Annotated in this window: 42 protein-coding genes, 1 tRNA gene and 1 pseudogene; 21 read left to right on the top strand and 23 right to left on the bottom strand. The window is 60.1% G+C overall.

Annotated features, from left to right (window positions below; all coding sequences use genetic code 11):
* Positions 1-94: 94 nt before the first annotated feature.
* From QZ268_RS15575 to hisN, 3 genes are all read right to left on the bottom strand, one after another.
* Positions 95-168, bottom strand: a tRNA-Cys gene (locus tag QZ268_RS15575).
* Positions 169-265: 97 nt separating this feature from the next.
* A complete protein-coding gene (locus QZ268_RS15570) occupies positions 266-442 on the bottom strand; it encodes a hypothetical protein (RefSeq protein WP_295454473.1) in 177 nt (58 codons plus the stop codon).
* A 91-nt stretch (positions 443-533) separates the two neighbouring features.
* The gene (hisN, locus tag QZ268_RS15565; RefSeq protein ID WP_295454471.1) at positions 534-1,340 is read right to left on the bottom strand and encodes a histidinol-phosphatase; all 807 of its coding nucleotides are present in this window, start codon (positions 1,338-1,340) and stop codon (positions 534-536) included.
* A gap of 206 nt (positions 1,341-1,546) precedes the next feature.
* Here hisN and QZ268_RS15560 point away from each other — a divergent pair, with 206 nt between their 5' ends.
* The 4 genes from QZ268_RS15560 (at position 1,547) to QZ268_RS15545 (ending at position 6,101) form a co-directional block, all read left to right on the top strand.
* Positions 1,547-2,554, top strand: a complete 1,008-nt coding sequence (locus QZ268_RS15560) for an ABC transporter substrate-binding protein (protein WP_295454470.1) — start codon at positions 1,547-1,549, stop codon at positions 2,552-2,554.
* Between the two features lie 81 nt (positions 2,555-2,635).
* Entirely contained in the window at positions 2,636-3,670 is a 1,035-nt protein-coding gene (locus QZ268_RS15555) for an ABC transporter ATP-binding protein (protein WP_295454468.1), read from the top strand.
* Positions 3,667-5,352, top strand: coding sequence for an ABC transporter permease subunit (locus QZ268_RS15550; protein ID WP_295454466.1), 1,686 nt, complete (start codon positions 3,667-3,669; stop codon positions 5,350-5,352). Before QZ268_RS15555 ends, QZ268_RS15550 begins: the two co-directional genes overlap by 4 nt.
* Positions 5,352-6,101 (top strand): DeoR/GlpR family DNA-binding transcription regulator, encoded by a 750-nt coding sequence (locus QZ268_RS15545; protein ID WP_295454465.1) that lies wholly within the window; start codon positions 5,352-5,354, stop codon positions 6,099-6,101. The genes QZ268_RS15550 and QZ268_RS15545 overlap by 1 nt, the downstream gene beginning before the upstream one ends.
* Before the next feature lie 142 nt (positions 6,102-6,243).
* On the opposite strand, the gene QZ268_RS15540 is transcribed toward QZ268_RS15545, so the two are convergent.
* Positions 6,244-6,846: a class I SAM-dependent methyltransferase gene (locus QZ268_RS15540; protein WP_295454463.1), complete on the bottom strand. Its 603-nt coding sequence runs from the start codon at positions 6,844-6,846 to the stop codon at positions 6,244-6,246.
* Positions 6,847-7,158: 312 nt separating this feature from the next.
* Between QZ268_RS15540 and QZ268_RS15535 the strand changes: the two genes are divergently transcribed.
* From QZ268_RS15535 to lanM, 8 genes are all read left to right on the top strand, one after another.
* Complete coding sequence (locus QZ268_RS15535) at positions 7,159-8,505, top strand: NHLP bacteriocin system secretion protein (RefSeq protein WP_295454461.1); 1,347 nt, start codon at positions 7,159-7,161, stop codon at positions 8,503-8,505.
* Between the two features lie 3 nt (positions 8,506-8,508).
* Positions 8,509-10,653, top strand: a complete 2,145-nt coding sequence (locus QZ268_RS15530; RefSeq protein ID WP_295454459.1) for an NHLP family bacteriocin export ABC transporter peptidase/permease/ATPase subunit — start codon at positions 8,509-8,511, stop codon at positions 10,651-10,653.
* The gene (locus tag QZ268_RS15525) at positions 10,650-13,469 is read left to right on the top strand and encodes an ATP-binding cassette domain-containing protein (RefSeq protein ID WP_295454457.1); all 2,820 of its coding nucleotides are present in this window, start codon (positions 10,650-10,652) and stop codon (positions 13,467-13,469) included. Before QZ268_RS15530 ends, QZ268_RS15525 begins: the two co-directional genes overlap by 4 nt.
* Positions 13,470-13,664: 195 nt before the next feature.
* Positions 13,665-13,949 carry a hypothetical protein gene (locus tag QZ268_RS15520; protein WP_295454456.1) on the top strand — a complete coding sequence of 95 codons (285 nt, stop codon included), beginning with the start codon at positions 13,665-13,667 and terminating at the stop codon, positions 13,947-13,949.
* A 105-nt stretch (positions 13,950-14,054) separates the two neighbouring features.
* Positions 14,055-15,002, top strand: a complete 948-nt coding sequence (locus tag QZ268_RS15515; RefSeq protein ID WP_295454454.1) for a GNAT family N-acetyltransferase — start codon at positions 14,055-14,057, stop codon at positions 15,000-15,002.
* A 2-nt stretch (positions 15,003-15,004) separates the two neighbouring features.
* The gene (locus QZ268_RS15510; RefSeq protein WP_295454452.1) at positions 15,005-15,967 is read left to right on the top strand and encodes a UPF0489 family protein; all 963 of its coding nucleotides are present in this window, start codon (positions 15,005-15,007) and stop codon (positions 15,965-15,967) included.
* Complete coding sequence (locus tag QZ268_RS15505; RefSeq protein ID WP_295454450.1) at positions 15,961-16,821, top strand: cupin-like domain-containing protein; 861 nt, start codon at positions 15,961-15,963, stop codon at positions 16,819-16,821. The genes QZ268_RS15510 and QZ268_RS15505 overlap by 7 nt, the downstream gene beginning before the upstream one ends.
* Positions 16,818-20,036 (top strand): type 2 lanthipeptide synthetase LanM, encoded by a 3,219-nt coding sequence (gene lanM / locus QZ268_RS15500; RefSeq protein WP_295454448.1) that lies wholly within the window; start codon positions 16,818-16,820, stop codon positions 20,034-20,036. The genes QZ268_RS15505 and lanM overlap by 4 nt, the downstream gene beginning before the upstream one ends.
* A gap of 140 nt (positions 20,037-20,176) precedes the next feature.
* On the opposite strand, the gene QZ268_RS15495 is transcribed toward lanM, so the two are convergent.
* Positions 20,177-21,736, bottom strand: coding sequence for a long-chain-fatty-acid--CoA ligase (locus QZ268_RS15495; RefSeq protein WP_295454447.1), 1,560 nt, complete (start codon positions 21,734-21,736; stop codon positions 20,177-20,179).
* 277 nt (positions 21,737-22,013) lie between these two features.
* Here QZ268_RS15495 and QZ268_RS15490 point away from each other — a divergent pair, with 277 nt between their 5' ends.
* From QZ268_RS15490 to QZ268_RS15470, 5 genes are all read left to right on the top strand, one after another.
* Positions 22,014-23,789 carry a carboxyl transferase domain-containing protein gene (locus tag QZ268_RS15490; protein ID WP_295454445.1) on the top strand — a complete coding sequence of 592 codons (1,776 nt, stop codon included), beginning with the start codon at positions 22,014-22,016 and terminating at the stop codon, positions 23,787-23,789.
* A 327-nt stretch (positions 23,790-24,116) separates the two neighbouring features.
* Positions 24,117-25,937: a ferritin-like domain-containing protein gene (locus QZ268_RS15485; protein ID WP_295454444.1), complete on the top strand. Its 1,821-nt coding sequence runs from the start codon at positions 24,117-24,119 to the stop codon at positions 25,935-25,937.
* Positions 25,938-26,034: 97 nt separating this feature from the next.
* Entirely contained in the window at positions 26,035-26,646 is a 612-nt protein-coding gene (locus QZ268_RS15480) for a hypothetical protein (protein ID WP_295454443.1), read from the top strand.
* Entirely contained in the window at positions 26,643-27,596 is a 954-nt protein-coding gene (locus tag QZ268_RS15475) for a DUF692 domain-containing protein (RefSeq protein ID WP_295454441.1), read from the top strand. The genes QZ268_RS15480 and QZ268_RS15475 overlap by 4 nt, the downstream gene beginning before the upstream one ends.
* Positions 27,593-28,408, top strand: coding sequence for a DNA-binding domain-containing protein (locus QZ268_RS15470; protein ID WP_295454439.1), 816 nt, complete (start codon positions 27,593-27,595; stop codon positions 28,406-28,408). The genes QZ268_RS15475 and QZ268_RS15470 overlap by 4 nt, the downstream gene beginning before the upstream one ends.
* Positions 28,409-28,424: 16 nt before the next feature.
* On the opposite strand, the gene QZ268_RS15465 is transcribed toward QZ268_RS15470, so the two are convergent.
* From QZ268_RS15465 to QZ268_RS15425, 10 genes and pseudogenes are all read right to left on the bottom strand, one after another.
* Entirely contained in the window at positions 28,425-29,402 is a 978-nt protein-coding gene (locus tag QZ268_RS15465) for a C1 family peptidase (protein WP_295454437.1), read from the bottom strand.
* Positions 29,403-29,474: 72 nt separating this feature from the next.
* Positions 29,475-30,557, bottom strand: a complete 1,083-nt coding sequence (locus tag QZ268_RS15460) for a phosphatase PAP2 family protein (RefSeq protein WP_295454436.1) — start codon at positions 30,555-30,557, stop codon at positions 29,475-29,477.
* A gap of 101 nt (positions 30,558-30,658) precedes the next feature.
* Positions 30,659-32,668, bottom strand: coding sequence for a BTAD domain-containing putative transcriptional regulator (locus tag QZ268_RS15455; RefSeq protein WP_295454434.1), 2,010 nt, complete (start codon positions 32,666-32,668; stop codon positions 30,659-30,661).
* 207 nt (positions 32,669-32,875) lie between these two features.
* Complete coding sequence (locus QZ268_RS15450) at positions 32,876-33,214, bottom strand: carboxymuconolactone decarboxylase family protein (RefSeq protein ID WP_295454432.1); 339 nt, start codon at positions 33,212-33,214, stop codon at positions 32,876-32,878.
* A gap of 101 nt (positions 33,215-33,315) precedes the next feature.
* Positions 33,316-33,975 (bottom strand): DUF938 domain-containing protein, encoded by a 660-nt coding sequence (locus QZ268_RS15445; RefSeq protein ID WP_295454430.1) that lies wholly within the window; start codon positions 33,973-33,975, stop codon positions 33,316-33,318.
* Positions 33,975-35,054 (bottom strand): FAD-binding oxidoreductase, encoded by a 1,080-nt coding sequence (locus tag QZ268_RS15440; protein ID WP_295454429.1) that lies wholly within the window; start codon positions 35,052-35,054, stop codon positions 33,975-33,977. Before QZ268_RS15440 ends, QZ268_RS15445 begins: the two co-directional genes overlap by 1 nt.
* Complete coding sequence (locus tag QZ268_RS15435; protein ID WP_295454427.1) at positions 35,051-35,998, bottom strand: aldo/keto reductase; 948 nt, start codon at positions 35,996-35,998, stop codon at positions 35,051-35,053. Before QZ268_RS15435 ends, QZ268_RS15440 begins: the two co-directional genes overlap by 4 nt.
* 313 nt (positions 35,999-36,311) lie before the next feature.
* Positions 36,312-37,448, bottom strand: a complete 1,137-nt coding sequence (locus tag QZ268_RS15430) for an acyl-CoA dehydrogenase family protein (protein ID WP_295454426.1) — start codon at positions 37,446-37,448, stop codon at positions 36,312-36,314.
* Positions 37,438-37,584 carry a CxxxxCH/CxxCH domain-containing protein gene (locus QZ268_RS20220; RefSeq protein ID WP_365322540.1) on the bottom strand — a complete coding sequence of 49 codons (147 nt, stop codon included), beginning with the start codon at positions 37,582-37,584 and terminating at the stop codon, positions 37,438-37,440. The genes QZ268_RS15430 and QZ268_RS20220 overlap by 11 nt, the downstream gene beginning before the upstream one ends.
* Positions 37,553-38,626 (bottom strand): annotated as a pseudogene (locus QZ268_RS15425) (CoA transferase); the annotation flags it as partial. The pseudogene QZ268_RS15425 and the gene QZ268_RS20220, both read right to left, overlap by 32 nt.
* Before the next feature lie 85 nt (positions 38,627-38,711).
* On the opposite strand from QZ268_RS15425, the gene QZ268_RS15420 reads away from it, so the two are divergent.
* Positions 38,712-39,608, top strand: coding sequence for a LysR family transcriptional regulator (locus tag QZ268_RS15420; RefSeq protein WP_295454423.1), 897 nt, complete (start codon positions 38,712-38,714; stop codon positions 39,606-39,608).
* A 297-nt stretch (positions 39,609-39,905) separates the two neighbouring features.
* Here the strand turns inward: QZ268_RS15420 and QZ268_RS15415 are convergent, their stop codons facing one another.
* The 7 genes from QZ268_RS15415 to xdhA form a co-directional block, all read right to left on the bottom strand.
* Entirely contained in the window at positions 39,906-40,979 is a 1,074-nt protein-coding gene (locus QZ268_RS15415) for a BMP family ABC transporter substrate-binding protein (RefSeq protein WP_295454422.1), read from the bottom strand.
* A gap of 78 nt (positions 40,980-41,057) precedes the next feature.
* A complete protein-coding gene (locus QZ268_RS15410; RefSeq protein ID WP_295454420.1) occupies positions 41,058-41,978 on the bottom strand; it encodes an ABC transporter permease in 921 nt (306 codons plus the stop codon).
* Complete coding sequence (locus QZ268_RS15405; protein WP_295454418.1) at positions 41,978-43,060, bottom strand: ABC transporter permease; 1,083 nt, start codon at positions 43,058-43,060, stop codon at positions 41,978-41,980. The genes QZ268_RS15410 and QZ268_RS15405 overlap by 1 nt, the downstream gene beginning before the upstream one ends.
* A gap of 66 nt (positions 43,061-43,126) precedes the next feature.
* Positions 43,127-44,644 carry an ABC transporter ATP-binding protein gene (locus tag QZ268_RS15400; RefSeq protein WP_295454416.1) on the bottom strand — a complete coding sequence of 506 codons (1,518 nt, stop codon included), beginning with the start codon at positions 44,642-44,644 and terminating at the stop codon, positions 43,127-43,129.
* Positions 44,641-45,585 (bottom strand): xanthine dehydrogenase accessory protein XdhC, encoded by a 945-nt coding sequence (xdhC, locus tag QZ268_RS15395; protein ID WP_295454414.1) that lies wholly within the window; start codon positions 45,583-45,585, stop codon positions 44,641-44,643. The genes QZ268_RS15400 and xdhC overlap by 4 nt, the downstream gene beginning before the upstream one ends.
* The gene (xdhB, locus tag QZ268_RS15390; RefSeq protein ID WP_295454412.1) at positions 45,575-47,932 is read right to left on the bottom strand and encodes a xanthine dehydrogenase molybdopterin binding subunit; all 2,358 of its coding nucleotides are present in this window, start codon (positions 47,930-47,932) and stop codon (positions 45,575-45,577) included. Before xdhB ends, xdhC begins: the two co-directional genes overlap by 11 nt.
* Entirely contained in the window at positions 47,929-49,290 is a 1,362-nt protein-coding gene (gene xdhA, locus QZ268_RS15385) for a xanthine dehydrogenase small subunit (RefSeq protein ID WP_295454409.1), read from the bottom strand. Before xdhA ends, xdhB begins: the two co-directional genes overlap by 4 nt.
* 448 nt (positions 49,291-49,738) lie before the next feature.
* Here xdhA and dnaE point away from each other — a divergent pair, with 448 nt between their 5' ends.
* Complete coding sequence (gene dnaE / locus QZ268_RS15380; RefSeq protein WP_295454407.1) at positions 49,739-53,251, top strand: DNA polymerase III subunit alpha; 3,513 nt, start codon at positions 49,739-49,741, stop codon at positions 53,249-53,251.
* Between the two features lie 61 nt (positions 53,252-53,312).
* Here dnaE and QZ268_RS15375 read toward each other — a convergent pair whose 3' ends face one another.
* Entirely contained in the window at positions 53,313-53,507 is a 195-nt protein-coding gene (locus tag QZ268_RS15375) for a SlyX family protein (protein WP_295454406.1), read from the bottom strand.
* Between the two features lie 113 nt (positions 53,508-53,620).
* Between QZ268_RS15375 and QZ268_RS15370 the strand changes: the two genes are divergently transcribed.
* Entirely contained in the window at positions 53,621-54,448 is an 828-nt protein-coding gene (locus QZ268_RS15370; protein ID WP_295454404.1) for a crotonase/enoyl-CoA hydratase family protein, read from the top strand.
* A gap of 188 nt (positions 54,449-54,636) precedes the next feature.
* Positions 54,637-55,329, top strand: a 693-nt coding sequence (locus tag QZ268_RS15365; RefSeq protein ID WP_295454402.1) for an ATP phosphoribosyltransferase regulatory subunit, incomplete at its 3' end; no start/stop codon positions are given.

Genomic DNA, 55,329 nt, shown 5'->3' with positions numbered 1-55,329 from the left:
CAAAATCACTGTCTCAAGACACAAAAATGTAAACGCCCCTGTAAACGCGGGGCCTCAAACACGGCAAGGAGTGATGTAAGTGATTGTTTTTAAATGGAGGCGAGTACCGGAATCGAACCGGTGTACGCGGATTTGCAATCCGCTGCGTCACCACTCCGCCAACTCGCCTTTTCAAGGACTTAACCGTGGCACGTGGTGTCCTGCCACACAGTCTGCGACACCTTCTATTTCTGTTCCCTTTTGTTCGCAAGGGGCAAAACGACAATTAGGCGCGAAAATCAATGGGCTGCTGGGCAGATGTGTTTTGGCGAACAAGCCGGGTGGAATGGGGGCTATGTTGGCGCATTTTACTGGGGTGTGCAGCGATGGTTTCACCCTTGTCATTGGCCCGAAAACGCTCGGCTGTGGTGGCGTGACAGGCCGCAGATATGCCCCAGGTCATGGCCCCATTCCCGTCCCGATCTGCTGCACAGCGGCAGAGCCACCATTGACGGATCACATAATCAGTCCTTGGGATCAAACATGGGGCGGGACTAGCGGTTTAGGCCGTCGCTGCGCAGGGCTGCCAGCGCTTCTGCGTGGAGCGCGGTGCTGGCGGCTGCGATGACTTTTCCCTCGGAGGCCAGCGTCAACGGCTGTCCATCCCAGTCGGAAATCACGCCGCCTGCGCCTTCTATGACCGGAATAAGGGCCATGTAGTCATAGGGTTGCAGGTTCATCTCGAACAGGAGGTCCACATGCCCCGAAGCCAGCAGTCCGTAGCCATAGCAATCGCCGCCAAACCGCCGCAGAGCAGCCCGTTTGGACAGGGTCTCAAACTGCGCCAAACCCGCTGCGTCAAAGCTGTCGGGGCTGGTAGTATAAAGGATCGCATCGGCAAGCTGCGCCTTTGCGCTGGTCTTGCAGGCTCTGCCGTTGAGCAGGGTGGGCTTGCCACGCTGGCCGACCCAGCGTTCGCTGGTGGGCGGGATTGAAACAACCCCCAGATCGGGGCTGCCATCGGTCATGCAGGCGATCAGCGTCCCAAAGGTTGGCATGCCGGACAGAAAACTCTTTGTGCCGTCGATTGGGTCAATGACCCACAAATGGGAGGCCTCCAACCGTATGGATTCCTGTTCTTCGCCGAGAATCCCATGGGTTGGAAAGGTCTCCGTGATCTGCCGCCTCATTTCTTCTTCGATGGCGCGGTCCGCCTGGGTAACGGGCGAATCGTCCGCTTTTGATTCGATGTCCAGCGGGTTGCGGAAATAGCTCATGGCCATGGCATCGGTGGTATTGGCCAATCGATCAGCAAACTGGGCCAGCATCTCCGGTTCAGAAAGATTCGTCATCATCTGCATAAAAATTCCTCAATTGCGCGGGTTGGCGGGCTTTGGGCATCGGTGTTGAGAATTTGTTGTAGACAAATGCCACAAAAACGCAAGACTACACAAATAACCCCAAGTTTAAAAACAGAGCGGGGCAATCAGAACGGGTCATCACAAGGACCCGCAGCTTTCCGGATACAGGTCCGGGCCAACAGATATGGACCAACAAGGAGATCACGATGAAAACCTGGATGCAGACCACCGCACTCTCGCTGGCAGCCCTTGGCTTTGCCGCACCCACCCTTGCCGATGACCTGACGGTTTACACCGCGCTGGAAGAAGAAGAGATCGCCGCATATGTTGCCGCAGCGCAGGCCGCTATGCCCGATACCAAGATCAACGTTCTGCGTCTTTCCACCGGCAAGCTCGGCGCGCGGCTGCTGGCCGAAGCGGGCAATCCGCAGGCAGATGTGATCTGGGGCTGGGCGGTCAGCGCCATGATGGACCCACAGATCCTTGAGATGCTGGAAGCGTATCAGGCCTCGGGTGTCGAGGTGCTGCCCGACACGTTCCGAGGCGAAAATGGCAAATGGTTCGCCCCGATTGGCTACATGGGCGCCTTCTGCGTCAATACTGCGCGGCTGGAGGAGAAGGGGCTAACGATGCCAACCAGCTGGACGGATCTGCAAGATCCGGCCTTCAAAGGTGAGGTGGTGATGCCTGATCCAAACTCTTCCGGCACCGGCTACCTGCATGTAAACGCTGTCTTGCAGGGCATGGGAGAAGAGGCCGGCTGGGCCCAGCTTGAAGCGGTTGATCCAAACATGGCGCAGTATACCTCCTCTGGGTCGAAGCCGTGCAAAGCGGCCCGCGTGGGGGAATACACCGTCGGGATCTCGCTGGCCTTTACCGCGATGCAGTCGATTGAGGAAGGCTATCCGCTGGCCATGGTCTTTCCCGAAGGTGGCGTTGGGTATGAGCTGGAAGCCTCAGGCCTGATGGCAAGTTCGGACAACAAGGAGGCCGCAAAGGCGTTCCTGGATTGGACCATGTCGGATGAGGCCATCGGGCTGTATCAGACCTACAAAGCCCTGATCACAGTGCCGGGTGTTGATGCCTCCAAAGCCGCAGAGGCGGCTGGCCTGCCTGCCGATATTTCGACAATCCTCGCGGATGTGGATTTTGTTAAGGCCTCGACGCAGCAGTCTTCGGTGAAGGCGCTATGGAAAGAGAAGTTCGGCCGCTGAGCCAAACACTGGGGCGGCCAGGGTCGCCCCACGTCTACCCGGGCCGGTACCCAGCCGCCCGTACGCCAGGAAAGATCCCCTATGTATTTAACCGTCCGTGACGCCACAAAAACCTATGGTACCTTCACCGCGCTTGATCGCGTCTCGATCGAAATTGAGAAGGGCGAATTTGTCTGCCTTCTGGGCCCTTCTGGATGCGGCAAGACCACCCTGCTGCGTCTGATCGCTGGATTGGCTGATCTGGATGGCGGAGAAATCACCCTGGAGGGGGCGGCGCTGTCCGACCTGCCTGCACGCAAGCGTGGCTTTGGTATCGTTTTTCAGTCTTATTCGCTGTTTCCAAACATGAGCGTGGCTGAAAACATCGGCTATGGTCTGAAGATCCGCGATATTCCCGCCGCTGAAATTGCGGAACGGGTGACGGAGCTTTTGGATCTGGTGAAACTGCCACAGGTGGCTGACAAGCTACCCGGCCAGCTGTCTGGCGGGCAGCAACAACGGATCGCATTGGCGCGGGCGATTGCCGTCGATCCACGGGTGCTGTTGCTGGACGAACCACTTTCGGCGCTGGATGCAAAGGTCCGCGCCACCCTGCGCGACGAGATCCGCCAGGTGCAGCGGTCCCTGGAAATTCCAACGCTTATGGTGACCCATGATCAAGAAGAGGCCCTGGCGCTTGCGGACAAGATCATCTGTATGAACCACGGCATCGTCGTGCAGGCAGGCACGCCGGAAGATCTGTACCACCGTCCTGCCACGCGGTTTGTGGCGGAGTTCATGGGCAGCAGCAACCTGTTGTCGACCCAAGAGGTGAGACAGCATTTCCCGGAACTGATGTCCACCTGTCCCGCCGATAACAAGACATATCTCGCCTGTATCCGTCCCGAGCAGATCGTCCTGACACCTGATCAGAACGGCAACGCCACAGTGCGAAACATCAGTTTTCTGGGCAATTTGCAGCGCCTGGAAGTGGATAGCCCGGCCGGACCTCTCCTGGTCGAAACACACGGCAGGGCCCCCTGTGGTACTGGAGACTCCGTAAATCTGAGCATCGCCTCACAGGCCTGTACCTGGGTTCTTGATGACGTGGATCAGCCAAAGACCGTTACAGCATGAACACCACCGACCAGACCTCCCGCCCTGCATTGCACCGTCACTTTGACGGCGATCGCCTTTTGACACTTGCCTGCGTAGGCCTGCCGTTGCTTGGGTTGATCTTGTTTTTCGCCTACCCGATGGTGATCGTCTTCCTGCGCTCCATCACCGTCGCAGACAGCTACGGTATCGGCAATTATACCGAGGTCCTCGGCTCTGCCGGTTTCTGGCGGGCGACGCGGCATTCGTTGGCGATGGGGGGCGCCACCACGGTGCTCAGTGTCTTTCTGGGCTTCATCATTGCCCATGGGCTATACCGCTGCGCCTTCAGGGGCAAATGGCTGATCCGCAGCGTGATCGTGCTGCCATTGCTGGCGCCGTCTCTGGTGCAGGCGCTGGGGCTTATCTTTTTGCTGGGGCGCAATGGCGTCATCAGCCGGGCGCTTGGGGTTGAGATCGAGATCTATGGGTTTTGGGGGCTACTGATCGCCAATACGCTTTATGCACTGCCGCAGGCGGTGATGATCATTGGCGCGGCTCTGGTCCTGTTGGATGCCCGCACCTATGAGGCCGCAGAGGTCATGGGGGCGTCGCCTTGGCGGCAGTTTCGCGATCTGACCCTGCCAGCCGCGCGATTTGGGGTGCTGAATGCAGCTTTTGTCTGCTTTACCATCACAATCACCGACTTTGGCAATGCTGCGGTGATCGGCGGCGATTACTCCGTATTGGCCACAGAGATCTACAGCCAGGTCGTTGGTCAGAGGAACTTTAACATGGGCGCCGTGGTTGGCATTATGCTGCTGCTGCCCACGGTCATTTCCTACAGTATCGAACGCCAAGCGATGAAGCGGCAGCAGGCCGGACAGACCACCGGGCAGGTCGCATACCAGCCCAGCTTTGCACCGCTGCGCGACCTGAGCATGGCTGCTGTCTCGCTGGTGATCTGTGCAGCCATTGTCGCTGTGATCGGGATCGTGGTCTATGCCAGCTTTGTGAAGCTGTGGCCCTACAACATGTCATTGTCGTTCAAACACTACAACATCACCCTGGCAGGGGGGTATTCGTCACTTTGGATGACGATCCTTGTCTCTTTGGCAGCCGCTGTGGGCGGCACCATTGCGGTGTTCATGCTGGGCCTCGGCCTGCGCCGCCTGCCGCAGAGCCTTGCCCAGCCGATCCAGATCCTTGCGGCGATGCCTGCCGCCGTGCCGGGCATGGTCCTGGGGCTGGCCTATATCCTGACTTTTAACTCCACTGCGACGCCGCTTTACCTGCTGTATGGCACCGCTGCGCTGATCGCCATCGTCAACTTCTACCATTACCACACACAGGGGTTCCTGACAGTGATGACAGGGTTTCGCCAATTGCCCGCGGCGCTGGAAGAAGCCGCCGGAAGCCTTGGCGCTGGGCTGGGCCGCACGGCGCGCGACATCGTGGCGCCCTTTATTGCGCCGATGCTGGTTTCTGTTTTTTTCTTCCTCTTCATGCGCTCCATGGTGACGCTTTCGGCTGTGGTTTTCCTGACCACGCCAAACCTGAGCGTCGCCGCCGTGACGATCATGCGCTTGGACGATGCCGGGCTGACGTCACAGGCCGCAGCCTTCTCCACTTGCGTGATGGCGGTGGTCTGTGTAGCGGTCTTGTCAATGAAGGCAACCTTGGCGCTGATGGGGCGTCGCAGTCGGAGCAAAGGGACGGTCTGATGTGGGCAAAGGAGCGTCATCAGCGGATTGTGTCGATGATTACGGCCAACCGGCAGGTCAGCGCCAATGATCTGGCCGGGATGCTGGGTGTTTCGCGCGAAACCGTGCGCCGTGATTTGCTCGACCTGGAAGAGATCGGCAAAGTTGTACGCGTCCACGGCGGTGCCATCCTGCCAGAGGCCCGCTCCGAGGATCCTTTTCACCAACGGATGACGACCCAGATCCGGGCAAAATCCGAAATGGCAAAAAAAGCCGTCGGCCTGATCCAGCCCGGTCAGACGATCATGGTGGATGCCGGATCAACCACCGCTGTCTTTGCCCGCGAACTGGTGAAGGTTCCGGGGGTTTCCGTCATCACCAATTCGCTGGACATTGCCACCACCTTGCAGGCTGGCGGAATGGATGTGATCCTGCTGGGGGGGCGGATCGCCGCAGACGTGCCCGCAACAGTGGGCGAGCTTACCCTGTCAGAAATCCGGCGTTTTGAGGTCGATCTGTGCTTTTCCGCCCCGGTTGCTCTGCACCCGGAAAAAGGTTCATATTTCTATGACCTGCAGGAGGCCGAAATCTCCATCGCGATGGCAGCGCAGGCGCGGCGGACAGTGGCGTTGGCTGACCACACAAAACTGGGCACCACCAATCGCGTGCGTGCTTGGGACGTGGCAGAGATCACAACGGTGATCACCAACCATACCGCCGCCACAGCCCTGCTTGACCAGTTCCGAACCATCGATATCGAAGTCCTTTAGTCTGTTTTGATGGCTGCCTCAGGGCGCGGTCAGACTGGTAAACCTGCAGATAAAACCGCGGGGCGGCTGGAATAGCAGTGCTCGCCGATCCAGTCTGGGGGCGGGCCCTGGGTGTTGCAACAGTTGGGCGACATGGCCTTGCTTAGCCGACCATAAAAACATCGTACCGCGTTGTTTTGCCGCGAATTTGGTGGGTGCATTTCTGAACCCCAGCTATCGGATCTGCTTTTGCAGGCCACTTGAGAACCACTCGTTTTTGCGCGTGTTCAATCGCTATGCGAACCAAATCGGCTGCGTCATCATCGGTGCCGACCAGTTCTCGAACCTGACGCAAATCCTGTTTCACCAGTGCTGACTTTTTCCGTTCAGGGTGCATCGGGTCTATTAATATTGCGTCGCAGGATAACGCGGGGATCAAATCTTTGGAGTCGCCCTTTAACAGAGTCATGCGGCTGATAATTTCGCGAAACTGACCGCCTTCTTGCTCGGCGCGTTGCATGCCCTGCGCCAGTAAGGCATGCATTTTCTCCGATCGCTCTATCAAGGTCACCTGCGCACCCAGAGAGGCCAGGAGAAATGAATCGCGGCCCAGCCCTGCAGTTGCATCAACGATCGTTGGCGTTTTTCCCGCCCGCAGCCCCATAGCCTTTGCCAAGTCTTGACCACGGCCGCCACCGAACCGCAGGCGGTGCGCGACTGACCCGCTGACAAAATCGACCTTTAGTTCAGCCACAGCCTGTTTCACACTCTACTCATTTCCGAACCCAGAAGAGCACCACTCTCCATGGTTTTCAGTTTGTACTGTTTTCTTTATTGACCACAGCCCGCAAATTCAACGGCTGAAACGAGGGGGCTTTCTTCGTAAAGTCCTGATCCAATGCTGTCCAGGGGACTCGGGAATGACGGGCTGCACCGCAGAGCTTGCAACGCCACCTTAGCCAACGGTCCGGCCTGCGGGGACCACTTCAGCCCGTGATTAAACTTATCGCAAGGTAACAAGGCCTACTGTGATCTGAATCCTCAGAAATTTAATAGCTAACCGCTTTGAAGGCCAGACATGTTATCGGACAAGATTAGAAAGTCCGCCCTCAAAAAGGCGCGGTCGCCTGAGCAATTGGACGCGATGTTGACCGTGGTGCCGCCGCTTGGTTGGCTGGCCTCGCTGCTGCTTGTGGCAAGCGTTTTTGCTTTTCTGCTTTGGGCGCTGGTTGCGACAGCCCCGGTCAAGGTTGTTGGCAGCGGCATTCTGTTGACAGAGGGGGAGATCGTCACAGCGCGCGCCCAGGGGGCTGGTATCGTGGTCGGGCAACTGGCCAGGGTCGGAGAACGGGTGCAGGAGGGGGATTTACTGACGCGCCTGGAAAATTTCCAGATGCAAGAAGCCATTGCGCAGGGCAAGGCCGCTTTGGCCCGGCGTGAAACCATGCTGGCGCAAACGCGCAAGGCACACCAGAAATTTGTGACATCGCTCCGGACGGAGCTTGCTGATGCTGCGGCCTTTCACCAGGATCAGGCCAGTAATTTGCGCGATCGAATTGCGCGATTGGCCAAACTCAAACAAGAGCGACAGGTGCTTTTTGACAAGGGCTTGATTGTCGAACAGAAACTGCTGGAGACCCTGCAGAGCCTGGAAGACGCCCGTCAAAGCCTCAGCGCCGCGCAATACGATTTTTCGTCCACCCGCACGACAGTTCTGGCAGATATCCATAAATCGACAGCCAATGTCACCGCGCAAGAAAACCAAGCCGAAATAGAGCGTGAAAAACTGAAAGACCTGCAGGCGGATTATCAGCGCAGTGTCGAGATCCACGCCCTGGCGGCAGGCATTGTGACGGAAAGCACCAAAAGCATCGGTGATCAGGTCAGCGCCAATGAAATTCTCTTTGAAATCCTGCCGGACGCGGCTCCCGTCGCCAGCGACCAGCCAGAGGCACCGGCTTTGCTGGCCGTGCTCTATGTGGATGCCAGCCAGGCAGCAAGGCTGGAAACCGGGGCAGCGGTTCAGGTGGTGCCTGCATCCGTAGAACTGGAACGCGATGGGTTTATTCAGGGTCAGATCATTGAGGCCTCGGTCCTGCCAGCGACGCAGGCGCAATTGCTAAAGCGTGTGCAGAACCCAGAATTGGTTACGGCGCTATTGGCCAATGGGCCGGTTCGCGAAGTGTTGGTGCGCCTTCAACCTGACCCAAGCACGGCCAGCGGGCTTGCCTGGTCCAGCGGCGAAGGGCCGGCCTTCGTGATCCATCCCGGCACTTTGACAGAGGCCAGTTTTGTGGTTGACCGAAAGCGGATCGCCAGCTTTGTGTTCCCCAAACTGGATGAAATCCTGCCCGCCGTGGACAGTATCGCCCCTACCCCGGTGGTTGCCGCGCCGCCGCAGCCCATGTCTCGGCTTGAGGGCTGAGCCATGAAAGGGGTCAAAACACCCACAATCCTGCAAATCGAAGCCGAGGAATGTGGCGCAGCCTCGCTCGCCATGGTTTTGGCCTATCATGGCCGTCACATTCCGCTTGAGGATTTGCGGATTGAATGTGGCGTCTCCCGGGATGGGGCCACGGCGGCCAATGTGCTGAAGGGGGCGCGCCGCCATGGCCTGACGGCCAGCGCCAAACGGCTTGAACTGCCGCGCCTGGCCGAAATTCCCCTGCCTGCGATCATCTTTGTGAATATGAACCATTTTGTGGTTCTGGAAGCGGTCTCGGCGCGGCGGTATCGCATCAATGATCCCGCTGCCGGGCGGCGCATTGTCGACCAAGATGCCTTTGATGAGATGTTCACGGGCATCACCCTGTTGCTTGAACCGGGGGAGGCGTTTGAACGCCAGGCAGGCCCCCCAGGCAAGCTGTCTTCGCTGATCGGCTATCTGCAATGGGATCGCACAGCCACCCAGCTTATCCTGCTCTGTGGGATGACATTGATTGTGCCCGGTCTGGCTATTCCCGCCTTCAGCAAGGCCTTTGTCGACGACATTCTGATGGGTGGGCAGGACGACTGGCTGTTCTGGTTTGCGGTTATGATGCTGGCGGTGATTGCCCTTCAGTCCGGGCTGATGGCCCTGCGCAGTTTGCTGAGCGCCAAGCTGGAAACAAAACTGGCCCTGTCGTTGAACGCCAAGCTTGCCTGGCGTTTGCTGCGGTTGCCGCTTCCGTTCTTTCAGCAACGGTTTTCCGGGGCGCTGGCCGGGCGGGGCCAGATGGCCGCACGGATTGCGCAACTGGCTGGCAAAACTCTGCTTTCGACCGTGCTGGAGGGGACCACCCTGATCTTTTTCCTCGCAGTGATGGCGCTTTATAGCCTTCAGATGGCGGCGGTGGTGGGCCTGTTGGTTCTGGGCAGTGGGCTGCTGATCTGGGTGGTGCAGCAGCGTATGGATCAGCTTTCGATCAAGACGATGATCGAGTTTATGAAACTCACCGGCAAGACCATGGTCGGGGTGCAGACCATCGAAAGCATCAAGTCCTCGGGCACCGAAGCTAAATATTTTGAAGGCTGGGCCGGCACCCACGCCAATGTAGTGAACGGACAGGCTGAGCTGACCCTTCGGCAATCGGTGCTGCAGGTCACGCCGGGATTTGTGTCTTTCTTTGGCAAGGCCCTGACGCTGGTGATCGGCGGGCTTGAGGTCATGGCCGGGGAGCTGACAGTGGGGTCGCTGGTGGCGTTTCAGGCCTTGCTTGCGGCGATGGACAGGCCCTTTCAGGGGCTGATGAGCAACGTGCAGGAGCTGCAGCAATTGCAGGGTCCGTTGAACCAGCTCAGGGATATTACCGACCACCCGGAGGCCAGTGAATTTTCCCAGCGGCGCAACCCGGCGGAGCCTGCGGGCGCATCGCGGTTAAACGGCGCTATCTCATTGTCGGATGTCAGCTTTGGCTACAGCCGCTTGTCCCCGCCTTTGATCGAAAATCTCGATCTTGCGGTGGCGCCGGGGCAACGTGTTGCCCTTGTTGGTGGGTCCGGCAGTGGAAAATCGACCTTGGCCAAACTGATTACCGGCGCCTATTCCACCTGGTCCGGCAGCATCGATTTTGACGGGACATCAATCGAAGATCTGCCGCGTGCGGTCTTGCGAAACTCCCTTGCCGTTGTTGACCAGAACATCGTGTTGTTTGAAGGCAGCTTTCGCGACAACATCCGCCTGTGGGATGAAACCATTTCCGACGATCAGGTGACTGCAGCGGCCCAGGCGGCTGAAATCCATGATTTCATTGCCGGCACGGAAAACGGTTATGACACGCAGGTGGAAGAAGGCGGGCGCAACATGAGCGGCGGCCAACGCCAGCGGCTCGAGATCGCCCGGGCGCTAGCGCGGGATGGCTCCATCCTGGTTCTGGATGAGGCCACAAGTGCGCTCGATCCCATTGTCGAGGCAAAGGTAATGCAGAATATTGCCCGGCTGGGGATCACCTGTGTGATCGTGGCCCACAGGTTGTCGACCATTCGTGATTGCGATCAGATACTGGTGATGGATCATGGCAGCGTGGTGCAACGGGGTACCCACCAAGGTCTGCGTGATGTGGAGGGTCCCTATCAGAGGATGATCGCCGCATGAGCGCGCAGCCCAACCCCGCTGCACAGCGCTTATTGCAGGCGGATGATCAGGATATGGTGGCCTGCGGCGACGGCGCGCAGATCTCTTTGCAGGGGGCAAACCGGTGTTTTCTGATCAAAAGCGGGCGCATGGATGTCTATCTTGGCTGCGGGGACCAGTCACAGGCCATAGCGGAGCTGGTTGAAGGCGAGGTTATTCTTGGTCTGGACGGCAGCAGGGAGCGCCTGTTTGGCCGGGCGCGCGGCGATCTGCAGCTGTGCCGGGTAGAGCTGTCTGACTATTGCGCCCCGGATGCGGATGCCGAGCAAAGACTGCTGCACGCGCTGAACCTTGATATCTGGTTGGCGCGTCTCAACGCGATTGCGCCGGGCTACGCCCCGCAGGGCACGCAGCCAGATCACCCTGCGATGACGCAGGGCATTACATGGGTCAAAGACATTGATTGCGCAGAGGCGCTGCCGAGACCGCATTTCCCACAAGATGGCAGCCCGGAGCAGGATGGCAATTCAGGCACTGTGTTCGTCCGTGATACCGAGGCGCTCTTGGCGCAGCCGGTGGCCACTGCCACCATTGCAGCGGCCAATGGGCACCTTGCCCAGACCATTGCCGACGGGATGCAAAGCAGAGCGGAGGCCCAGGTCCAGCGGCGGGTGCAGCAGGTTGCTCAGGATACGGCGCGTCTGGATCGTGCTTTTGGGCGGCTGACCGCGTCCTTGTCGGCCAAATCTCCCACAGTTCGGCAGGGACACAGCCCTGCCCAGATGGCGGCTGGCTTTGCCCAGATCGCGCATTTGGCCCGGCGGGCAGGGCATGACCTGACTGCGTTTGAGCCTGGCAAAGATCTGGCCGGGCGGGATTATATCTGCGCCCTGTGCGATGCCAACAATATCCGCTACCGCACAATCACGCTGACGGGACACTGGTGGCGCAAGGATTCCGGTGACTTTGTTGTCTTTGATGAGGCTGGCCAGGTTTTCACCCTCATGCGCGAAAACAGATCCTATGTGGTGATGGATGCCAATGGGGACAAACGGCAGTTTCGTCCCGAGATGGCAGCCCAATGGGAGGGGCAGGGGTTGTTCCTTTATTGGCCGCTTCCAGATCAGCCGGTCAATGGCTGGGGCTTGATCGCGCGGGTGTTTCGCATCTGCGCCTCGGATCTTTGGACTGTCTTTGGGGTGAGCCTGGCCATGAGCCTGCTGGCGCTTGTTCTGCCAATTGGTGCGGGCATTCTGGTTGGGCAAATCATCCCGCAGCAAAGTCAGGCTCTGTTGGTGCAGCTAGGCGTGATCCTTGCGCTGGTGGCGATGGTGCAATTTGCCATCGGCATTATCTCCCAGATTGCGGCTGCTAGGATTGAAACCCGTGCGACGCTTTGGATCCAGGGATCGGTCATGGACCGGATTTTGCGCCTGCCCACCGGGTTCTTTCGCAGGTACGCATCGGGTGAGCTGACCCAGCGCGCCCTGGCGATCAGCCGATTGGAGCGTCTGGTGACCAATGGCATGATCACCGGTGTCCTGTCGGGCCTGTTTTCGTTTCTGAGCTTTGGCCTTATGTTTCATTTTGCCCCCGGACTTGTCCTGCCCGCGCTCGGGGCGGCGGCGGTTTTTATCGCCATTGCCGCCTTGCTGGGCCGGGCCGAGACAGCCGCCGCCCGCAGTCAGATCCTGACCAGCGGCCCGGTTATTGCGCGCATGATGGATATTGCGCAGGGCATTGAAAAACTGCGTTTTGCTGCTGCCGAGGCGCCGGCGTTTGAGCGCTGGACACAGGCTTTTCAGCTGCAACAATCGGCGGCCTACCGGGAAAAACGCATGGCGGCGCTGATGGAAACCTTTAGCGGATCGTTCCTGGCAACGGCCACATTGACGGTTTTTGTGGTGATTGGACAACGCGGGAGTGACAGTGCGCTCTCCACCGCCAGTCTGGTCAGTTTTTTGACATGTTTTGCCAGCTTTATGAAGGGCTTAGGCCAGTTGACCCGCACGGCGACGCAGCTTGCCAGCTTTAAACCGATCTATGATTTTGCAGCCCCCATTCTGCAGGAGATCCCGGAAAACAGTCAGGGCGGCACCGACCCCGGCGCGCTGCAGGGGGCGTTTTCGCTCACCAATGTGCGCTTTGCCTACAAAGACCAGGGGCCGATGATCCTGGATGGGCTGAGCCTGACAATCAAGGCGGGTGATTATGTGGCGCTGGTTGGGGACTCGGGCTGCGGAAAATCGACCCTGCTGCGGTTGCTCATGGGGTTTGAGACGCCAAAGTCGGGATCTGTCAGCCTGGACCAAATCGATTTGCGAGTGATCGACAAACGCCTGATGCGCCGCCAGTTTGGGGTGGTCATGCAGGATGCCAAACTGCTGCCGGGCTCGATCTATGACAATATTGTCGGCACCAATTTTGGCATGCCGATGGAGCAGGTGAGCCGGGCCATTCGTCAGGTAGGACTGGCAGACGACATTCAGCAGATGCCCATGGGGCTGCAAACCGGGGTCGTTGAATCCTCCGGTGGTCTGTCTGGTGGCCAGGTGCAGCGCATCATGCTGGCGCGGGCCATCGCAGCAAATCCCAAGGTTTTGTTGTTGGATGAAGCGACAAGTGCTTTGGACAACCGGACACAGGCCATTGTGACAGAAACGCTGGACGGGATGACGGCGACGCGCATTGTTGTGGCGCATCGGCTGTCCACGGTGGTGAAAGCCGACAAGATCATCGTGCTGGATCATGGCAAGGTGGTCGAGGTTGGCGACTATGACAGCCTGATGGCGCAGGATGGCAAATTTGCCGCCCTGGCACAGCGCCAGCTTGTCTGATTTTAGCGGCCTGCAGGAACTAACACTGCGGCAGCCCTTAAAAAGCGGGCATTGCAATGGCGCCTTTGAAACTAATTAACCCTTTTCATTTTATCGTCTCCCCACAATACAACCGCGCCTTTTGCTCCAGTGGGCATATTTGTCATGCCGCCTTAGGGCAGGGGTCTTTTTTAAACTTCACGTAAGGAACGTATTATGTCGACTTGGACCGAAGAAGACCAACACACTGCCATTTCCGCTTTGTTGGAGCGCTGCGCAAGCGATGCGAACTTTTACCAAAGCGCCCTTGCAGATCCTGCTGCGGCAATCAAAACCGTGTCCGGCAAGGCGCTGCCTGAAGGCTTTAATCTGCGTCTGGTGGCAAATGAGGGGGCTGATCTGACCCTGGTCCTGCCCGACCCGGTGAGCGAAGATCTGTCCGATGCGGATCTGGAAGCTGTCGCTGGTGGTGGTCGCAGCTGTACCGTTACCATTATGTAATCCGCGACTGATCAAGCGCTCCGGCTGGCCGCGTCAGCTCCCGGCCGGATCACGCGCCGCGCCTCTTGCTGAGGCCCGGCCCAGATTTTTCCTGAGGGTCGTTCTGTGACAGTCCCGTTTTCCACGCCTGCAGTGTCGCCCTGTCCGCCCTATTGTATTCACCCCATGGATCCGTGGCTGGCCCAATCGGCGGCTTCGGTGGTTTTTCCGCATTATAGAAATCACCTGAACGGGACAGATCCAGCACGCATCCGATTGGCGGCTGTGGCGCAGGGTGACAGTGCAACGCGGCGGGTTCTGGGCGCCATTCTGGTTGAGATCGATCAGCCCAACGCCACGGTTTTGTCGCTGGCTGTAGCCCCCGAGTTTCGCCGCAGGGGCATCGCCAGGGCGCTTCTGGAACGGGCTCTGAAACAAGCCGAAATACAGGGGGCCAAACGGGCTTGCCTGTCGTTTGTGTCCCGGATGCCCCAGGTTACAGCATTAAAAGCCTTGCTGCGCAGTACAGGCTGGTCGGAGCCGGCACCCCGAATACTGTTTGCAGAAACGGCGCCGCAGCAGGTGTTGCAACAGGCCTGGGCGCAGCGGGTGCTGAGCCGGGGACCGCGCAATGCCATCGCCTTTGACTGGAGCGACCTGACGCCAGCGGACCGCGCCTTTGTCGAGGCCGAAATAGCAGCTGGGCGCTACCCGCAGGAGGTCTCCCCGTTCTGGGATGAGGGCAATATCGCCCCGGTCAGTCTGGGCCTGCGTGCCGCAGATGGGCGTGTGGTGGGCTGGCTGGCCTGCCATTTTGTACCTCAGCGGCCAGGCAGCATCCGGTTTAGCCGCAGTTTCTGCCATGCCGAGACCGCCTTTCGGGGCAATGGCGCCTGGATCATGGCAGCGGCCCTGGGGCGTCACGTCAACAGCAGCCTGCACCAAAGCCATCCGACGGTTCTTTTTGATGTGGATGAGCGCAACACGGCCATGATGACTGTCTACAGGCGTCGGATCGCGCCCTATATCGACAGCTCCTATCAAAGCTATCTTGTGGCAAAGGATCTATGCTGACCATGGCGCACCATACGACACCTTTACAGCAGACAGACAGGCCCCCCCCCATCCCGGTGATCGGGTTTGAAGAGCACAACGAGGCCCTGATTGCGCTGGCCTGGGCGCGCGAGAATTCCCTGCTGGGCAACGCACCTGCGCGCCTTTTGCATGTGGATCAACATCAGGATCTGGTGGTGCCCCAGCTCAGCCGGGCGATTGGCGACACGCCGCTGACGGTTGCGGCTATCAAAGACCTGGTAGAGACCGAAATCTCCATCGCCAGCTTTATCTGGGCTGGGGTTTATCTGGGGCTGCTGGATGAGATGTTCTGGCTGGCGCCCAAGGCTGCCATTGCGGGGGGGCGACCTCATTCAGCCCTGCCCAGTAAGTACCTGTGGATCGCCACCATGGATGAGCAACGGCGCGAGATGATCACCCTGGCGCAGCGTCCTGAGGCCAGTGGCGTGGGCAATGACGACCGCAAGTCGATGACGTTGCATTTTGTTGATACCGAGGCCCAGATGCCCGACCGGCCGGGCCCGGAGGCCGCCCCCTGGGTGTTGGGCATTGATCTGGATTACTTCTCTTGCAACAGCATGCCGGACAATGGCTTTCGCATCAGCGTCACCCGGGACACCTACGAACAGGTCTCCACCAACCGCCACCACCCGCTGCGCCTGTCGCCCTCGCACCGGGTTGAGGCCCGTCACGATGAACAGGGCTACTGGCTGGAATATGACATGCTGCCGCCCCGGAGCTCTGATCCGCTGGTGCGCAACACCGCAGAGATTGAGGTCGAGATCGACAGGCTGGGGGCGATGTTGTCACGCCAGACGCAGGCCCCGGCCTTGATCCTGATCGCCCGTTCACAGATCAGCGGATTTACCCCCCGCGACCAATGCGAATTCATCGAGGCCCGGGTAAAGGACATGCTGGCCTCGGTTTATCCCTGCACACTTCTGGAAGGATCTGACCTATGGTGAGTGCCGCTTTACCCAGCCCGCAGGAGCCAGAGGCAGGCGCGCAGGGAGCAACGATCGCGCGACGCACGCGGGTTTTGGCCTCTGAATTGAACCGCGCCTTCCTCAGCCAGGGCAGCACCCAGCCTGTACTGCTGACGGGGTTGACCGATGGCTGGCCCGCGATGGAGCGCTGGAGCTTTGACTTTTTTGCAAAAACCTATGGCGATGAGCGGGTCATTGTGACTGATTACCTGGGTTCAAAGAATCTCCACAAGGTCGGCTTTGGCCGCTATCTGGACTACGTGCGCGACCCTTCGGTTGATCTTTTACCAGGGCAGCAGGTCGAAACCCCCTGGTATTCCCCCTATTGGTCGCCTTTTGTGGATCATCCGGAGTTATCCGCCGATTTTGATGTCTCTGAGACGGTAGAGAACTGGATGCCGGAGGCCAGCGAGATTGACGCCGCTGAGGGTTCCAGCGAGGCGCTGATGGCGCAGTGGGCGCTGCGCGGGTTTTCCTGGCTGTTCATCGGCCCGGCCGGAACCTATACGCCCCGGCATCTGGACACGCTGAACACCCATGCCTGGAACACCCAGATTTGTGGGCGCAAACGGTTTGATCTCTGGACGCCGGGCCATTCGGCGCAGGGGGATGCACCGGATTTTCAGGTGGTGCTTGAACCGGGCGAGACACTCATTATTCCAATGGGGTGGGCTCATGCCGTAGTGGCGCTTGAGGCCTCGATCAGCCTCACCGGGAACTTTTTCAACGCCACCAACAGCGCTGCATTTTTCCGTACCATCTATACTCAGCCAGATGTCTGGCAGGCAAAGGCGCGTCTTGTTCCGGCGCTAAAGGCGCAGCTGACCCCATGACCGCAGCCCAGCCTGCAGCGGTTTGCGACAGGGCTGTGGACCTGGTGCAGCAGGTGGCAAAAATCGCCGCCCGCGCCCAGACCCTGGAAGAGCGGTTGGCAAACCCCGTAGCGCTGGACCAGCACTGGCCACAGCACCAGCAGGCCGAAATGGTCCAGAACTGGCGGCAGATCTGTGGTCAGGGCGATCCGGCAGACTTCGACAAACGTCTGGCGTGGTCAGGGCTTACCCCGGCGCGGCTGGAGACCTATCTGGGCGATCCTCCAGCCATGCCGCGCAGTCAGTGGCCGGAGTGGGCGGAGCGGTTGCTTGATGTGTTGGCTAATCCCCGCCCTGATGCAGGGGCCAGCCCAGCCCCTGCTGCTCATTCGGCCCATCCTTTTGCCGAGGTTCTGGTAGGTTTTTCCGACTACGCGACGCAGCATTTACAAACCGTCTATGAGGATATCTCCAAGGCGCTGGGCTGCGACACCCCTACGGTGCTGCAGGACGCCTTGCTCAGCCGTCTATGCGATGTGTCCGTGCAGGCCTTGACGGCGGAATTTCAAATCTTTCGCCACCCGCGGTTGGCTGGGACCATGGTGCTGCCGGGCGCGCATCACGCTTATGACGCCTTTGTCGCCTCCCTTCAGGACGGGGCGGGTTTGCTGGGGCTTTTTCAGAAATACCCCGTGCTTGCGCGGTTTCTGGCTACGGTTCTGCAACATGGGATCGCATTTACCCGCACATTGCGTGACCGTCTGGTGGCCGACCTGCCACTGCTGAAGCAGGCGTTTGGATTTGTTGGGCCCGTCCGGTTGGAGTTGGCGGGCTCTGATCCGCATCTGGGTGGCCAGGTTTGTGTGAAACTGGTGCCGCAGGCCGGGCCGGCGGTGTTTTACAAACCAAAATCGCTGCAGCCAGAGCTGGTGTTTGAAGCCTTCCAGGCACATCTGGCCGGGCTGCTTGGCCTTCCCGCGCCCACCACTGGGGAAAACCTGGATCGTGGTCTATATGGCTGGAGCAGGGAAACCGTATCTGCGGCCTGCGGTGATGCGGCAGAGGTTGCGTCCTTCTTTCGCGCTAGCGGGCATCTGTTGTTTGGCCAGTACCTGTTGGGGGGCGCAGACATTCACCGTGATAACCTGATTGCAGCGGGGCCGGTGCCGGTCATCATTGATCAGGAATGTCTGATGACCAATTGGCCAGCACCCAGCGTTGATCAGACCCCAGCAGGTGTTGCCGCTGTGCGTGCCATGGTATTTGAGACCGTTTTGCGGAGCTCGATGCTGCCGGAGTGGAATGACGCCTTTGAGGGGCAGCGGGTCGACATCAGTGCTTTGGGGGGGGCAGGGGGTCCCGAAAAACAAACGCCAGACCTGGTGGTTATGCACCGGAATTCGGACCTGATGCGGCTGGTGCGCAAGATCACACCGGTTGAGCGGCGCATGGAAAATCTGGTGCGCCATGATGGCAGGATTGTGCAGTCTGCAGACCATGTTGATGATATCTTGCAAGGGTTTTCAGATGCCTACCACGCGCTGCGCAGCGCGCCGGAGCTGCCTGATGCGCTGGTTCAAAAGCTACAGTCCCTGCGCGCCCGGGTGGTGTTGCGGCAGAGCCGTGCCTATAGCGAGCGGCTGACCCGCCTGTGTGCGCCGGCCAATCTGCGCAATGGCATTGCCGCGCAGCTGTCCATGGAGAGCCTGTTTCAATCGCTTTTGCAGGACCCGGCCACGGCGGATAGCCTGGTTCCCGTTGTCAAAAGCGAGCTTGCCCAACTGATGAATATGGACGTGCCGGTGCTGCACGCCGGCGCCAATGGCCGCGCCATCCAACTGCCATGTAAAACTGAGGTTCGCGATGTGTTTCCAGCCTCTGCCATGGAGAACCTAAAGGCGCGGATTGACCGGCTGGGTGACAAAGACCTGGCGCTGCATAGGCAACAGATCCTCACAAGTTTTGCCTGTCAGCAACGGACGGGGCCGGAGTGTTCTGCCTGGGCGCGACATAGGCCGCAACAGAGCGTCGAAACCAGCAGGCCGGTTGTTGCTGATCCTCCTTTGGGCGTGGTGCTGGGCCGCCTGGGCGATGATCTTTTGGCGCAGGCCATTCGCGGCACGCAGGGGTCGCTTGCCTGGCATGCGCCAGTGTATAAGGAAAGCATCGGCGCCTGGCGTCTGTCTCCCCTGCGCGAGCGGGTGTTTGATGGCGCGCTTGGCATTGCCTTGTTCCTAGCGGCGCTGACCCGACAGAGCGGCAACAAAGATTATTTGCAGGCAGGGCTCAGCGGGATTTCAAACCTGCTTGAGAGCGCAGGCAGGGCGGCGACGGTGCGTATGCTGATGGCACCGGGGCTGGGGTGCGGCACCGGGGTGGGGTCGGCGATCTATGGCCTGGTGCAGCTTGCGCGGATCAGCGGTCAAGATCATCTGGCCGATGTGGCACGGGATATCTTCTATAGGGTTGAGGCCCACCGCAGCAGCGGTACACACAGCATCACCAAAGCGGACTACGGTCTCTCTGCCGGCCTGTCGGGATATGTGAACGCATGTTTGGCGCTGGACCAGCATTACCCCGGCGATGCCCGGGTGCAGCGCACGCTTGAAGATTGTGCGGCGCGGATTGTCACGGCGGCGGTTCCTGATCAGGCGGGCGGGGTCTATTGGCCGTCGCCCTATGGCCCCGGGGTGTATGGTTTTGCCCATGGCAGCGCAGGGGTCGCAACAGTTCTCATGCGCGCTGCACGCCACCTGCAGGATACGCAGCTTTGGGGCTATGGCCGTCGCGGTCTCAGTTTTGCTTTGCGTCAGGATCAGGCACTGCAGGAGGATCTAAGCTGGAAAACCGGCCGCATAGGGCTTTGCATTGCCGTGCAAGAAGCGCTGAGCGTCCCTGGTGCAGAGGATTTGGATTTGCGCAGCTGGCTTGAACGGCAGATGGTGGCGCTCGGCAGTCACTCTGGGCTCGCGCTGGATGATCTGTGTTTTGGAGAGGCGGCCCGGGTTTCTATCCTGCAGCGCAGCGCCGACGTCTGCGGACGCCCGGAGTGGGCTGCGGATGCCGGTCGTGCCAGTCGCCGGTTATGGGGCCGGGCGGCCAGCGCAGATTTGGAGTTTGGCTGGCCCCAGGGGGGAGCATTGCCTGGCTTTTTCCAAGGCACCGCCGGAATTGGCTACCAACTGCTGCGTTGCGAGGTTGATCAAGGGTTGCCCGATATATTTGCCTATTCCTAGGGGCGCTGAGCGCCTTGAAATTATATTGATTTCCCAGTGCTCCACCGCATCCCTGCCGTTTCGCGAAGGGTGCGCGTAGATCCCGGCCTTGGTTTTCGCTGTGAAACAAGATGCAGGCCGGGACCCGTGCCAAGGCGCGGTTACGAGATCTGACGTTGCTTTCCTTGCCAGTAGGGTTTGCGCAACTCGGTTTTCAGCACTTTGTTTGCACCAGACAGGGGGAAGGGATCTGTTCGGTATTCGATGCTACGCGGGCATTTGTATCCGGCGATCAGCTGGTGACAGTGGGCCTGCAACTCTTCGGTGGTGACGGTTGCGTCAGGGTGCAGGATGACAAGAGCATGCACGCTTTCACCCCATTGATCGCTGGGAATGCCGATGACCGCACTGGTGGCGACGGCGGGGTGCTGGCCCAGAGCATTCTCGACTTCGGCAGAATAGACGTTTTCGCCGCCTGAGACGATCATATCCTTCACCCTGTCGACCAAAAAGACAAAGCCGTCTTCGTCCATATAGCCAGCATCCCCGGTCATGACCCAGCCATCAATGATGGTTTCTGCGGTCACCTCTGGCTTGTTCCAATAGCCGAGCATGGTTGTCGGCCCCTTGACCGCAATCTGACCAACATCGCCGCGCGCGACCTCTTGGTTGTGGTCATCCACAATGCGGATCTCGCACACCCGCGTGGCACGACCCGCAGAGCGCAGCTTACCTGCTTTGGGGCCGTCCAGCACATGGTATTCGGCGGGCAAAATGGTCGCGACCGGGCTCAGCTCGGTTTGGCCAAAGGCCTGCAAAAACGAGACATTGGGGAATTTCACAAAGGCGTCTTTCAGGACCGCCTCGGTAATGGGAGAGGCGCCATAGGCGATCTGGCGCAAAGAGGAGATATCCGTCTGCGCCAGCCTGTCGCTTTGCAGAACCATCTGCAACATCACCGGCACCAGCAGGGTCTGGTCTGGGCGGTGTTGTTCAATCGCTTTCAGAGTACCCTCGGGGGTGAACATGGGGATAATGACATGGGTCCCCGCCATCAGGGTGATGGCACTGAACCACAGCAGATCGGCAATGTGGAACATCGGTGCAGCATGCAGATAGACTGTCCTGTCGTGCATGTTGATGTCATGGGCATTTGAGACGGCCCCGACATAGAAATTTGTGTGGGACAGCATCACACCTTTGGGGAAACCGGTTGTGCCCCCGGTGTAAAAAACGCCTGCCAGATCATCACCGCTGCGCTCCAGATCAGCGGCAGGCGCAGCGGCGGTGAGCAGGTCTTCGTAGTTTTCCATACCCTCTGGCGTTGCGCCGTCTCCGGCGTAGATCAGCGTCTTTAGCCCGGTAACCTGCGGCTTTACCTCGGTGGCAAGATCCTTGAACGCGTCATCGCAGATCAGAATTTCGGCCCCGGCGTCGTTCAGCGCATAGGCGCATTCGGCGGCGCTCCAGCGAATGTTCATCGGCATCATGGCGCCGCCGCCCCAGACCACGGCGAAATAATATTCGATGAACCGATCCGAGTTCAGCGAGACCAAAGCCACCCGGTCGCCAGGTTTCATCCCCAGCTCCTGCAGGGCGCCGGCCAGGCGGGCAACACGGTCCAGCATCTGGCTCCAGCTTTGCTGACGGTCCTGGAATATGGTTGCAATCCCATTGGGATTGATCTGGGCGGCGCGTTTGATCATGGAGGTGATCTGCATGGTGCGACCTCTCAGTTTGCTGTGACGTGGAAGGGCGGACCCTAGGATTTCCGCCAAAGGTGATCATCGCCGCCGCGCAAGTCAACGCTTTTAGCTGATTGGATAATCCTGATTTTGATGTGACGGGACGTCCTTTGCACAGGGCGCCGGAACTGGCGCATGCTGGGGCCAAACCCAGCGCAACAGAAATGCGGGGGCAAAGCCAAAAAGGCCAGAAATCCCAGAGGTGAACCCCAGTTGGCCACAACCAAAGAGGCCAAAATCTAAGAGGACTGACGTGAAAACCATCAAAGCTGAAAACCCGGCCATCGTTTCTGAAATTCGCGTGGGGCTCGGGGATGAGATTGCCGCAGGCACTGTTTTGCTTGTGACCGAGCTGATGAAAATGCAGCACGAAATCCGCGCCGATGAAAGCGGCGTGGTGACGGCACTGCATGTGTCACCAGGGGATGAACTGCGCGGTGGCGAACCGCTGGTGAGCCTGGAGCCGGGCGAGGTTTCTTTGCAGGTGAAGCAGCAGGAGCAAGGGCTGCGGCTGGAGTTTTCCGAGTTTGAGGCACGCATGGCGGGGCTTGCGGATAGCAGCAGATCACAGGCGGTTGCCAAGCGTCAGCAAAACGGCGGCCGTACAGCGCGCGAAAATATCGAGGATCTGTTCGATCCAGGGTCCTTTACTGAATACGGAGCCCTGGCCGTGGCTGCACAGCGTACAAAACGCCCCCTGGCGGATTTGCAATCGCGCACCCAGGGGGATGGGATCATTTGCGGTACAGGCACGGTGAACGGGCGCGCTGTTGCGGCAATGGCGGTTGATTACATGGTGCTTGCTGGTACCCAGGGCTACAATCACCACCGCAAGATGGACCGCTTGATTGAACGCGCTGGGCGGGACGATCTGCCTATCGTGCTCTTTGCAGAAGGTGGCGGCGGGCGTCCCAATGACTACGATGTGGCGCCGCTGGTGGTGGCCGGGTTGAACGTGCCCTCCTTTCGCAACTTTGCCGCCCATCGGGGCCCCAAGATCGGCATCGCCGCCGGGATGTGCTTTGCCGGGAATGCAGCCATGTTTGGCCTGTGTAATGTCCGAATTGCCACCGACAACAGTTGGATCGGCATGGGTGGCCCGGCGATGATCGAAGGCGGCGGTTTGGGCAGTGTAAAGCCACAGGAGATTGGTCCCTCTGAAACGCAAAAGGCCAATGGTGTCATCGACCTGTTGCGCCAGGACGAGGCTGGGGCGGTCGCCGCTGCAAAGGCGCTATTGGGGTTGTCGGCTGCAAAAGCCTGCCCGCAAGAAATCGCGCCTGTCATCCCCCTGCGCAGCGTTGTGCCCGCCGATCGCAGCCGCGCCTATGACATGCGCCAGGCCATTGAGGCGCTGGCCGATGCGGACAGTTTCCTGGAACTGCGCCGGGATTTTGGTCAGGGCATGATCACCGGGTTTGTGCGTATCAAGGGGCAAGCCTATGGGATTTTGGCAAATAATCCGCTGCATCTTGGCGGCGCCATTGATGCGCCCGCAGGGGACAAGGGCGCGCGGTTCTTGCAACTTTGCGACGCTTGGGGGCTGCCGGTTGTGACGCTCTGCGACACACCGGGATTTATGGTGGGGCCAGCGATCGAAGAGACCGGGCAGGTGGCGCATATCTCGCGCCTGTTCCTTGCTGGCGCACATTTTGGCCAACCCCTGGTGACCGTCATTCTGCGCAAGGCCTATGGCCTGGGGGCGATGGCGATGGCGGGCGGCGGCTTTGACCGGCCGCATTATTGTTGCGCATGGCCCACGGGCGAGGTGGGCGCCATGGGGTTGGAGGGCGCGGTAAAGCTGGGCCACCGCGACCACCTGGCCGCAATTTCGGATCCGGTGGCGCGCGAGGCAGAATACCAGCGTCTGGTTGCAGAGCTGTACAAAAACGGTTCAGCCCTGAACGCTGCGAGCCTGCTGGAATTCGACGCGGTGATTGATCCTGCCCTGACGCGTGAGGAAATCGCGCGGGTTATCGCGGCGTCAGGTCCCACTATCCCCAGTGATCGCTATGTCGATGCCTGGTAAGGCACGATGAGACCACGCGCGACTTCGCGCAAAAGCTGACTCAGCTGGGCGGCATCGGGCTCTTTGCTTTCTGGCCAGCGCCGCCCTCTGATCAGCCGACTTCCCCAAACCCCAGATCGCCACTGCTGAGGCCAGACATGTCCCGGCCAAAATGGGCGGCGCAGGGGCCAGAGTTTTTGCAATGGGGGGAGGTATGTTATCACTCAAAACGTGTGCGAAAATATTTGACTAACTCTACCTCAGGTGGAACTGTGCACCCATTGCACAACGTCGTGCGCGGCGCAGCCGTCAGAGCCAACTCATTGTTTGATAAATTGGGGCACCCAAATGGATGTAGATGCGAGTTTGAAACACGTGCAGGACATGCACGAAGCGTTTGATTTGTCGCAGGCAGAGGTCATGATGGTTGCCATCATCAATGCAGGGGTGCTGGGGGATAAGGACACGCTAAAGGCGCGGTTGATCGCGGACCTGCAGGCCGCCATTCAGGTCGAGCTGGCAACTATTCCGCTGTATTTGTACACCTATTACTCGATCAATCGGACCAAGCTACAGGGCAAAGACCTGGAGGCCGCGCAGATTTTTGCCAATGAGGCGGGCGGCGTCATCATGTCGGTTGCTGTCGAAGAGATGCTGCACATGTCTTTGTCCAGCAACATTTATTTTGCTTTGACAGGCCAGCCGCCGCAGCTTTACCAAGCGGCACCGCAAAGCTATCCTGCGCTGTTGCCGCATCATAATCCGGTGGTGCCAGAAGGCCCGGACCCACAGTCCAAGGGCGGGATCCCGCTGCGGCCTTTCTGCTCCGCCCAGCTGTGGCACTTCCTGCAGATCGAATATCCCCATAACCCGTTCTTTAGTGAAATCCCGGCCGAGGCTTTGCCGGATCTGGTGCGGGAGCTGTCCCAGATGCCCGGCAAGGAGGCCTTGGCGTTTTTGAATGAACACGGCTGGCCGATGGATCAGAACTGGAATTCGATTGGCCAGTTCTATTCCTTTATTCGCTGCATTGTGGCCTCTGCCTATTTTGACGATGGGGATTTTCAGGCCGGAGATCCCAAGCAGCAAATCCAGCCCTATAACTACGCGCCGAACAATATCGACACCATCTATCCCAAACAGGCCTTTGATCCTTCCAGACCGGCGCCGACTGCTCCGGGGGGCGGCTCGGGCTGTCCAGCGGGGCTGCCCGGTGCCGCAGAGGTCACTGTCTATGCCGATGCGGCGGATAGTTCTGATGCGCCGGTGCGCCCGGTTGAGGACCACAAGGGGCATACGGTTTCTGGTGCTTTTGAGCTGATGACGATTTCCAGTCGCCAGGATGTCATGCTGGCGCTGGAAACAATTTGTGAGCAGGGCGAGGGATATTCCGCCAAACCCGGTGGTAGCGAGGCAAACTGGGATGACCCGGCCTCGCAGGCAGAGCAGAGCCATTTTGACAAGTTTCTTGAGTTGCAGATGCAGTTTGAGGATTTCTCGCACAGCCTGGAAAGCCTGCCGCCCTGGATGGAAGAACAGATCGACCTGCAGTGGCTGTCGGAAGCGGTGCAGGGCAAGGCGAATAAATGGAGCGCGGAGGGGCTCAAAGCCAAAGAGCTGCTGTTTGACTACCCGGCCAATCCGACGCGCGCGGACTATGCCCATGATCCGATCGCAACGGCGCTGAATGATTTTTGTAGTGGCTTGTTCCAGTACATGCTGATCCTGTCCGAAACCATCTACAAGATCGAACCGAACTATGTCGCGCCGGACCAGCCGGGGGCTGACAAGGTTTCAAAAGATGGAACTGTTCCCCATCAAAAGTACTTTTTCAACATCGCGTTGCATCGCTCGATGATCTGGATTCTGGATAAATTCATCGCCCTGATGCGTGGCTATGAGGTGACCTTGACGGATGGTCGGACCGTCGCATTGGCGCCCAGTTTTGATAACCTTGGCTTTGGTCCGGCGGGGCAGGGGCTGGGCGCACGCCAGGAGGCCTTTGCCAATCTGGCGCAGCTTGGCGCCGAGGCGCTGCTTGCGACGGCGGGCAATAGTGCGCTCAACGGGTCGGTGGCGCCGCTGGTGGCCCTGACCATCAACAAAACATCCGCTGATGGCGAGGGTATGCACCTGCCTGATGTCAGCGCCTATTGGCCACAGACCTAGGTCGCAATCTGCACCTGCAGTTCAGGTCGGTTCCGGCCTGAAAAGCTGCAAATGAACTGGCCGTTACGCCACTTAAAGATGCCGAAAGGACAAACCCATGTCTGAGACCAAGCACAGCAACGCCAAGACATCGCAGACCGATCTGCCAGCAGTGGTGCCCCCGCCCTTTAACTGGAAAGACACTCCCTATGGCAAAGCGGGGGCGCCGCTGGAATTGCCGCAAGGCGCTGAACTGCACGCCTGTCTGGGGCTGAATTCCTGCAAGGGGCAGGATCGCTACGGCATTCATGGGCCCAATGGCAATAATCCAAACAGCTGTGCCGGGCAGGGGTTTTGCGCCACCACCGAAATCCATTCCTGCCATACCAATAACAACTGCGCCAATCAGGGCGGCTGTGGGCTGTATGGTTGGGGGCCCGATATGGACCAACCCGGCCAGAACGACTGCCGCTCGATGGGGTCTTGTGCGGCCCCGATCAATGCCGAACGCTTTATCACCGAAGGTGACCACAAGGGGATGAGCGTCTGGACCCGGGCCCGCCAGGTGTTTGAGGAAGCCTATGCGCAAAAGCAATCGGGTGAAAAGCTCGGGGCGGCACCAGCGCCGTTTAGCGACACCGGCCCGACGGAATCCTGGATCACGGAAAACTGCAACAGCTTTGCCGCCTGTGGCGCCAGCGGGCTGTCGGGGGGAGGCAGTTGTTCGTGACAAAACCGCCAACAGAGATCGCAAAACTGCCCAGGCTTGGCCTGGGGCTGGGGCTGCGCAACACCCATTTTGACCATATCCTGACCACTTGGCCGGAGGTCGACTGGTTCGAGGCCATCTCGGAGAACTTTATGGATTCCGGTGGGCGTCCGCGTCAGGTGATCCGCAAAGTGGCCGAGCGTTATCCGGTGGTGCTGCATGGGGTGTCGCTGTCAATTGGCAGCAGTGATCCTTTGAACATGGACTACCTCCAGCGGCTGAAACATCTGGCACAAGAGGTGCAGCCACAGTGGATCAGTGATCACCTGTGCTGGACCGGCGTCATGGGATTGAACTCGCATGATTTGCTGCCGGTTCCGCTGACCGAGGCAACGCTGGACCATATCGCCGCCCGTGTGCACCGGGTGCAAGAGGTGCTGGGGCGTCCATTGATCCTGGAAAACCCCTCTACCTATCTGAATTTCCGCGAAAATACTCTGTCCGAGCCTGAATTCCTGCGTGCCCTCTGTGACCGCACCGACTGCGGATTGCTTTTGGACGTCAACAACGTCTTTGTGAGCTGCTTCAACGCCGAAAGCGACCCGGTGGACTACTTTGACAGCTTCCCCTGGGCCCGTGTGGTGCAGATGCATCTGGCGGGTCATACGGATTGTGGCAGCCATTTGATTGATACCCATGACCAACCAGTGCGCCCGGAGGTCTGGGCGCTGTTTGCCTTGGCCTGGCAGCGCAGCAATGGGGCCTCTACCTTGTTGGAGTGGGACGGCAATATTCCCGCCTTTGAGGTCTGCCATGGGGAGTTGCTCAAGGCCAAAGCCTATATGAATGGCGGTTTTGCGTCTCTGACCGGCGGGCCTGCTCCGGTGGCTGAAACCCGGGCGGTGTCCAACCCAGTCAGTTTCCTGGTGCCGGATGTTATGGACGGAGCAGTAGAGCTGGAAGAGGGGTGAGCGCCCCGCCTGAACTGCTGGACCTGCAAAAGTGGATGCAGGGGGCGTTGCTACAACCGCAACAGACGCCGCCCCAGGAAATAGAGGACCGGGTGCAGTCCACATCCAGGCTGTCGGCTGCGGCGGCCCTGGAGATCTATCAAAACAGTTACAACCTGCGGATCGCTGCCTGTATGCGCGATCAGTTTCCGGCGCTGTGCTATGCCTTGGGGGAGGGGTTGTTCAATGATTTTGTTGCCGAATACATTCGCCAGGACCCGCCCGAAAGCTATACTCTGTATGATCAAGGTCGCCGGTTTGCAGGTTTTTTGCAGGCCAATCGCCCCGATCTTGGTGCCCCCGTGCCCGAGCTTTGGGTGGATTTCATTATCGACCTCACCCGGTTTGAGCGGCAGGTTTTTTCCACCTTTGACTGCGCCGGAGCAGAGGATCTGCACCTGGCAGAGCTGGCGACGCCAGACGCCGCGCTTGTGGTGCAACCCAGCCTGTCGGTCGCGTCCTATGGGTTTCCTGTCGGGACGTATTATCACGCGGTTCGTCAGGGGCGCGCGCCGCAGCCGCCGCAGCGGGAGCAGGTTTATCTGGCGGTTCTGCGCAAGGACTATGTCACCCATACCATCCCGGTGAGCTTTGGCCATTTTGTGTTCTTGCACGCGATGTGCCAGGGCGGAACGGTGCAGACAGCTCTGGCGACAGTGGCGCAGCAGCTTGGGCAGCCCCCGGACAGGGTTGAACAGGCGTGGAAAGACGCCGCCGAGATACGCGATGGCTGGATCACAGCGGGGTTTTTCCTGGATCGCAGATGGGCCTAGGGGTTGCCCCTCCCGGTTAGTCAGCCGGGATCAGGCTCAGATATTCCACGGTATAGCCGTTCACATAGTCCAAACTGACCGCGCCATTGCCCCGGCGTCCAACCCCTGGATAGCCCGCCAGCGGGTCGCCCGGGTATTTTCCAAAATCGCCATTCCAGCTGTTGCGGAAAATGAACCAGCCGCCCCCTAGCTCTTCTGGTCCGGGCTGAAAACCGGTCACACAGACGCAATGGCCTGAAACCCGCACCTCACGGTCCACCAGGTCCGGGCGGGCCACCGGGTCAAATACAATGCCAGAGTTCAATGCGCCGTTGTAGGTCCAGTTGTTTTTGTGGGAGTTCTTCAGCTTGAACACCGGCAGGCCCAGCGCCACCGGGCGCCCTTGGCTCAGCTCTTGCAGGATACTGTCTGCTGTGGTTTCAGCAACAGGGCCGTTTTCAAAATCCTCATATTTTACCGTGCAAAACCGCCGGGTTGCGGCATCCGCTTCGGCGGCCTCAGGGGGGGCGTGTTTAGAAAACAGCCCGTTCTGCAGGTCGCTGGTCTGGTAGGGGGTCAGGGCCTCGGTACATATTCCACGGGCGGCGAGCACCTTATGCGCCTGCTTCAATTTGGTGGCGCCCCTGGCATAGTCCGGCAGAACCGCGGCTTCCTCGGCGGTAATGGCCGCACGCATGTGCCAATACAGATATTCCGGCGAATGCAGGACCGGCTGTTCCCCCCGCCGGGCCTGCAGGATATCGACACAGGCTGCGACGGCAAAGGCGGTGCAGGTCCCGCGCGGGCGCTGATCCCGGGGATCCCAGTGGGGTGACATACCTGCTTCGAGATCAATCACCTGCGCCCGCAGGGCGCTTTCAGCGCTGCTTGCTCCAAGGTGGGCACAACGATGGACCCATTCGGCATATCCAGGCGCGCGAAACAGCTGGTCCAGAGACCCAGGGGGGGTGAACCCAGCAAAAAAGCGTCCCAAGGGCGTTGGAAAATCAGGCATGGCAGCCTCCATGAGCGGGGGAACGGGGAGAGGATCGGGGGCAAAGCAGGCCGAGCCGGGCCATGGCTGGGATCAAGGGGATTTCTTTTTCTGGTCCTTGAATGGCTTGTCTGGGCGTTCCGCTTTTTTAGCCTCGCTGTCGCTGTTCAGGGCCGCTGCAATCAGATCGGGCAGGTCATTGGCCAGCCTGCTGGCCACAGCGTTGGATACCCTGCGGCTCAAGGAGGTGCCGCCCTCCAGATCCGGGAGGGTCTCAGGATCAGGGGCAAAGCTGCAGGCGATCCCGGACCACTCTGCGCGGGCCTCGGCGAGCAGGGCTTTGACCTCCGGCATCTCCTTGAGGAAACCGTGAAAAGTGTCCTTTGCCAATTGCTGCCCAGCCCGGGTATCGCTGCGAAAATGCACCCCGGCGATTTCGCGGTTTTCGGAAATGCGCTGCGCCAGTGCAGCGGCATAGCGGGCCATGGCATGCGTTTCGCCGTCGTCAAACAAAGCGGCAATCATCGTCGCAATCAGGGTCATCTGAGTGGCATGGCCGCTGGGATAGGAGGCATGCGGCGGGGTTGGGACCAGGGGCATCAGCGCTGGGCAGACCTGCACCGGGCGGGCGCGGCCAATCTTATGTTTGAAGTGAAGCGCAACCATCTGTCCGGCCTGCATTGCCAGCATGATCAATTTCTGTGTCGCGGGCCGGTTGCCTGCCCCCATCATCAACATGTTTGACCAATAGGCCTCGCTATTGGCGACCTGCGCTACGATTTCTGCGGCGCGATGGGCCCTGTGGTTGTTGCGCATGGCAATCAGATCATGCACTTCGCGGCGCAAGGCCAGATCGCCGTCATCAGGGTTATCCACCTGAATGGCACTATCGCCTTCGTCCCAGCCAGTTTTGGCAAACCGCTGCAGGATCAGCTTGACTTCGAGCTGCGGCGACCAGGCATCGGCGGGGAATTCCTGCCCCCCGAGATAGCTAAAAGGCACGCCCCCTTTGCGCCCCAGAGGCTCGTTGAAGGGCAGCCCGGCAGCTTTTCCTGCAGAGCGATAAGGGGCGAAAGAACCGGCGGCAACAGCGCCATCTACCGCCCCGTCAACAGCCCCATCCACTGCGCCGTCTACGGCCCCGTCAACTGCGCCATCGCGATATCCATGTGTCATGTTACCCTCCACTCCGGCCCCTGGTTCTAGAATAGAACGCCCGACCAGATTAACTTTGGAAAGCACTGCGTCAGCCTGGCGTGAAGAGCCCGTGAGATCGGTTAGTCTTGCAGGCCAATCTCGCGCAGGCGGGCGGCGTATCTCTGGCCGGTGGCTTGATCCTGGAAAGGTTGCTTTTTCAGGAATTGGCCAATGCGAAAGCCGGGATCCAACCGTTTGATCTCAGACGCAATCTTGCCGGCCTCCGCCAGATCTCCGGTTTCGGCCAGGGCCACAGCGGTCATGCGCAGGTTGGAGGTATAATTGGGGTTCAGCCTTTGGGCACGCCGCCCTGCGGCCACGGCCTCGGCGTAGTTGCCGGCGGCAAAATGGGCGATGCTGAGAAAATGCTCTGATCTGAACAGATAGGGGTCACAGGGCGACAGGTGAATGGCGGTGCGGGCGTTGTTGATACCCTGCTCTGGCTGACCAGAAAAGGTCAGCGTCGGGGAGGACCACAAAAGCGCCTCGGCATCATTGGGGGCGTTGCGCAAAGCCTTACCACATATCTCGATCGCCTGTTCCGCATAGCCAAACAGCACCGTCTGATTATGGGCATAGCGGGCCAGCGCACGGCCACTTTCACCGCTGAGCCGTACCGCTTCTTCAGTCGCATTTTGCAGAGCTTTGCCATCGGCTTTCGGGTCCTTGGACCAGCCTTGACCAAGCAAAACAGAGTGCCAATCGGTCAGGGCAACCCGGCTTATGCCATAGCGGGGATCGCGGGCGCAGGCCTCTTCCAGCAGGGATTTGGCGGTGGTGAAGGTGGCCGGATCAAGATGAAAGGCGATGTCGCGCCCCCGGATCATCAGATGATAGGCCGACAGGTCTTCGGGCAGGCTGCCTTCGGTGCGCCGCAGTTCCGCCGCCGAGACCGAGGGCAGCAGTTGATGGGTCAGGTTGATGGCAATATCGGTCTGCATTTCAAACAGTTCCGAGGCATGGGCGGCATAGGTATTGGCCCATTCAACCAGCCCCGTACGGGTATCTACCAGCTGTACTGTGATGCGAAACCGATCACCTGCGCCGCGAACGCTGCCGGTCACCACATAGTCGGCGTCCAGTTCTGGCGGCTGGCTGCCGGGGGCGCCGGGCAGTCCCTGGAATTGCCGGGTGGTATTGCTGGAATAGACCTGCAATTCGCGCAGCTGTGCCAGCAGTGACACGGTATCCTCCAGGATCCCATGGAGGAAATAGCTCTCAACGGGGACAGGCCCCAGATCGACAAAGGGAAAAATCGCCAGTTTTGGCGGACCCTCCCGGTTTGGCGCGATGGATGACGCCGCAGAGAACACACCGCGCGGCTGTGGCGGTGGGGGCTTCGGCTTGGCGTGCTGCAGATCACCGTTTTTGATCGCAACCGCCAGCGCCTGGGTCTCTGCTGAGGGCTCCATTGCCAGGGCCTCGTCGAGGCGGTCATAAAGCTGGCCATAGATCTGCAAAGAGGCCCCGGTTTCGCCGCGCTCAGCCAAGCTGCGCATGGCAAAACGGCTGGCTTCCTCGTTCAGGGGGTCGAGACGGCAGATGATACGGGCGGCGCGCAGGGCTTCGGCGGCGCGGGTCTGGGGGGCCTCCATCAGATCAAACAAGCGCGCAATCAATTGCGTTTCGCAGCTTTGGCAGCACTCGCGCGCCCAGTTTTCAAAGCCCTGACCAATATGGCCAAATCCCATCAGGAAAAGATCGCTAAACTCGGCGCCAGCTTCCAGATGCTGTCCCGGAATTTTCTGCGCCAGCGCCGCAATCAGATCGCCAATATCGGACGAAACAAAATCCGCCCGCAGCGCAATGTCTGTTGTGTTGACCTCAAGTGCGGTCGCCATCAGGTCAGGCGCTTCGCGTCTGATTTCTGACAGGCATTGGCGCAGCGAGGAGCGCGCGCGCCCCTCCTCGCTGCCTTCCCAGAGCAATTCGGCCAGCTTTGATCGCAGGGCGCGCTGTTCCGGCTGCAGAGCCAAGTACACCAATAGCGCGGTGGCCTTTTTCTTTCCCTGAAACACTGGCTCGCCAGCCCAGCTGACACCGGGACTGCCAAGTGTCCGAATATAAAGGCCTGACTTGGTCTGCTGCATTGTGGTCTTCCCCCAAGGAGAAAGTTAATCACAGGTTCTTTCAGCAGACAACACGGGGAAGACCAACAGGACCAGCGTGGAAAAGTGGCGGGCTATGGCTGGCTTGGTGGCGGCAGACCTTCCCAAGAAAATCCACCGCGGATCTGCTTTGAACCTGCGGAGTTGGTGCGGCCTGCCAGTTGACGCGCCTTGGCGCCTTTCAGGTTTTTAAGTGGCCGTCAGTTCATCAAAACAGGTTAGCGCCTTGGCCGCGTACATCATCGCGGGCCCGCCGCCCATCTGGATCGACATTGCCAGCACATCAGAGACTTCTTCGCGGCTGGCGCCGGCTTTGATCAGGGCTTCCACATGCAGGCCAATGCAATCGTCACAGCGCACCGCGACGGCGATCCCCAGGGCGACAAACTCTTTGTGTTTGAATTCCAGAACGCCGCCCTGTTTCACGGATTTTCTAAGCGCACCAAAAGCCTGCGCAGTGTCCGGAATGGATTTGTTCAGATTGCGCAGCCCTTGGCGGGTGCTTTCCAGTTTGTTCGACCAGCTCATGGCATGTCCTTCGAAAAATATTCAGTTTGTCGAAGGTGTAGGCGGCTCTGGTCAGCGCAACCTTGATCTAGGTCATGGGAAAAACCAGCAAAGCCGCCGTGTCAGGCAGTACCTTTGGCAAAGACCAGTGCCAGATTATTGGCGGGCATTTCAATCACCTCAACCGGGCTCAACCACACCTCATGGGCCCAGTCCAGGAGATCAAAATCATCCTTGTATCCGATCTCGGGGTCATGGGCTTTGAGCGAGCTGTGAAACTGCGCGTCGCCGGGGCTGGTGAGCTCGCCCGCGCGCAAAAACGGCCCGTAGATCACCAGACGACCCCCGGGGGTGAGGGTGTTTGCCGCCTCGCGGAGCAGGCAGCGGGCCTCGGGTGTGCTGATGAGGTGCATCAGGTTTGACAGCACAATCAGGTCCTGTGGCTCCTGCGTAGCGCTCCAGCCTGCGGCGGTGGCATCCAGCGCCTTGGCATCCCGCACATTGTCCAGCGCGGCTTCACCTATGTAAGCATCAATGCTGTGCAAACGGCTGGGGTCAGCCTCGGTGGGGTGCCAGGTATATTGTGGCAGGCGGGTGGCATAGCCGACCACATGCTGGCCGGTGCCGCTGGCCAGCTCCAGGGCGGTGCGACCTGACGGCGGCGCGACCTGTTCCAGCAGGTCAGCCAGCACATCCAGGTTGCGCGCCGCTGATGGGGCAAACAGCTTGCCGCCCTCGGGATTGGCGATCGAGGCAGTGCCGGGAGTGGATCGAACGGGCATCAGCGGAGCCTTTCTGGGGAGAGGGCTGCACGGGTTGCGGCGTCCAGCTCTGAGGTGGTGCCGCCCAGCAGGTCCGCCAGCAAGCGCGAGGCCGCAGGGGCGGTTTGAAAGCCATATCCGCCCTGGGCCGCGCACCAGATAAAATCGGGCTGGTCCGGGTCCGGCCCCAATACCAATGTGCCATCGGGGGAAAAACTGCGCAGCCCGGCCCAGTTGCTTTCGACCCGGGTCACCGGGGTGGTGACCCTTTCTTCATAGCGGGCCAGCCCTTCGGCCAGCACCATGTCATCGGCATAGGCATCATGTGGCGCAACCAGATCTGCATCCGCCGGCGAGACCAGCAGCTTGCCCGCGTCGGGCTTGGCGTACCAGGTTTCGCCAACGCCCATCAGCATCGGCCATTTGGTCACGTCATGGCCCCCGGGCGCCGGCAGCCGCGCCATCGAGCGACGGCGCGGGGCAATGCCAATGGGGGCGACACCGGCTATGGCTGCAATTTCATCCACCCAGGCACCCGCCGCGTTGACCAGCTGTTTGGCCGTATAGTTTTCGCCGCTTGCCTCGACCTGCCAGCCCACTGCGCTGCGGCTGATACTGGTGACCTTGGCGCGGGTGATGACCTTGCCGCCATTGCTGCGGGCTGCCTTGGCAAAGTCCTGGACCATACGATCGGTGTCCAGATCCTGCGCCGCCTCGTGCAACCCGGCATGGGTGACGGTCTTTGGGTTCAGGATTGGCACGCGGGCCTGTGCCTCGGCAAAACTGATCTCATCGAGGTGGAGCTGCTGGATGTCAGAGCCAAACTGCTGCTCCTGACCGGGGCCAGAGACCAACATAAAGCCGCGCGGGGTGAGATAACCGCCATTGGCCGTGTGGTGATAGCTGGCGCTGGCCGTGTTCAAAGCCACCACAGAGGCGGGGCCATAGTTTTCCTCAAACATGGCGGCCGAGCGCCCGGAGGCATGGTAGCCGAGAGCGTCTTCCATCTCCAGCAGCACCACATGGCCCAGCTCTGACAGGCGGGCAGCGGCGCTGCTGCCCGCGATACCGCCGCCAATGATCAGGAAATCACATTTCATGCACCCAACTCCTGCTCTTCCAACCGGTCTGTCGCCGGGGCGGGACGCGGGCTGAGCACTTCGATCTGGTCATACAGCGCGGCGTCGATTTGAAAATCCATGGCGGCAAGCGAGGGCGCAATCTGTTCAGCGGTGCGCCCTGAAATGATTGGCATCGGTGCCGATGGGTGTGCCGCCGCCCAGGCCACCGCCAGTGTGGCAGGGGAGACATCAATGCTGTTTGCCAAGGCGCTGAGCCCCTCGGCAGCCTGATGCATCCAAGCCTGCCCATAGCGGCTGTTGTAGCGGGCATCCTCGCTTAGGCGTCCCTGGCCGCCACTGGCATATTTCCCGGTCAGCAAGCCGCCACCCAGGGGGGAATAGGGGGCAATGGCGATGTTCTGGTCTGTGCACATGGGCAGGATTTCCACCTCTGCCTGGCGTTTGACCAGCGAATACATCGGTTGCAGGATATCCGTCGCAAAGCCCAGGTCAGCCCCCAGCATCTGCGCTTTCATCACCTGCCAGGCGGCAAAGTTCGACAGGCCGGTATAGCGGATATCCCCGGCCTCTTTGCGGGCGCCAAACCAGCCAAGGGTTTCACGCAGATCAGTTTGTTCATCAAACCGGTGCAGATAGAGGATATCAATGCAGTCCAGCCCTAGCCGTTTGCGGCTGGTGTCAAACTGCGCCTGCATGTTTTCAGCCCCGGCACCGCCCGAATAGCCAACCTTGCTGGCAATGATCAGCTGATCCCGTTCTGCCCGAATGAGGTCCCCCAGGATCTCTTCGCTGCGGCCGTCTGTGTAGACCCAGGCGGTATCAAAATGGGTGATGCCAGCGGCGCGGCAGGCGGTGTAGATTTCGCCAGATTGTGCTGCATCCGCACGGCCACCAAACTGCATGGTGCCAAAGGCAAAACGGCTGGCAGGGGTTCCATCGGGGGAGGTCAGTATTTGTGTCATGCGGGCAACCTGCCACGTCCTTGGTACGGGGAAAAGAGCCAAGGTTCTGTCGCAAGATCTTTTGGGGGTGAACTTGCTATTGGCACCAAACACGCCGCATGGGCATTGGGGCGGTCCTGGTGCATTACCGGGAGGCACCCTGTGATGTGGCACGGCGGCCAAGGTTTGAGAAAAGCCACTATTGCAAGGGCCGCTTGCAAACAGAAGTCTCAACGCAGTCGGCACAGCAGGGCTTCGCAATGCCTCCCCGTTTTTCGCTGTGCCGATGCAGCTTTCAACAGAGGCGCACCCAGACAGGAGGCTCACCTCAAAATTAACGCAGAAGGTCGCGGGCAATGATGGTTCGCTGTATCTCCGAGGATCCTTCGTAAATCCGGAAGATCCGCAAGTCGCGCAGGTAGCGTTCCAGCGGAAAGTCTCGGGTGTAGCCGTAGCCGCCGTGGATCTGTAGCGCCCGGTCTGCGATGCGCCAGGCCGCCTCGCTGGCGTATAGTTTGGCAAAGGCGGATTCTGAGGAAAACCGCTCGCCAGTGCCGCGCTTGCGGGCGGCTTGCAGGCCCAAGGCCCGCGCCGCAGCCAGTTCGGTGGCACTGTCGGCCAGCATCCACTGCAGCCCTTGGAAGGTGCTGATCGGCTGGCCGCCAACCTCGCGCTCCTTGGCATAGGACACAGCTGCATCCAAGGCGGCGCGGGCAATGCCGGTGGCCTGCGCGGCGACTTCGATACGGCCGTTGTCCAGCACCTTCATTGCGGTGCGAAACCCCGTGCCCTCATCACCCAGCCGGTTTTCTGCGGGCACGTGACAGTCAAACGAGATCGGGAACACATGGCCACCGCGCAGGCCCATGGTTTCCTCGTGCGTGCCGATTTCCATCCCGTCGGTCTTGGCCGGTTCGACCACAAAGGCGCTGACCCCGCGGGCGCCCACTGCCGGGTCTGTCTTGGCATAGACTACGATGAAATCTGCAGCCCCCGCATTGGAGATGAAGCATTTGGCCCCTTTCAGCCGGTAGCCGCCGCCGTCGCGTGTGGCGGTGCTGCGCATATCCGCCGGGTTGGAGCCGGCCGTGGGTTCCGTCAGGGCAAAGGCCCCCAAAGCCTCGCCCGCCGCCGCAGCGGGCAGAATGCGCTGCTTCAGCGCCTCATCCGCACCCAGAAGCAGCGAATCTGTCGCCAAGAAATGCGCCGTTAGCATCGAGGCCGTAGAGCCGCAGGCTCCTGCGATCGTCTCCACCGCGTGATAGAGCGCAGGCCCGGAAAGACCGATGCCGCCATGGGCTTCGGGCAGGTTCATCCCCATGATGCCCATCTCAGCCAGGGCTGAAAGATGCAGGGTTGCAAATTGGGACTTTGCATCGATGGCCGCAGCGGCAGGCACCAGAACCTCGCTGGAAAACCGTTCAATCTGGTCGATGACGGCCTGTTCTTCGCTCTTGAGATCAAGGCTCATTGGGGCTCTCCCTGTTTTTGTTGCAGTTGGTGCAGAATGTCCTGAGTGTGGGCGCCCAGGGCGGGCGCAGACTGGCGTCCGCCTCTTGGCGCCCCGCTGAAATGCACCGGCTGTTCCGGCACCGTGAGGGTGCCAAGGGCAGGGTGCTCTACCGTCGAGGCCAGCCCGCGCGCTTGCGCCTGCGCTGAGCCCCAGGCCTCGGGCACCGTACACAGGGCCGCAGCTGGAATGCCCGCCTCGGACAGAACCGCCACCGCATCCTGTGCGCTGCGGGCCGCAGACCAGCTTTCGATATGCTGTGCCAGCGCAGGTTCGTTATGCCGCCGCAAGGCATCGCTGGCAAAACGCGGGTCCTCTGGCAGCTCCGGCGCGCCAATGGTTGCTGCGAAACGCGCAAACAGCCGGTCATTCAGCACCGCGACGGTGAAACTTCCATCCCCGGCTGGATAGGTGCCGAAGGGGGCTGACAGCGCGTGTTTGCTGCCCGTCCGCTTGGGCGTCTCACCTGCCATCAGTGCCCGGCAGGCCGCCACCGGCATCATCGAGGCCAGCGCATCATAAAGCGCCAGATCAACATGCCGCCCCTTGCCGCTGCGGGTGCGGTCGAACAGCGCCACCATCGCCCCGAAGGCGGCGAACATGCCGCCTGACACGTCAGCAAAGGCTTCTCCGGCCATCATCGGCGGGCCGTCCTCGGCGCCGGTCATATCCATCAGCCCGCTCATCGCCTGGATGATGATGTCATAGGCCGGCAGCAGCCGGTTCGGGCCAGTCTGGCCGAACCCGGACACAGAAACATAGACCAAGCGGGGATTGGCTGCGCAGAGTTTCTCCGGCCCCAGCCCGAACCGTTCCATCACACCAGGGCGGTAGTTTTCCACCAGCACGTCACACTGCGCCGCCAACGCCGCAGCGGCCGCCGCGCCGTCTTTGGATTTCAGATCCAAAACGAGAGACTTCTTGCCACGATTCACCGATTGGAACAGCAGGCTCTCGCCTTCCTTGAACGGACCGATGTGGCGGTAGTCATCGCCTGCAGGGGGCTCAACCTTGATCACCTCTGCGCCCAGGTCTGCCATTAGCGCTGTGCAATACGGTCCGGCCAGAACCCGCGAGAAATCCAACACCCGGACACCTTCAAGCGGCCTGCGGTCAGCTTTTTTGTCATTTTCGAACATACATTCACCATCAATTGCCTGCTGGTGAATAGTCTTGGAATAGGTATATCTGGAAATACAATGTAGGTATGAGAGGTATACCCATTTGAATATACCACTGAACTTTCGCCAGGTCGAAATACTGCTGGCCGTCGCGGACACCGGCAGCACCGCTGCAGCAAGCCGCGCTCTGAACACCTCGCAGCCCTCAGTGTCGCTGGCGATTGCCCGCTGCGAGGAGGTGTTCGGCCAGAAGCTTTTTGTCCGCATCCCCGGCCGCGGCATGGAGCTGACCCCGTTTGGGCAGCACAAGCTTGCCCAGCTGCGCGAGTTGGAGCAACAGGCGCGCTGGATGCTGAGCGGTGGTGAGGGCACGCCGGAGTTCCTGAACCTGGGGGTGTTTTCAACCCTCGGCCCGCGCTATGCGCCGCAGCTGGTGCGCCGCTTTCTGGACGCTCGCCCCGACGCCGAAGTCCGCATCCTTGAAGGCGACCTGCAAACGCTGTTCGATTGGCTCAGCGAAGGCCGGATTGACCTGGCGCTGCTGTATGATTTTGGCATTCCGTCGGATTTTGTCATCACACCTCTGATGGCAGCGGAGCCCTACGCGCTGCTGCCGCAGGAGCACAGGATGGCACAGCAGCCCAGCGTCCGCGCCCAAGATCTGGCGCAGGAGCCGGTCATCCTGATGAACCTGCCTCACAGTCGCGGCTATTTCCTGTCTTTGTTACAGAATGCAACTGTCCCGGTGAAGGTGGGCTATGAAACCGGCTCGATCGAAATGCTGCGGTCAATGGTGGCCAACGGGCTTGGCGTTGGTCTGCTGGCGACCGACCTGCCAGACGGACCCTGCTATGATGGCAGTCCGGTCATCCGCGTGCCCCTCGCCGGGTGCCCTCCGCGGCATCAGATCGCCCTTGCCCATCGCGGCGCGGCGCTGAAGCGGCCAATCATTCAGGCGTTTACCGCCTTTGCGGAAACCTATTTCAGCCCGCCACCCTAAGCGCCAGGTGGCCGTCGGCGCCAACCCGCGGCAGCATTCCCTGCGGACTTTGCCCTTGGAACCGTCATGTTAAACCGTGGATTTGTTGCTGCACAGGCCGCGAAGGATCGCTGGCGGCCGTCGTTGCCTCCGGTCTCACATAGGCTGCTCTGTCCCGCCCAAGGCGATTACGGTGGTGTTGATCAAAAGGTCTAACCCAGCCTTAACAGGGGCTTTACCAATAGTAGGTGAGGTGGCGTCTTAACAAAAAGGCCCGCCTGTTAGGGCGGGCCGTCTTAGTTGTAATGCTGCAAAGGCTTACTGTGGGATATCGCCTTCGATGCCTTCAACATAGAAGTTCATACCAGCCAGGGTGCCGTCATCGGCGGTTTCACCCTCTGCCAACCAGGCAGAACCGTCCTGTTTGTTCAGCGGGCCGGTGAAGGCGTGATAGGAGCCATCCGCCAGGGAGGCTTTCATTGCCAGGGCGGCAGCTTTCACGTCAGCAGGAACCGCGTCGGAGATTTCACCGATGCCAACCATGCCGGCGCCGATCCCATCCCAGGTGCTCTTGCTTTCCCAGGTGCCATCCATAACGGCCTGTGTCCGGGCGATGTAGTAAGGCGCCCAGTCGTCGATGATGGAGGAGACGCGGGGTTTTGGACCGTATTCGGCCATATCGGAGGCCTGACCAAAGGTGATGACGTTGCCAGCAGCCTGGGCCGCAGCCTGAGGCGCAGTAGAATCGGTGTGCTGCAGGATCACGTCGGCGCCCTGTTCAATCAGAACCTTGGCGGCGTCGGCTTCTTTGGCGGGGTCAAACCAGGTAAAGGCCCAGACGATCTTGAAAGTGACGTCAGGGTTTACTTTCTTGGCGTGGATATAGGCCGAGTTGATGCCGCGGATGACTTCGGGGATCGGGTAGGATCCGATGTAGCCCACGATGTTGCTTTCGGTCATGTGGCCCGCAATGGTGCCCTGAACCGCGCGACCCTCATAGAAACGGGCGGAATAGGTCGAAACGTTGTCGGCGTTTTTGTAGCCGGTGGCGTGCTCGAATTTTACATCCGGGAATTTGGCCGCAACATTGATGGTGGGGTCCATGTAGCCAAAAGAGGTGGTAAAGATCAGGTCAGCGCCCTGTAGCGCCATCTGGGTGATCACGCGCTCGGCATCGGGGCCTTCGGCAACGTTTTCAACATAGACTGTTTCGACCTTGTCGCCGAACTCGGCCTCAACCGCCTTGCGGCCCTGGTTATGCTCGTAGGTCCAGCCGCCGTCACCGACGGGGCCAACGTAGACAAAGCCGACCTTGGTCGGATCGTCAGCCAGGGCTGCGGTTGCAAGACCAAAGGCCACTGCGGCGCTGGTCATGAGATTGGTCAGTTTCATCAAAGGGATCCCCCGTTTTGGTTTTAGTTGTGCCCAGGGGCGTAGCCCCGGGCAAGTCGTAGGCCGCCCGCCAATAAATCAGCGCGCAGCGTGGAAATTGCGACCCAAAGCAGCAGGTGCGCTGCTCTTATCAGCCGATAGGATAACGAGCACCAGAATGGTGATCAGATAGGGCGACATTGCCAGATACTCCACCGGGATGGCAACGCCGGCAGCCTGAAGATTAAGCTGAACAACGGTTACACCGCCAAAAAGATAGGCACCCAGCAACACACGCCAGGGTTTCCAGCTGGCAAAGACCACCAAAGCCAGGGCGATCCAGCCGATTCCTGCGGTCATGCCCTCGGTCCATTGCGGCACCCGGATCAGGCTGATGTAGGCACCGCCAAGCCCTGCACAGGCGCCCCCAAACAGGATCGCCATGATGCGGATGCGCACCACCTTGTATCCCAGGGCATGGGCGGCATCATGGTTTTCCCCCACCGCACGCAGCACCAGACCAATCCGGCTGAATTTGATCACGGCCCAAACAGCGGCAATCAAGACCAGCGCCACATATAGCATGAGGTCATGGCCAAACAGGATCGGGCCGACAACCGGCAGATCGCTGAGCACCGGAATGTCCAGCTTTTCCATCTGAGGCGGTTTCACTCCCACATAGGACTGCCCCAACAGGGCAGACATGCCGAGGCCAAACAGCGTCAGCGACAGGCCAGAAGCCACCTGATTGGCCTGGGCGTATTGAGTGAGAATAGCAAACAGCACAGACAGGGTCGCGCCAGCCCCAGCAGCGGCGACAAACCCCAGCAGCGGTGAACCTGTTTCCACAGCCGTGGCAAAGCCCGCCACCGCGCCAATGATCATCATCCCCTCGACGCCGAGGTTCAGCACACCGGATTTCTCCACCACCAGCTCACCAATAGCGGCAAACAACAGCGGTGTGGCTGCCACCATCAGCGAGGCAATGAGCAGGACGGGATTAATTGCAGAAAGATCCATTACGCGACCTCCGGTTTGCCAAGCGAGATGCGGAAATTGGTCAACAGATCAAAGGCCAGCAGGAAAAACAGCAACATACCCTGGAACACCTGAATGGCCGAGGATGGCAGCTGCAGGTTGGATTGTGCGATATCGCCACCAATGTAAGTCAACGCCATCAGCCCCCCAGCGAGCAGGATGCCCACGGGGTGCAGACGCCCCAGAAAGGCGACGATAATAGCCGTAAAGCCGTAGCCAACGTTAAAATCAATACTGACCTGCCCCGACGGGCCGGAGACCTCAAACATGCCTGCCAGACCAGCCAACATGCCGGAGGTGCCAAGGCAGAACAGGATCAACCGGCTTGGATTGACCCCGGCAAAGCGTGCTGCGCGGGGGGCCTCGCCGGTCAGGCGGATGTGGTAGCCGGTAATATGGCGGTTCAGCAGCACATAGGCAAAGATCACCGCAATCAGCGCTGCCACCACGCCCCAGTGCATGCCAGAGCCCGCAATCAGGTCAGCGTTATAGGCGCTGTCATATTGTTGCAGGTTGCGCGACCCGGGAAATCCATGACCTTCGGGGTTTTTCAGCAAACCCAATGACATAGAGGCCAGAAATTGCTCCGCCACATAGACCAGCATCAAGGAGACAAGGATTTCATTGGTGCCAAAGCGGACCTTTAGAAAGGCTGGGATCATTGCCCAGACCCAACCGCCAAAGCCCCCTGCGATGACCATCAGCGGAAAGATGTACCAGGCCTCTGTTGGATAAAAGGCAAGACCCGCACCGGCGCCAAACAGGGCGCCCATGATATACTGCCCCTCGGCGCCGATGTTCCAGATACCGGCCTTAAACCCCAGCGACAGACCGATGGCGATCAGCACCAAAGGCGCGCCTTTGACCAAAAGCTGCGGGCGGTAATAAAAGGCAAACTCGCCAAACAGCGGCTCCCAGAAAATGGTGCGAATAGCCTCTACCGGGTCTTTGCCGAGGATTCCAAAAAGCAAGCCCCCGGCAATCATGGTTGCCAGAACCGCCAACAGCGGCGTGGCCAGTGACCAGGCCCGTGACGGCTGCGGTCGTTTCTCTAGCCGGATCATTGCGCGGCCCCCTGTTTTATCTTTCCCCAAATATTCCCGCCAAAGGCGATCTCACGGCATAGGGTGTCAAACATGTGCCACCTCCATGCCATGGGCACCGCCCATCATCAGGCCGATTTCTTCCACGCTTAACCCCGCAGCAGGACGCGGCGCAGACAGGCGGCCCTCATTCAGGGCGGCAAAGCTGTCAGAGATTTCCATCAGTTCATCCAGATCCTGGCTGATGCAGATGACGGCGCAGCCGCCTGCGGCCAGGTCCAGCAGCGATTGGCGAATGGCAGCCGCCGCCGAGGCATCAACCCCCCAGGTGGGCTGGTTCACCACCAGAACCTCGGGGCGTTGCAACACCTCGCGGCCAATGACAAATTTCTGCAGGTTACCACCCGACAGCGAGCGGGCAGCATTCTCCGGCCCCGGCGTGCGCACGTCAAAGTCCTTGATCACTCGCTTGGCAAAGTCCCTGGCAGCTCCCCATTTGAGAAAGCCGTTCTTTACCAGCCCCTCACGGGTGGCTCCGGTGAGCATGGCATTCTCGGTCAGGCTCATATCAGGGGCGGCAGCATGGCCCAGGCGTTCTTCGGGCGCGGTCAACAGGCCAAGCGCGCGCCGTGCAACCGGCCCAAGCTGGCCAATGGGATCGGTGCCCAGTTTGACCGCATCAGCCTCAGTCTGGACCTCGCCAGAGAGCACCGACAGCAGCTCGTCCTGGCCATTGCCAGCCACGCCACCAATACCGAGGATCTCGCCACGGCGCACGGTTAGATGCACATTGCGCAGCGCGGTGCCAAAAGCCGTGGGGGACGGCACCGACAGCCCGGAAATGTCCAGCGCCACAGCCCCAAAATCGCGGTCTCCACGCTCTGGCGGAGTCAGCGCTGATCCCACCATCAGTTCCGCCATTTCACTGGCCGAGGTTTCGGCGGGAACACATTCGCCGACGTTTTTGCCCAGCCGCAAAATGGTGGCGTGATCACAGAGCCTGCGGATCTCCTCCAGCTTATGGCTGATATAAAGGATCGAGGTGCCCTCAGCCCGCAGTTTTTCCAGCGTCAGAAACAGGATTTCGACTTCTTGCGGGGTCAACACGCTGGTGGGTTCATCCATAATCAGCAGCTTTGGATCCTGCAACAGGCAACGAATGATCTCCACCCGCTGGCGCTCCCCGGCGGACAGATCGCCAACGGTGCGATAGGGATCCAACGGCAGGCCATAGGCCTCTGAGACCTGGCGGATCTTGGTGGCCAGATCGCGCAGCGCAGGCGGGTTTTCCATCCCCAGCGCGATGTTTTCTGCAACGTTGAGCGCATCAAACAAGGAAAAGTGCTGAAACACCATGGCAATGCCATCGGCGCGGGCCTGACGCGGCTCACCGGGGGCAAAGGGTGCGCCACGCAGGGTCATCTCGCCGCTGTCGGGTTTCACCAGCCCATAGATCATTTTGACCAGGGTGGATTTCCCAGCGCCGTTTTCTCCCAGCAGGGCATGCACTTCACCCGCGCCGATATCAAAGGAGACAGCGTCATTGGCCACCACACCGGGGTAGGCCTTGGTCAGACCTTTCAGGCTCAAGAGTACCTCAGTCACGCGCGCCGCTCCTCTTTTATCTCTCTGCGTGCCGCCCGCGCCAGCAGCTCTGCCGCGACGCCGACCGCAATCATTTGCGGGTGTTTGCCCAGGGCAGGGGTGCCAATTGGGCAGGTTATGCGGGCGATCTCAGCGGGGCTGTGACCCAGGGCTGCCAATCGGCTGCGAAACCGCGCCCATTTGGTGGCCGAGCCGATAAGCCCCGCAAAGGAAAACCCATGCAATAGCAGACCGTGGCATAGCGCCAGATCCAGCTCATGGGAATAGGTGAGAACCAGATGCTGTGCATTTACCGGTGCATGACGCAGCAGGAGGCTCGGGTCCTGGCCGGGAAGAATGGTCACGCCCGCTGGAACATGCGCCGGAAACCGCGTCGTTGCCGTATCCACCCAGGTGATAGCCAAATCCGGCAGGGGCGCCAGCACATCAACCAGGGCGCGCCCCACATGACCGGCCCCCCAAATCCACAGATCTTGCTGTGGCTTGTGTACCGGCTCCAGCATCCAGTGATCCATCAGTTGTGTCTGCGGGCGTTGTCCCTGCGCCCGCAGCTGCGCCAGCTGGCGCTTCACGGCCAGTGGCGGGCTTGTGGCGGCCTCCGGCGTGACGGGGCGCAAAATGACCTCCGTGTCCAGTCGCGCAAAATCCTCCATGTCATAGATCTCGCTGACCAGAGTAACCGATCCGCCGCAGCACTGGCCCAGATCCGGTCCCAGGGCATGGGTGCTGAGACGGGTTTTCCTGTCTTGCCTGCGTGCCGTCTCTGCCGCTTCAAACTCCAGCGCGCCGCCGCCGATGGTGCCGCTTTGTCCCTTGTCCCAAACCAGCATGGCTGCCCCCACTTCCCGCGGCGATGAGCCACGAATGGCGGCAATCACAACCCGGCACACCCTGCCATGTTGCAAAAGGGCGGCACGAAGCGCGTCCAGATCAAACCCCATCGCGCTGCCTCCGGGCCTGGCGCCAGACTTCTTCCGCCGTCGCCGGTGCCGCCAGCGCCGGGTAGCTATTGCCAAACTGCGCTACCGCATCGCTGATCGCCAACCAGGCCGAAATCCCCAACATAAAGGGCGGCTCACCGACCGCTTTAGAGCGGTAAATACTGTCCTCACGGTTCTCGCCGGCAAACAGCGCCACATTGAACACATCCGGTCGGTCGGAACAGGCCGGGATCTTGTAGGTCGAGGGCGCATGGGTGCGCAAGGCGCCCCGCTGGTCCCAGATCAACTCCTCTGTGGTGAGCCAGCCCGCGCCCTGCACATAGCCGCCTTCCACCTGACCTATGTCCAGATCCGGGTTCAGCGAGGCGCCTGCATCATGCAAGATATCGCAGCGCAGGATGCGGTTTTCGCCACTGCGACGATCCACCACCACCTCAGTCAGCGCGGCGCCATAGGCAAAGTAGAAAAACGGCCGCCCCTGGCCTTTGATCCGGTCCCATTGCAGGCTGGGTGTTTTATAAAATCCAGTCGCCGAAAGGCTGATTCGCCCCTCATAACAGCGCTTTGCGGCCTCATCAAAGGTGATCTCCTCGCTGCCAACGCGAACCAGATTGCCTGAGAAAACGACGTCTTCCACAGCTAACTGATGCTGTTCAGCCAAAAAACCGGCCATGCGCATGCGGATGGTATCACAGGCGGCTTTCACCGCCATGCCATTCAGGTCCGATCCGGAAGAAGCCGCCGTCGCCGAAGTATTGGGCACCTTGGCGGTATCGGTGGCGGTGATTTTCACCTTATCCACGGAAATCCCAAAACCGCTGGCAGCCACCTGCGCCACCTTCTGAAACAGCCCCTGGCCCATTTCGGTGCCGCCGTGGTTCAGGTGTACCGACCCATCCTGATAGACATGCACCAAGGCGCCCGCCTGGTTGAGATGCGTCAGGGTAAAGGAAATGCCAAATTTCACCGGCGAAAAGGCAAGCCCGCGTTTCAGATCGGTCTGCCCCTTGTTCCACTCGGCAATCTCAGCCCGCCGCGCCGCGTAATCAGCGCTTTCCAGGAGCTGATCTGTCAAAGTGTGCAATTCAAAATCGCGGACTTCCATCCCATAGGGCGTGGTATTGTCGCGTGTATTCATCTTGCCTGAAATACCTCGGGGGGCGGTCGCAGACCGGGGGGCAGCGCCCCCCTCTGGCTTTTCGTCGGGCGCGTCATAGTAGTTGCATCGTCTTATCGCGACAGGATCCGCGCCCAACGCATAAGAGATGTGATCCATCACCCGCTCGATCCCCACCATGCCCTGTGGCCCGCCAAAGCCGCGATAGGCGGTGGCGCTTTGCAGGTTGGTCTTCAACCGGTGGCTTTCGATGCGGATGGCGGGAATGGCGTAGGCATTGTCACTGTGCAGCATGGCGCGATCTGCCACTGGTAGCGACAGATCCTGGGCCCAACCGCAGTTGACCAGATGGGTGAACTCGACCCCATGCAGGCGGCCCGTCTCGTCATAACCAGCCCGATAACTGATCCGAAAGGCGTGACGCTTGCCGGTGATCACCATGTCATCATCCCGGTCATAGCGCATTTTGCAGGGCTGGCCGGTCTGGCGCGCGGCGACAGCGCAGGCCACGGCCAGGGCATTGCCCTGGCTTTCCTTGCCGCCAAAACCACCGCCCATCCGGCGGATCTCGACCCGCACTGCATGCATGGGCAGGCCAATGGCCTCGGCCACCTTGTGCTGGATCTCGGTTGGGTGCTGGGTTGAGGAATTCACCAGCATGCCCCCGTCTTCCTGTGGCAGCGCCAGGGCGGCCTGACCTTCCAGATAAAAATGCTCCTGCCCACCCAGCTCAAACGTGCCTTCAACCTGATGGGGGGCCTGCGCTATGGCCGCTGTAGCATCGCCTTTTTGATAGATCCGCGGACCTTCCTCAAAGCGGCTGTTGGCGGCCAGGGCGGCATCCAGGGTCAGCAGCGCCTCTTCTTCGGTATAAGAAACCGCCCCCCGATGCGCAGCAACGCGGGCGGCGCGATGGCTTTTGGCCACCACCAAAAACAGCGGCTGACCCAGATAGTGTACCGTGCCGTCCGACAGCAGTGGTTCGTCATGGAGCGAGGGGGAGACATCATTGCTGAAGGGCAGATCCGGCGCCGTCAGCACCGCCACCACACCGGGGCTGGATTTGACCGCTGCCAGATCCATTTTGTCGATGCGCCCCTTGGCAATTGTCGACAGCCCAAAGGCCAGATGCAACGCGCCGCGCGGCAGGGGGGTGTCATCCACATAGCGGGCCTTGCCGGTCACATGTAGTTTTGCCGCGTCATGGGGCAGGGGTTTTGCAACGCTCATGCCTGCACCTCCAGAACTGAGTGGCTGTCGCCATTTAGGTCATCGAAATAGCGCGCAAGCATGTTCTTTGCGGTCTCCAGCCTGTACTCCGCCGAGGCCCGCATATCGCTGAGCGGGGTGAAATCCTGCGCCAGCGCGGCCATAGCCGTTGTGACACTGGCTTCATTCCAGGGTTTTCCAGTCAGCGCCGCCTCCAGAGCGTTGGCGCGCTTTGGCGTGGCGGCAAGCCCGCCAAAGGCGATGCGGGCGGCGGTCACCAAACCACCTGATACAGTGACATTAAACGCCCCCAGCACGGCTGAGATATCCTGGTCAAAGCGCTTGGAAAGCTTATAGACTCGCAACCGGTCTGGCTGACGCGGAATACTAACGGCTTCGACAAACTCACCGGGGCGGCGGTCCTGTTTGCCGTAGTCGATAAAGAAGTCCTCAATGGCGATGTCCCGGCGGCTGTCGCCCTGGCGCAGATGCAGGCGCGCCCCCAGGGCAATCAGCGCAGGTGGGTTGTCCCCAATGGGCGAGCCATTGGCGATATTGCCACCAAGGGTGGCGGCGGCGCGCACCTGTTGGCTGGCAAAGCGGCGGATCATTTCCCCATAAGAGGGGTGCAGCGGCGCAATCGCCTCGCGCATACGGTTCATGTCCACCATGGCACCCAAGCGGATCTCCTGGTCGGTCAGCGTGATCTGTTTCAGGTCGTCACAGCCATCGAGAAAGATCATCTCTCCCAGATCGCGCAGCCCCTTGGTGACCCAAAGGCCCAGATCGGTGGCCCCAGCCACCAGCCGGGCCTCGGGCTTGGCCGCGTAAAGCTGTGCCAATGCATCTGTTGATTGCGGAATATTGGCCGCCTCGGTGGCTTGGGGCAGGGGTTCCTTGGTGATCCACTGAGGCACCGGCTGATTGGCAGCTGCCTCGGCAGCGCGGACGATTGGCGCGTAGCCGGTGCAGCGACACAGGTTGCCGGCCAGCTGCACATCATGATCCGTCGCGCCGTTTTTATGCGCGGTCACCATCGACATGACAAAACCGGGGGTGCAAAAGCCGCACTGGCTGCCGTGATGGCTGATCATAGCCTCTTGTACCGGGTGCAGTGTGCCATCGGCATCCGCGGCACCTTCTACAGTGCGAATGGATTTACCGTTGAGCTGCGGCAGGAACAGGATGCAGGAATTCAACGGCTTGGAGCCCGACCTATCCGTTACCATCACGGTGCAGGCGCCGCAGTCGCCCTCGTTGCAGCCCTCTTTGGTCCCCGTCAGTCCGCGCTCTTCGCGTAAAAAATCAAGCAGAGTGGCCGAGGGATCAAGATCCTCGAGCACAACCTCTTCACCGTTCAAATGAAAGGTGATTGTCATCGTGTGAAACCCGTCGCCTTACGTGAACCACCCCAAATGCCATGCTTTCGATGCGACGTAGAAAGTCTGGCGGGCCTTTGCATATGCTTGCTGCGATTAACCTACGAAGCAGCAGCTCGTTCTGGCAAGAAAAAGTGACTCTGTTCTGTTACATTTGGTCGCGCAAGATTATTACTCCTTTTAGGGGCATGCTGTTATTTTTAAAGCACTTCCTACGGAAAACCCCCGAAAAACGGTCTCAGGGTGGGGGAGTTCGAGTAGGACTTTCAAACTTGATTTGATAATACCCTCAATTTTTCAGGGTGTCTTGGGTGCAATAAGCATCACATTGCGACTTGTTTGACCAAATTCACGCCGCTTTATTAACGCGTCAGCAGCCTGTGCCCCAGATATTTTTGCGCAATAACAGCTCTTATCCTTGCGCCGGGGATCGGATAGCTTGGCCCCCATGACAAATGCTCCTCGATTCATTCACCTGCGTAGCCATACGGAATATTCCCTGCTTGAAGGTGCCCTGCGCCTGAAAAAGCTGCCGGATCTGTGCAAAAAGCACGAGATGCCGGCCATCGCGGTGACCGATAGCAACAACCTGTTCTCGGCTTTGGAGTTCTCGGTCTCTGCCAGCAATGCGGGGGTGCAGCCGATCATTGGCTGTCAGGTGGATCTGCGCTTTGTCGACCCTGCTCCGGGGGAGCGGCCGCAGCCCCCGGCGCCGCTGGTGCTGCTGGCCCAGAGCGAGACCGGGTATGAGCATCTGATGAAGCTGAACTCCTGTCTCTACCTGCGCCAGGGCAGCGAACTGCCCTATGTGACGCTGGAGGAACTGGCGACAAACGCGGGTGATGTGATCTGCCTGAGCGGCGGACCGGATGGACCGGTGGGGCGGCTGCTACGCCAGGGGCAGCGCCCGGCGGCAGAAGAGCTGATGCAGCGGCTCAAGGCGATTTTTGCCGACCGGCTTTATGTGGAACTGCAACGCCATCCCGGTGAAGACGGCCAGCCCGAGGCAGAAAAGCTGAGTGAGCGCGGCCATGTGGAAATGGCCTATGCCATGGACCTGCCGCTGGTGGCCACCAATGATGTCTATTTCCCCAATACAGAAATGTACGAGGCCCATGACGCGATGATCTGCATCGCCGAGGGCGCCTATGTGGACCAATCCGAACCCCGTCGCCGCCTGACCGCGCAGCATTACTTCAAAAGCCAGGAGGAAATGGTCACGCTGTTTGCGGACCTGCCCGAGGCCATTGAAAACACAGTCGAAATCGCCAAGCGCTGCGCCTTTAAGGCCTATCTGCGGGATCCGATCCTGCCCAAGTTTGCCGATGATGAGGTGGCTGAGTTGCGCCGCATCGCCAATGAAGGCCTGCAACAACGTCTGTCGGTGATCCCCCATGCGGTCACCGTTGAGGAATATCAGGCGCGGCTCGACTTTGAGCTTAATATCATCGAGGGCATGGGCTTCCCCGGCTACTTTCTGATCGTTGCGGATTTTATCCAATGGGCCAAGGATCACAATATCCCGGTGGGGCCGGGGCGGGGGTCTGGTGCGGGCTCTTTGGTGGCCTATGCGCTGACAATTACCGACCTGGACCCGCTGCGCTATTCGCTGCTGTTTGAGCGGTTCTTGAACCCGGAACGGGTGTCGATGCCCGACTTCGACATCGACTTTTGTATGGATCGCCGCGAAGAGGTGATCAAATACGTGCAAGAAAAATACGGCCGCGACAAGGTTGGCCAGATCATCACCTTTGGTGCGCTTTTGTCCAAGGCGGCAGTGCGTGACATGGGCCGCGTCTTGCAGATGCCCTATGGCCAGGTCGATCGCCTGTCGAAACTGATCCCTGTCGAAGGCGTCAAGCCGATGTCCATTGTAGACAGTCTGAAAGAAGAACCGCGCCTGGCCGAAGAGGCCAAGAACGAACCGGTGGTGGACCGGCTGTTGAAATACGGCATGCAGGTCGAGGGGCTGTTGCGCTCGGCCGGGACCCACGCGGCGGGGGTGGTGATTGGCGACCGGCCGCTGGATGCCTTGGTGCCGCTCTACCGCGATCCGCGATCAGACATGCCTGCAACTCAGTTCAACATGAAATGGGTGGAACAAGCCGGGCTGGTGAAATTCGACTTTCTGGGCCTGAAAACCCTGACGGTTATCCAAAACGCGGTGGATCTGATCATACAGTCGGGGCGTGATCTGCACACCGCAGCTGACGGCACCCCGCTTTATGAGCCGCCCGAGGGTGCGGTGAACGAGATCAACGCCATCCCGCTGGATGATGAACCCACCTACAAGCTGTATTCCTCGGCCAAAACCGTGGCGGTGTTCCAGGTGGAATCCACCGGCATGATGGACGCACTGAAACGGATGAAGCCCACCTGCATTGAGGACATCGTGGCGCTGGTGGCGCTCTATCGTCCCGGTCCGATGGAGAATATCCCCACCTATTGTGAGGTGAAAAACGGCCTCAAAAAGATCGAATCCGTGCATCCCCTGATCGACCATATCCTGGAGGAAACCCAGGGTATTATTGTTTACCAGGAACAGGTTATGCAGATTGCCCAGGTGATGGCAGGCTATAGCCTGGGGGGCGCTGACCTGTTGCGCCGCGCCATGGGTAAAAAGATCAAGGAGGCGATGGACGCCGAACGGCCCAAATTTGAAAAGGGTGCGGGCGAAAACGGTGTGCCTGCCAAAAAAGCCTCGGAGGTTTTTGACCTTCTGGAGAAATTCGCCAACTACGGTTTCAACAAATCCCACGCGGCGGCCTATGCGGTGGTCTCGTATCAGACCGGCTGGCTGAAGGCGAACCACCCGGTTGAATTCATGGCCGGCGTGATGAATTGTGATATCCATCTGACGGATAAGCTGGCGATCTATTTTGAAGAGGTCAAAAAGGGCCTTGGTCTGCCCTATGTGCCGCCCTGTGTGAACCGCTCGCTGGCGACGTTCAATGTGGTCAACGGCGAGCTGGTCTATGCGCTGGGCGCGCTGAAAAACGTCGGTGCCGATGTGATGCGGCTGGTGGCGGAGGCCCGCATTGAGGACGGGATTGAGCGCCCCTTTGTCAATCTGTTCGACTTTGCCCGCCGGGTGAACCTGAAAAAGATCGGCAAACGCCCGCTGGAAATGCTGGCCCGCGCCGGTGCCTTTGATCAGCTGGACCGCAACCGCCGCCGGGTCTTTGACAGCCTCGAAGGCTTGGTGAACTATTCAAACGCGATCCATGAACAGAAGAACTCCAACCAGGTGTCCCTGTTTGGGGAGGCCGGCGATGACCTGCCGGAACCGCGTCTGGCCAATACCCCCGATTGGCTGCCAGCTGAGCGATTGTCTGAAGAGTTCAAGGCCATTGGCTTTTATCTGTCTGGCCATCCGCTGGACGACTACATGCCGGCCCTGAAACGCAAGGATGTGATGACCCTGGATGAGGTCATGGTCAAGGCTGCGCGCGGACCTTTCATGGCCAAAATGGCCGGGGTGGTTGCTGGGCGGCAAGAGCGCAAATCGGCCCGCGGCAATCGGTTTGCCTTTGCTCAGCTGTCGGATACCACCGGCGGCTATGAGGTAACGATTTTCTCGGATGTGCTGGAAAAGGCACGCGAATTTCTTGATACTGGCTCTAAGGTGGTGATCACCGCCGAGGCCACGATGGAGAGCGACCAGCTGAAACTCCTGATGCGTTCTGCCGGACCGGTGGACGCGGCCATTGCCGATGCCGGGCGGTCCTCGTTGCGGATCTATCTGGACGATGCGAATGCGATCACAACCGTCGCCACCGTGTTGGAGGACGCCAAATCCGCCGCCCGCAACGCCAGCCCGGGGGCGATCTACCTCTATCTACAGGACCCTGGCCTGCCCGGGGATGTGGAGATGGACCTGGGCCAGCCCTTCCCGATCAACCCGCAGATCAAAGGCGCGTTGAAATCACTGGAAGGGGTGATGGAGGTTGAGGAGATTTAGGGTGCCGCCTGCGGTGCCTGCTTCACCGTCCTGTCGGCACTGGTAACCGGGTGCCGCTTTCCTAGTAGTGCGGTGGGCGCTCGTCGCCGAACACATGGGCGCCGCCGCTGCCCTGCTCGCGTCCAGCTTCGCGCTCCATCAGCATCCGTACCCGTTTGGACAGGCGGTCAATCTCGGTTTGTTGGCTGGCGACCACGTCGCTCAGCTCTTCGACGGTGCGGGTCAGGTGGGCGATCTTTTCTTCCAAGGCTTGCATGTGTTTCTCCATAGCTGCGCAACGTCATAAGCACCTTCCTCTTGCCGGTCCATGGGGAAGACGCGCAGGCTCAGCTCAAAGAGAGATGCCAATGAGCTGCAAGGGACACAACCATGGCTGCAACTGAAGATGAAATGCCACCAGTAGACATCAGCCAGCGCGACGGCGTGATGACAATTGCCATCTGCCGTCCGGAAATCCGCAATGCGGTGGGGCCCGCCACAGCGCGCGCGCTTTATGCGGCCTTTCTGCGCTTCGAGGCCGAAGAAACGGCTAAGGTGGCGGTCCTGACTGGTCGGGGCGGCTACTTCTGTGCCGGCTTTGATCTCAAATCCGCAGGCGGCGGCGCATCGGATGATTGGCTGGCCGCACTGGATATCGAGGCGGATTGGCGCGATCCCGTTGTTGATCCCCGACCCGGCCCAATGGGGCCGTCGCGGCTGATGCTGTCAAAACCGGTGATCGCCGCCATTGAAGGTCCGGCTGTGGCGGGCGGCATGGAGCTGGCGGCCTGGTGCGATATGCGGGTCATGGCGGAGGATGCCTTTGCCGGGGTGTATTGTCGCCGCTGGGGAGTGCCGCTGATTGACGGCGGCACCGTGCGCTTGCCGCGTCTTCTGGGGCAGGGCCGCGCCAATGATCTTATCCTGACGGGCCGCACCCTGCCCGCCGAGGAGGCCCACCGGATTGGCTTTGCCGACCGGCTTGCCCCAACGGGGGAAGCCTTGGATCTGGCGCAGGCCCTGGCGCAGGAGCTCACCCGGTTTCCGCAGGCCTGCATGCGGGCAGATCACCTGTCGGCGCGGATGCCTTCGCAAGAGCTGGCGGCGGCGCTGCGGCGGGAGTGGCGGTCAGCCAAGGCCTTTTTGACAGAGGGACGCGACGGGGCGCAGCGCTTTGCCTCTGGGTTGGGGCGGTCCGGCGATTTTTCGCAGATTTGATCTTTGTTGCCCGTACCCGGTGCGGCGCAGGGGCTGTCGCATTCCTGTCATGCAGAAAAGCTAGGCAGCGCCAGACCGCTTGGGCTTGACCCGGTGTGGTCGAACCTGTTGCCTTGCTCACAGGCACGGCTTGGGCTAGACCGCGCGGCGAGTAAATGACCCAAACCCACCCGTGAGGAGGCCTTTTCATGGCCAAGATCAAGAAACAGCCCCGTCCCAAGGCGGTAACGCCCAAGGGATTTCGTGACTATTTCGGCGAAGAGGTGACACAGCGTTCTGAAATGCTGCGTGCCATCGCGGGTGTCTATCATCATTACGGGTTCGAGGCGCTGGAGAGCGCGGCGGTGGAAACCGTCGAAGCGCTGGGCAAGTTTCTGCCCGATGTTGAACGTCCCAACGCTGGTGTCTTTGCCTGGCAGGAGGTCGATGAAAACGATCCCGACAGCAACAAGGGCGACTGGATGGCGCTGCGCTATGACCTGACAGCGCCGCTGGCGCGGGTCTATGCCCAGCACCGCAATGATCTGCCCAGCCCCTATCGCCGCTATGCGATGGGGCCGGTCTGGCGCAACGAGAAACCCGGGCCGGGCCGCTACCGCCAGTTCTACCAGTGTGACGCCGACACGGTCGGCGCGCCCAACGTGGCCGCCGATGCGGAGATCTGTGCGATGCTGTCGGACACGCTTGAAGCCGTGGGAATACCGCGCGGCGACTACCTCGTGCGGATCAACAATCGCAAGGTCCTGAACGGCGTGCTGGAAGCGGTCGGATTGAACCCGTCGGAAGACCGCACCACGGCAGACGCCGTCCTGCGCACCATCGACAAATCCGACAAGGTCGGCCCCGCCGGCGTACGCGAATTGCTGACCACTGGCCGAAAG

This window comes from uncultured Pseudophaeobacter sp. (genome assembly GCA_905479575.1).
GTDB lineage: Bacteria > Pseudomonadota > Alphaproteobacteria > Rhodobacterales > Rhodobacteraceae > Pseudophaeobacter.
The sequence above is the reverse complement of the archived record's forward strand: the minus strand, read 5'-3'. Positions and strand labels throughout refer to the sequence as shown.

Bases quoted from the DNA above. Each gene is read 5' to 3' on its own strand.
- QZ268_RS15570 (WP_295454473.1), bottom strand. From the start codon at position 442: ATGACCTGGGGCATATCTGCGGCCTGTCACGCCACCACAGCCGAGCGT.
- hisN (WP_295454471.1), bottom strand. From the start codon at position 1,340: ATGCAGATGATGACGAATCTTTCTGAACCGGAGATGCTGGCCCAGTTT.
- QZ268_RS15560 (WP_295454470.1), top strand. From the start codon at position 1,547: ATGAAAACCTGGATGCAGACCACCGCACTCTCGCTGGCAGCCCTTGGC.
- QZ268_RS15555 (WP_295454468.1), top strand. From the start codon at position 2,636: ATGTATTTAACCGTCCGTGACGCCACAAAAACCTATGGTACCTTCACC.
- QZ268_RS15550 (WP_295454466.1), top strand. From the start codon at position 3,667: ATGAACACCACCGACCAGACCTCCCGCCCTGCATTGCACCGTCACTTT.
- QZ268_RS15545 (WP_295454465.1), top strand. From the start codon at position 5,352: ATGTGGGCAAAGGAGCGTCATCAGCGGATTGTGTCGATGATTACGGCC.
- QZ268_RS15535 (WP_295454461.1), top strand. From the start codon at position 7,159: ATGTTATCGGACAAGATTAGAAAGTCCGCCCTCAAAAAGGCGCGGTCG.
- QZ268_RS15530 (WP_295454459.1), top strand. From the start codon at position 8,509: ATGAAAGGGGTCAAAACACCCACAATCCTGCAAATCGAAGCCGAGGAA.
- QZ268_RS15525 (WP_295454457.1), top strand. From the start codon at position 10,650: ATGAGCGCGCAGCCCAACCCCGCTGCACAGCGCTTATTGCAGGCGGAT.
- QZ268_RS15520 (WP_295454456.1), top strand. From the start codon at position 13,665: ATGTCGACTTGGACCGAAGAAGACCAACACACTGCCATTTCCGCTTTG.
- QZ268_RS15510 (WP_295454452.1), top strand. From the start codon at position 15,005: ATGGCGCACCATACGACACCTTTACAGCAGACAGACAGGCCCCCCCCC.
- QZ268_RS15505 (WP_295454450.1), top strand. From the start codon at position 15,961: ATGGTGAGTGCCGCTTTACCCAGCCCGCAGGAGCCAGAGGCAGGCGCG.
- lanM (WP_295454448.1), top strand. From the start codon at position 16,818: ATGACCGCAGCCCAGCCTGCAGCGGTTTGCGACAGGGCTGTGGACCTG.
- QZ268_RS15495 (WP_295454447.1), bottom strand. From the start codon at position 21,736: ATGCAGATCACCTCCATGATCAAACGCGCCGCCCAGATCAATCCCAAT.
- QZ268_RS15485 (WP_295454444.1), top strand. From the start codon at position 24,117: ATGGATGTAGATGCGAGTTTGAAACACGTGCAGGACATGCACGAAGCG.
- QZ268_RS15480 (WP_295454443.1), top strand. From the start codon at position 26,035: ATGTCTGAGACCAAGCACAGCAACGCCAAGACATCGCAGACCGATCTG.
- QZ268_RS15465 (WP_295454437.1), bottom strand. From the start codon at position 29,402: ATGCCTGATTTTCCAACGCCCTTGGGACGCTTTTTTGCTGGGTTCACC.
- QZ268_RS15460 (WP_295454436.1), bottom strand. From the start codon at position 30,557: ATGACACATGGATATCGCGATGGCGCAGTTGACGGGGCCGTAGACGGC.
- QZ268_RS15455 (WP_295454434.1), bottom strand. From the start codon at position 32,668: ATGCAGCAGACCAAGTCAGGCCTTTATATTCGGACACTTGGCAGTCCC.
- QZ268_RS15450 (WP_295454432.1), bottom strand. From the start codon at position 33,214: ATGAGCTGGTCGAACAAACTGGAAAGCACCCGCCAAGGGCTGCGCAAT.
- QZ268_RS15445 (WP_295454430.1), bottom strand. From the start codon at position 33,975: ATGCCCGTTCGATCCACTCCCGGCACTGCCTCGATCGCCAATCCCGAG.
- QZ268_RS15440 (WP_295454429.1), bottom strand. From the start codon at position 35,054: ATGAAATGTGATTTCCTGATCATTGGCGGCGGTATCGCGGGCAGCAGC.
- QZ268_RS15435 (WP_295454427.1), bottom strand. From the start codon at position 35,998: ATGACACAAATACTGACCTCCCCCGATGGAACCCCTGCCAGCCGTTTT.
- QZ268_RS15430 (WP_295454426.1), bottom strand. From the start codon at position 37,448: ATGAGCCTTGATCTCAAGAGCGAAGAACAGGCCGTCATCGACCAGATT.
- QZ268_RS15415 (WP_295454422.1), bottom strand. From the start codon at position 40,979: ATGAAACTGACCAATCTCATGACCAGCGCCGCAGTGGCCTTTGGTCTT.
- QZ268_RS15410 (WP_295454420.1), bottom strand. From the start codon at position 41,978: ATGGATCTTTCTGCAATTAATCCCGTCCTGCTCATTGCCTCGCTGATG.
- QZ268_RS15405 (WP_295454418.1), bottom strand. From the start codon at position 43,060: ATGATCCGGCTAGAGAAACGACCGCAGCCGTCACGGGCCTGGTCACTG.
- xdhC (WP_295454414.1), bottom strand. From the start codon at position 45,585: ATGGGGTTTGATCTGGACGCGCTTCGTGCCGCCCTTTTGCAACATGGC.
- xdhB (WP_295454412.1), bottom strand. From the start codon at position 47,932: ATGAGCGTTGCAAAACCCCTGCCCCATGACGCGGCAAAACTACATGTG.
- xdhA (WP_295454409.1), bottom strand. From the start codon at position 49,290: ATGACAATCACCTTTCATTTGAACGGTGAAGAGGTTGTGCTCGAGGAT.
- dnaE (WP_295454407.1), top strand. From the start codon at position 49,739: ATGACAAATGCTCCTCGATTCATTCACCTGCGTAGCCATACGGAATAT.
- QZ268_RS15375 (WP_295454406.1), bottom strand. From the start codon at position 53,507: ATGCAAGCCTTGGAAGAAAAGATCGCCCACCTGACCCGCACCGTCGAA.
- QZ268_RS15370 (WP_295454404.1), top strand. From the start codon at position 53,621: ATGGCTGCAACTGAAGATGAAATGCCACCAGTAGACATCAGCCAGCGC.